The sequence below is a fragment of the Kitasatospora sp. NPDC048540 genome (genome assembly GCF_040651175.1).
In the GTDB taxonomy this organism is placed as follows: domain Bacteria; phylum Actinomycetota; class Actinomycetes; order Streptomycetales; family Streptomycetaceae; genus Kitasatospora.
Genome location: NZ_JBEZIR010000045.1, coordinates 1 through 55,694, shown reverse-complemented (window position 1 = coordinate 55,694; position 55,694 = coordinate 1). Strand labels below are relative to the sequence as shown.

The window sequence follows — 55,694 nt, the reverse complement described above, 5'->3', positions numbered from 1 at the left end:
ACGCGGTCCAGCAAACGAATCACTTCTCCCAGATTCGGCCCCTGCGCAGGGCAGGGTGGTGGCGGGCTCCGTCGCCCGCTGCCCCCGAATCTACCCGCGAGCAAGGACACCGCCTGACCGTCTACCCGGCACGGCGGGGCGCCACGCACGCCGAATCGGCGATTGACGTGAACGTTCGGTGCCGCCCGGCGGACATCCGCGCGGCCTACGGCACCCGCTCGGGTACGGCCGCCCGGGTCAGTCCTCGTCCTCGTCGTCGCCGCTGGTCAGGACGGGTGAGCCGTGGTGCGACCAGAGCCGCCAGCCGTCGGCCGTGCGGCGGAACAGGTTGGTCGAGACGACCTTCCCGCCGACCAGCGGGCCGAGCTCGCCCTCCTCCTCCGCCTCGCCGCCGGAGAGGATGTTCTCGGTGCAGGTGACCAGCGCCACGTCGCCCTGCACCTCCACCTCGACGTCGGTCAGGAAGAACTGGATGTACTCGGTGTTCATCATGATCAACATGTACGAACGGGTGACCTGCGCCCGCCCGCGCAGCACCGGCCAGCCGGGGTGCACGCAGACCACGCCGGTCTTGTCGTCCGCGTCGGACGGGCCCAGCCAGATCGACTCGACGGCCTCCAGGTCGCCGGTCTCCAGCGCCTCGTAGAGGGCCCGGTTGGCGGCCAGGACCGCCTCGCGGTCCGACTCCGGAGCCGCGGCCGGGTTGCTGCTCCGGTCGTTGCCGCTCGCCGCTTCTGCCACGCCTTACCCCCTCTGTGCGGCCCGTTCCCAGGCCGCGACCACTCGTACGGCGTCGGCCGTGCCGGCGACGTCGTGCACCCGGACGGCCCAGGCGCCGGCCCGGGCGGAGAGCACCGACACGGCCGCCGTGGCGTCGTCGCGCTGCCGGGCCGGGCGAGGCTCCCCGGTTTCCGGGTTGGCGAGCAGCGTACCCAGGAAGCGCTTGCGGGATGCGGCGACGAGGACGGGGCGGCCGAGCGCGGTCAGCGCGTCGAGCCGGCCGAGCAGCGCCCAGTTGTGCTCGCTGGTCTTGGCGAAGCCGAGGCCGGGGTCGAGGATCAGCTGCTCCTCCTTGACCCCCGCGGCCAGCAGCGCCGCCATCCGGGCGGCCAGCTCCGCGGTGACGTCGGCGACCACGTCGCCGTAGACGGCCAGGCCGTCCATGTCCGCCGACTGGCCGCGCCAGTGCATCACCACGAACGGCGCGCCGGTGGCGGCCACCACCTCGGCCATCGCCGGGTCGGCGAGGGCGCCGGAGACGTCGTTGACCAGGCGGGCGCCGGCGGCGACGGCCTGCTCGGCGACGCGGGCCCGCATGGTGTCGATGGAGACCGTCACCCCGGCGGCGGCCAGCTCCCGGACCACCGGGATCACCCGGCGCAGCTCCTCCTCCTCGGTGACCCGCTGCGCGCCCGGGCGGGTCGACTCGCCGCCGACGTCCACCAGGTCCGCCCCACGGGCCGTCAGCGCCAGGCCGTGGGCGACCGCGGCGGCCGGGTCGAGCCACAGGCCGCCGTCGGAGAAGGAGTCGGGGGTGACGTTGACGACGCCCATGACGGCGCAGCGTCCGAGTGCGGGGAGACCGGGGAGAGGGTTGTTCATGTGGTCATTATCGAGCGGCGGGTGGGGGGAGGAGCGAAGACGGACGACGGATGACAGATTCTGAAATCTGTCATCCGTCGTCCGTCATGCAGTTCCCGTCAGGCCGCCTCGGTCACCGCACCGACCGTCGCCGTCTCCGGCATCAGCCCCTGCCGCTGCCGCTTGCGCCCGAACCGCGGCATCCCCAGCGTGATGAAGGCCTCAGCCTGCATCGCCGCGAAGCCGATCCGCGGCAGGTCCCGGGTCTGCGGGTAGACCAGGAACCGCGGCTCCCACTCCGGCTGGAACTTGGCGTTGAACTTGTACAGCGACTCGATCTGGAACCAGCGCGAGAGGAACACCAGCAGCCCGCGCCAGGCGCGCAGCACCGGCCCCGCGCCGATCCGCTCGCCGCGGGCCAGCGCCGAGCGGAACATCGCGAAGTTCAGCGACACCCGCCGCACCCCGAGCGCCGGCACCTCCTGCAGCGCCGCCACGATCAGCAGCTCGTTCAGGCCCGGATCGGCCTCCCGGTCACGCCGCATCAGCTCCAGCGAGATCCCGTCCGGCCCCCACGGCACGAAGTGCAGCACCGCCTTGAGGTCGTCGCCCGGCGCGGCCGCCGCGGCCGCGCCGGAGGCGGCACCCGTACCGGCGTCGCCCTCGGCGGACTCCGGCGCCTTGTGCGCGGTGACCACCACGCAGTCGTCGTCCCCGATGTCGCCGAAGCGTCCGAGCGCCATCGAGAACCCGCGCTCGGTGTCGGTACCGCGCCAGCGCGCCGCCGCGTCCGCGATCTGCCGCTTCTCCGCCTGGGTCAGGTCGCCGACCCGGCGCACCTTGCAGGAGTAGCCGTTGCGCTCGATCCGCTTGACCATCTGCCGCACGTTGCGCATCGCGCGCCCGGACAGCGAGAAGGCCGAGGTGTCGACGATCGCCTCGTCGCCGAGCTCCAGCGCGTCCAGCCCCGCCTCGCGGGTCCAGACCTCGCCGCCGACCTCGCTGCACCCCATCACGGCCGGCACCCAGGCGTGCTCGCGCGCCTCGGCCATGAAGACCTTGATCGCACCGGGCCAGGCCTCCACGTCACCCACCGGGTCCCCGGAGGCCAGCATCACACCGGACACCACCCGGTAGGAGATCGCCGCCTTGCCGGAGGGCGAGAACAGCACGCTCTTGTCCCGGCGCAGCGCGAAGTACCCGAGCGAGTCCCGCTGCCCGTGCCGGGCCAGCAGCTCCCGGACCCGGACCTCGTCCTCGGGGGTCAGCTCGGGCTCGGGCTTCTCCGGCCGCAGTGCCAGGTACCCGGTGGTGAAGGCGGTCAGCAGCCCGAGGGCGCCGAGCGAGTACGCGACCAGGTCACCGATCCGGTCACTGCCGTACCGGATCGGGCCGTCGAAGCCGAACAGCCCGTAGAGCGTCTCCTGGAAGCGCTCGACCAGGCTCGGGTCGCCGAGCTCGGACTTCGGGTGGACCGAGACGATCAGCAGGCCGAGGCCGATGCTGACCATCCCCATCACGACCAGGTTGGCCACCGCCCGCCAGCGGGTGCGCGGGTCGGCCTTCGCGTAGAACTCCCTGCGGTGCACGAGCACCACGGCGAACAGCACCAGTGCGACCACGCACGGCCCGGGCTGGTGCCAGCGCAGCGCCTGCAGCGCGGCGCCGAGCGGCAGCAGGACGCAGACCGCCCGCCAGGCCCGGCGCTTGCGACGGCGCAGGGCGTGCGCCAGCAGCACCAGCAGGATGCCGATCATCAGGGTGCCGACCGCGGCCAGCGTGGTGGTCGTCCCGGGCAGCTGCCCGGCGAAGGTGTGCACCTTGGTGTGGCGCAGCTTGGGGAAGACCGCGCTGCAGATGTCCAGCAGCCCGATCAGCAGGCAGGCGTAGCCGATCGCGCCCGGCAGCCAGGCACGCGGGACGGAGGCGGCTTGGGTACGGAGCGTCTGCAGACCCCGGCGGCGGGGCTGCTCGGACGACGGCTCAACGGACACGGGAACGCTCATGGAAGCTCAGCCTAGAGGCTGTCCGGGACTGTCCTGTCACTCCGGAGGAGGAACTGTGATGGACCTTCATGGCTATTCCTTGGTCTGGCAAACCGCACGTCAAGAAAGCCCCAACGGCCGGTACGGACCGGCCCGGGACGCGGGGCTCCCCGGCCGTCGGAGCCTGGGGACGGGTGATGCCTGGTCCGCTCCGGACCGGCGGGACGGCCGGTCCGGGACGCACTTCGGCAGCGCGAAAAACAGGAGACAGGTGCCACCGGCGATGGCACCGGCATGGGTCCAGCATGGCCGCACCGGCACCGAAAGACCCCCGCCGACGCGTTTCCACACGGTGGACGACGCATTCTAGGGGTTCGGTTGCGCCCGTTCGCAGGCGGCGACCCCCCGACCCGCCACCGGCCCGCCACCGGCGCCCCACCGGCGCCCCACCGGCCCCGCCGGCACCGGTCGGCCTACACCTGACGCTCGGTCAGACCAGCCCCGCTGGCCGCACCCCACAGCCCGGCGCACGATGAACCCTGGCCCGACAACTTCCCCAGGGAGGGCGACCCCGGATGAAACTGACCAGCACCGCGCTGGTGTACTCGCTGAGCGTACTGGCCGTCGTCGGCCTGGTCGCCACACTCTGGCTGTGGCCCCGGCTGGCCGGACAGCGCCCGCTGCCGGTGCTCGGCCGGCTCGGTCTGCTGACCGTGGTTCAGGTCTCGGTGCTGGCCGTGCTCGCGCTCTCGGTGAACAACTCCTTCGGCTTCTACACCTCCTGGGACGACCTGCTGCGCCCCGGCGGCGCCCCGCTCGCGCTGGCCGGGTCCTCGTCCCCCCGCGGCGCCCCGCCCGACCCCGCGAAGCTGGTCGAGCCGACCACCGAGGGCGGCATGGAGACCGTGAAGGACCTGCTCCCGCCGGGCGCCCCGGAGGAGGTGGGCAAGGTGGAGTCGGTCCGGGTGAACGGCCCCGAGTCCGGCCTCTCGGACCAGGTGTTCGTCTACCTGCCGCCGGAGTACTTCTCCCCGCAGTACGCCAAGGTGCGCTTCCCGGCCGTGCTGGCGATCGGCGGCTTCCCGGGCACGTCCCTGCACCTGCTCGACAGCCTGCAGCTGCCGCAGGCCGAGTCCGCGCTGCACAAGGCGGGACGGACCCTGCCCGCCGTCATCGTGATGGCCCGGCCGACCGTCGCGCCGCCCCGCAACACCGAGTGCGTGGACGTCGTCGGCGGCCCGAAGACCGAGACCTGGTTCGCCAAGGACCTGCCGACCGCGATCCGCTCCGCCTACCGGGTCGGCCACTCGGAGGACACCTGGGGGGCGCTCGGGTACTCCACCGGCGGCAGCTGCGCGCTGCGCCTGGCGATGCGGCACCCCGAGTACTTCTCCGCGGCGGCGGCCCTGCACGCGGACTACGAGGTGCCCAACGACAGCTTCACCGGCGGGGACCTCTTCCACGGGGACACCGCGCTGGCCAACCAGTCGGACCTCACCTGGCGGCTGCAGAACCTGCCGGCCCCGCGGACCTCGCTGCTGGTGGTCAGCACCAGGACCGAGGAGAACTACAAGGCGACCGAGGACTTCCTCGCGGTGGCCAAGCAAGTGGCCGACGCCCATCCGGAGTTCAAGGTCGAGTCGAACTTCCTGGACGACGGCGGCCACAACTTCGACGCCTGGAAGCGCGAGCTGCCGGCCGCCCTGGAGTGGATGAGCGACCGGCTGAGCACCTTCGAGTGGATCAGCGAGCGCGACGGCGCCCAGTAGCGAATGCCTTCCCCCACCACCCCGGCAGTGGCCGGCCCGCTCCGGCGGCCGGCCACTGCCGTCGTGTGCGGGCCGGCACCGCAGGGGTCCCGCCGGGAACCGGTCCGGCCGGGTCAGCGGCCGATGATCAGGCTCATCGCCTCGGCACGGGTGGCCGGGTCACGCAGCTGGCCGCGGACCGCGGAGGTGGTGGTGGTCGCGCCGGGCTTGCGGATGCCGCGCATCGACATGCACATGTGCTCGCACTCGATCACCACGATGGCGCCGCGCGGCTCCAGGATCCGCATCAGCGAGTCGGCGATCTGGCTGGTGAGCCGCTCCTGCACCTGGGGGCGGCGGGCGAACACGTCGACCAGCCGGGCCAGCTTGGACAGCCCGGTGATCTTGCCGGTGACGGCGGGGATGTACCCGACGTGGGCGACGCCGCGGAACGGCACCAGGTGGTGCTCGCAGGTGGAGAACACCTCGATGTCCTTGACCAGCACCAGCTCGTCGTGGCCGAGGTCGAAGGTGGTGGTCAGCACGTCCTCCGGGCGCTGCCGCAGCCCCGCGAATATCTCCTGGTAGGCCCGGGCCACCCGGGCCGGGGTCTCCAGCAGGCCCTCGCGGTCCGGGTCCTCGCCGACCGCGATCAGCAGTTCGCGGACCGCGTTCTCGGCACGCTTCTGGTCGAAGGGCCCCACGACGGCTTCGCCCTCAAGGGTCACCGGGTCGATCATTCGTGCCTCGCTTGGCAGACGGAGTGGACGGGAACGGTCCCGGCGGAGGCGGTCCGACGCGGGTGGTCGGGCCGGGGCCCGCCGGGCCCGGTACCGGCCCGACATCGGGCCGAGCAGCACGGATGCCGCGCCTCCAGGGTACAAACCCCGGTGACGCGGCATCCATTCCGTACGGTCGGCCCGCGGTGGCGGGCCGGACGGCTCAGCTCTCGGCCGGGCCGTCGGGCAGCTTGTGCACGTCCACCGACGGGGAGTCGACGGCCGGCACGGCGATGCCGTTGCTGAGCGCCAGCTCCTTCGGCGACTGCACCGGCGGGCGGGTGGAGGGGGTACGACGGGAGGAGCCCGTCCAGGCCGGACGGTGCGGACGCTTGATCACGTGGGTGAAGACCTCCGCGATCTGCTCCTTGTTCAGCGTCTCCTTCTCCAGCAGCTCCAGGACGAGGTTGTCGAGCACGTCGCGGTTCTCGACCAGGATCTCCCAGGCCTCGTTGTGCGCGGTCTCGATCAGCTTCTTGACCTCCTCGTCCACCAGCCCGGCGACCTCTTCCGAGTAGTCGCGCTGGTGACCCATCTCACGGCCGAGGAAGGGCTCCGACTCGCTGGAACCGAACTTGATCGCACCCAGGCGCTCGCTCATGCCGTACTGGGTGACCATGGCCCGCGCGGTGGCGGTGGCCTTCTCGATGTCGTTCGAGGCGCCGGTGGTCGGGTCGTGGAAGACCAGCTCCTCCGCCGCCCGGCCGCCCAGCATGTAGGCCAGCTGGTCGAGCATCTCGTTGCGGGTGGTGGAGTACTTGTCCTCGTCCGGCAGCACCATGGTGTAGCCGAGCGCCCGGCCCCGGGACAGGATGGTGATCTTGTGGACCGGGTCGGAGTAGTTGCACGCCGCCGCCACCAGGGCGTGGCCGCCCTCGTGGTACGCCGTGATCTTCTTCTCCTTGTCGGACATGATCCGGCTGCGCTTCTGCGGGCCGGCCACCACGCGGTCGATGGCCTCGTCCAGGATGAAGTTGTCGATCAGCTTCTTGTCCGAGCGGGCGGTCAGCAGGGCCGCCTCGTTCAGTACGTTCGACAGATCGGCGCCGGTGAAGCCGGGGGTGCGCTTGGCGACGGCCGAGAGGTCGACGTCGGGCGCGATCGGCTTGCCCTTCTGGTGCACCTTGAGGATGTCCAGCCGGCCCTGCAGGTCGGGCCGGTCGACCGCGATCTGCCGGTCGAAGCGGCCCGGGCGCAGCAGCGCCGGGTCGAGGATGTCCGGGCGGTTGGTGGCGGCGATCAGGATGACGCCGCCCTTGACGTCGAAGCCGTCCATCTCGACCAGCAGCTGGTTGAGGGTCTGCTCGCGCTCGTCGTGGCCGCCGCCGAGGCCCGCACCGCGGTGCCGGCCGACGGCGTCGATCTCGTCGACGAAGATGATCGCCGGCGCGTTCGCCTTGGCCTGCTCGAACAGGTCGCGGACCCGGGAGGCACCGACACCGACGAACATCTCGACGAAGTCGGAGCCGGAGATCGAGTAGAACGGGACGCCCGCCTCGCCGGCCACGGCGCGTGCCAGCAGGGTCTTGCCGGTGCCGGGCGGGCCGTAGAGCAGCACACCCTTGGGGATCTTGGCACCGACGGCCTGGAACTTCGACGGCTCCTGCAGGAACTCCTTGATCTCCTGGAGCTCCTCCACCGCCTCGTCCGCGCCGGCCACGTCCGAGAACGTGGTCTTCGGGGTGTCCTTGGTGAGCAGCTTGGCCTTGGACTTGCCGAACTGCATGACCCGGGAGCCGCCGCCCTGCATCTGGTTCATCAGGAACAGGAAGACCAGGACGATGATGACGATCGGCAGCATCGACAGCAGCAGACTCATGAAGGTCGACTGCTTCTCGGGGCTGATGGTGTAGTTGTCGGGCAGCTGGCCGGACTTGAACTGGTCCTGCAGCGTGGACGACACGTTCGTGGCCTGCGTGTCGGACACGTAGGAGGCCTGGAACTTGGTGCCCGAGGGCTGCTTGCCGGAACTGTTGGCCGGGAGCTTCTGCCCGTCCTTGAGCTGGATCTTGATCAGGTTCGAGTCACCAGTGGTGATCTCCGCCGACTTCACCTGGTCGCCGTTGATGGCGGCAATCACCTGGCCGGTGTCCACCGTCTTGTAGCCGCCCGAGTCGGAGACGACCTGCATCAGCACAACGACGGCGAGAGCGGCCAGCACGATCCACATGATCGGCGCACGGAAGTATCGCTTGACGTCCATCCATGCGGGGCGTTGCCGCCCCGTCCCTCCTGCCACTCAACGGCGCTGCGCGGCCGAGGGGCCGCGGGCGCATACCGGGTATGTGCTCATGAGAAGAGCGGTTTATTGGACCGTACCGCAGTCCCACTCGCCTGCGGCGAGAGCACGACGACACGACGTATTTTCCTACCCCGGCTCAACGGGTGGGAACGGTGCACCGTTCCCACCCGTAGCCCGAACGGTTCAGCGGGTCGTTCAGCCGCCGTAGACGTGCGGCGCCAGCGTCCCGATGAAGGGCAGGTTGCGCAGCTTCTCCGCGTAGTCCAGGCCGTAGCCGACCACGAACTCGTTCGGGATGTCGAAGCCGACGTACTTGACGTCGATGGTGACCTTCGCCGCATCCGGCTTGCGCAGCAGGGTGCAGACCTCCAGCGAGGCCGGGCCGCGCGAGCCCAGGTTGCCCAGCAGCCAGGACAGGGTCAGGCCGGAGTCGATGATGTCCTCGACGATCAGCACGTCCCGGCCGGCGATGTCGGTGTCCAGGTCCTTGAGGATCCGCACCACGCCCGAGGACTTGGTCCCCATCCCGTACGAGGAGACGGCCATCCAGTCCATGGTCACCTGCGAGTGCAGGGCCCGGGCCAGGTCGGCCATCACCATCACGGCGCCCTTCAGCACGCCGACGATCAGCAGGTCCTTGCCGGCGTAGTCGCGGTCGATCCGCTCGGCCAGCTCGGCCAGCTTGGCGTCGATCTCGTCCTTGCTGATGAGCACCTTCGCCAGGTCGGCGCCCATGTCGTTCTGATCCACCGGGGATACGTCCTCAAACGTTCGGGGTCTGGGTTCGGCGGCGGCCCTGGGACCAGCGGACGGGCTCACGCCCGCTGGTCGCCCTGTCGCCGAAAGACCAGCGTGCCACACCGGCGGACGGCTTCCACTCCCCCGGGTAGGTGCAGCGGGCCCTGACCGCGCCAGCCGGTGACCAGCAGGTCCACCGCTTCGAGGTGACGGGCGAACAGGTCCCCGGCCGGGCAGCCCGCGCGCAGGGCCGCCCGGCGCAGCACCCGGCGGCGCACCGCGGGGGGCAGCGCGGTGAGTTTGCCGACGTCCAGGGCGCCCTCGGCGGTCCGCAGGTCCGGCTCGGCGAGGGCGGCCCACTGGTCGAGGGCGTCGGCGTCGTCGCGGAACAGGCGGGCGGTCCGGGCCAGCGCCTCGACCACGCCGCCGCCCAGGTGCTTCTCCAGCACCGGCAGGACCTCGTGGCGGACCCGGGACCGGGTGTAGGCGGGGTCGGTGTTGTGCGGGTCGTCCCAGACCGGGATCGCCTGGGCGGCGCAGGCCTGCCGGGTGGCGGCGCGGTCCAGTTCCAGCAGCGGGCGGCGGTAGCGGCCCTTGTGGGCCGGCATCCCGGCCAGCGAGCGGGCGCCGGAGCCTCGGGCCAGCCCCAGCAGGACCGTCTCGGCCTGGTCGTCGCGGGTGTGGCCGAGCAGCACGGCGAGCGCCCCGAGCCGGTCGGCGGCCTCGTCGAGGGCGGCGTAGCGGGCGTCACGGGCGGCGTTCTCCGGGCCGCCGTCCCGGCCGACCCGGACGGTGACCGCCTCGACCGGCTCCAGCCCGAGTTCGCCGAGCCGCTCGGCCACCTGCCCGGCGCGCTCGGCCGACCCCGCCTGCAGGCCGTGGTCGACGGTGACGGCGCCGACCCGCAGGCCGAGCTTGGGCGCCTCGAAGGCGGTGGCGGTGGCCAGCGCCATCGAGTCGGCGCCGCCGCTGACCGCGACCAGCACCAGCGGGGAGCCCGGCGCGGCGGGCGTGCGGGGCAGGCCGGAGGGGTGGCGGCGGGCGTTGCCGATCAGGGTGGTGGCGCCGGCCAGCGCGGCCTCGGGCGCGGCGGCCGGCCGCAGCCGGGGGGCGCGGGGCGGCGAGCCGGGCACGACGCCGGCCTCGGCGGCAAGCTCGGCGAGGGTACGGCGGACGGCGAGGCGTATCGCCGCGACAGCAGGATGTGGGCCCACGGGGATGCACTCCTTGGCGGAGGGGGGAACGGGCAGGCCGGAGGCAGCGCCGCCGGGTACGGGGAGACCCGGTCAGCTCTCTGTCACCATGCGCTCACAGATGGTCGCAGAATCCGGTCACCGGCTACGCCACCCGCGCCACCGGTACGACCACCGTCCCACGTACGGGTGAATGGAAAAACGTTCATTCGGACTCCGTCTGTACGGCTGAGCCACCCTGGCGGGCGTCCGGAGCCACCCGTTCGGCGGGCCCGGTGCGGCGCAGCGGCCGACCGGGCGGGGGCCGGGATGCCGGATGCCGGATGCCGGATGCCGGGGGCCGGGGGCCGGGCTCAGCCGACCACCCGGGCCACCCAGGCCGCCGGGTCGTGGATCTCATCCTTGGTCGGGAGGGTGTTCGGCGAGGTCCAGACCCGGTTGAAGCCGTCCATCCCGGCCCGGTCCACCACGCCGCGGACGAACACCGCGCCGTCCTGGTACTGGCGCAGCTTGGCGTCCATCCCGAGCAGCCGGCGCAGCACCAGGTCGAGCCGCCCGGCGCCGCGGTCCCGGCGCTGCTGGAACTTCTCCCGGATCTCGGCCACCGACGGCACCACGGCCGGGCCGACCCCGTCCATCACCACATCGGCGTGGCCCTCCAGCAGCGACATCACCGCGGTGAGCCGGGAGAGGATCTCGCGCTGTGCGGGGGACTGGACGGCCTCCAGCAGGGTGCCGGGCCCGGAGCCGTCACCACGGCCTCCGAGGCCCGGTACGGCACCGCCGAACGCCTCCCTGGCCCGCTCCAGCAGCGCGCCCGGGTCGACGTCGGCCTGTGCCAGGAAGGCCTGCACCTCGGACTGGATGTGGTCGCGCAGCCAGGGCACCGCGGTGAACTGGGTGCGGTGGGTCTCCTCGTGCAGGCAGACCCAGAGCCGGAAGTCGTGCGGGTCGACGTCCAGCTCGCGCTCGACGTGCACGATGTTCGGCGCGACCAGCAGCAGCCGCCCGGGCCCCGGCAGGTCCGGCCCACGGCGCGGCTTGTCGAACAGGCCGGCCGGGCTGTCCGGCGGCGCCGGCAGCTCGGCCGGGGCGAAGGTCTCGTACTGGCCGAGCACCTTGGTGGACAGGAACGCCAGCACCGCGCCGACCTCGACGCCGGTGGCCTTCTCCCCCAGCGAGCCGATCACCGCGGTGCCGGCGCCGTCGCCCCGGCGGGCCTGCAGCTTGTCCACCAGCGGCTGGACGATGGTGCGGAAGCCCGCCACGTTGGCCCGCACCCAGCCCGGCCGGTCGACCACCAGCACGGGGGTGGCCGGGGCGTCCGCCAGCACGCTGGAGTTCATCCGGGTGAACGCCCGGACGTGCTCCTCGGCCTCCAGCGCATGCCGGCGCAGCTCGGCGACGACGGTCCTGGCCTCCTCGCGGGAGACCGCCGGGCCCGGACGGACCAGCCGGGTCGCCGTCGCGACCGCGAGATCCCAGTCGACCATGTCTGCCCTGCCGCTCGCGCTCGTCATGCCCTCACGGTACGTGCTGTGGCGCGCCCCGGGGAGGGAGCGGGCACCGGGACACCCCAGGGCCGGTCCCGCGACCTCCCCGCGGGCGCGGGCGGCGGAGCGGAGCGGGGACGGGGCGTCAGTGGCAGCCGCACCCGGCGAGCTTGGCGACGATCCGGTCGACGGCGGCCCGGGCCTGGTCCGCCCCGGCCGGCGTCCTGGTCATCATCGCGAACACCAGGACCCGCCCGTCGGCGTCCACCACGGTGCCGGCCAGCGTGTTGACGAAGTCCAGGGTGCCGGTCTTGGCCCGGACGATGCCGGACGCCTCGGCCGCGCCCGACCTGGGCCCGAACCGGCTGAGCAGGGTGCCGGTGAAGCCCGCGATCGGCAGGCCGGTGAGGACCGGGCGCAGCTCCGGGTGGTCGGGGGCGGCGGCCAGCGAGAGCAGCTTGACCAGGGTGGCCGGCGGGATCAGGTTGGCCTTGCTCAGCCCGCTGCCGTCGTTGAGCTGGAGGCCGGCGGTGGACACCCCGAGCTTGGCCAGCGCCTGGGTGACGGCCCCGGCGGCGCCGGGGAAGCTGGCGGGCTGCTGGGCGGCGATGGCGACCTGCCGGGCCACGCCCTCGGCGATGGTGTTGTCGGAGTGGGTGAGCAGCCGTTCGATCAGCCGGGCCAGGGTGGGCGAGGCGACGTCGCCGAGCGGCTTGGCGTCGGCGGCCGCGGTGGCCTGGGCGGGGCGGCCCTGGACCGTGATGCCCTGTGCCTTGAGCTGGGCCACGAAGGCGTCCGCCGCCTGGGCGGCCGGGTCGGTGACCCGGGCGGGCGCCTCGGACAGCGACCTCGGCTCGACCTTTCCCTCGTCCACCATCAGCGGGCTGACCGGCGCGACGTTGTAGTCGTCGTTCTCCATGTGCCGGAGCTGGCCGGTGTAGAGCGAGGTGTCGTAGCCGAGCTTCACCGAGGTGACGCCGGCCGCCTTCAGCGCGGCGGCGGTCTGCGCGGCCAGGTCGGTCAGCGAGGCGGGGGCGTTGTCCGGGTCGACCGGCAGGCCGCCGATCTGCACCTGGTCCGCGGGGAGCGCGGTGAGGGTCGGGTCGCCGCCGCCGACCAGGGTGATCTCGTCCGGCTTGGCGCCGGTGACCACCCGGGTGTGGATCCGGTGGTCCGCCGGGAGCAGCGACAGCGCCGCGACCGAGGTGGCGAGCTTGGTCGTGGAGGCGGGGGTGGCCGGGGTGTTCTCGCCGGAGCCGTACAGGAACGTGCCGGTGGCGGCGTCGCTGATGGCGAAGTTCAGGGTGCCGAGCGACTTGTCCTGCAGCAGCGGCGCGAGGGCCTGCTGCAGGCCCTGGGTGGTGGGCAGGGTGTCGGCGGAGTCGGCCACCGGGGCCAGCACGGCGCTGCCCGGCGGCGCCTCGGCCGACGGCTTGGCGCTGGCGGCGGCCGCCGGGGGCGACGGTGCGGCGAGCGCCCGCTGCGTGCCCGCCGTCAGGCCCGAGGTGGCGAGCGCCGCCCCCAGCACACCCGCGACGGCCGCCCTGCGCCCTCGCCCCACCCCAGCACCAGCGTTCACCGACAGGCCCCTTTCCTGAGCACACCTTGACGTAGGAGACACTTGGATTCTGTCAGTACCTACCTTGGAGGAACCGTTGGAGTTCGACGTCCTGATCGAGATCCCGAAGGGCTCGCGGAACAAGTACGAGGTCGATCATGAGACCGGCCGCCTCCGCCTGGACCGCATGCTCTTCACCTCGACCCGCTACCCGGCCGACTACGGCTACGTCGAGGGCACCCTGGGCGAGGACGGCGACCCGCTGGACGCGCTGGTCATCCTGGACGAGCCGACCTTCCCCGGCTGCCTGATCAAGTGCCGCGCCATCGGCATGTTCCACATGACCGACGAGGCCGGCGGCGACGACAAGCTGCTCTGCGTCCCGGCGACGGACCCGCGCTGGGAGCACCTGCGCGACATCCACCACGTGTCGGAGTTCGACCGCCTGGAGATCCAGCACTTCTTCGAGGTCTACAAGGACCTGGAGCCCGGCAAGTCGGTCGAGGGTGCCAACTGGGTCGGCCGCGTCGAGGCCGAGGCCGAGATCGTCGCCTCGGTCCAGCGGCTGAAGGACCAGGGCGGTCACTGAACCGCCGTCCCCTCGGCCCGCCGAGGTGGCCCGGAAGGCCGGGGTGAGCTGCGCGCTCGCCCCGGCCTTCCGCGTTGTCCGGCGCCTTCCGCGCTGTCCGGCACCTTCCCGGCGTTTACCGACAGGGTGTCGGCAAGATGTTGACTTAGGTAACCCTAACCAGAACAATCGGGGGGACAGTCGACCCGGATCCCGGAGGCCACCGCATGTCCAGCTCCGAGCAGCCCGTCCCGTTCTCCACCGTGCTGCGCACCGCGAGCAGCGAGGAGCACGCGGCCGCCGAGACCTCGTCGTTCATGGCCCATCTGCTGGGCGGCCGGCTCGGCGTCGAGGCGTACGCCGAGCTGTCGGGCCAGCTCTGGTTCGTCTACCGGGCGCTGGAGGGCCGGGCCGCCGCGCTCGCCGGGGACCCGGTGGCCGGGCCGCTGATCGACCCGGCGCTGATGCGCACGGCCGCGCTGGAGCGCGACCTGGCCCACCTGCTCGGCCCCGGCTGGCGGGCCGGTCTCACCCCGCTGCCCGCCACCGCCGCGTACGCGGCCCGGCTGGAGGAGCTCGCCGAACAGTGGCCGGGCGGCTACCTCGCCCACCACTACACCCGCTACCTGGGCGACCTGTCGGGCGGTCAGATCATCCGCGGTGCCGCCGAGCGGACCTGGGGCTTCGAGCGCAGGGGCGCCGGGGTGGAGTTCTACGTCTTCGCCGAGGTCGCCAACCCGGCCGCGTACAAGCGGGAGTACCGGGAGAAGCTGGACGCGGCGGGCCTCGCGATGGACGAGGTCGAGCGCCGCCGGGTGGTGGAGGAGTGCAAGCGGGCGTTCACCCTGAACGGCGTGCTCTTCGCCGACCTGGGCTCCCGGTACCCGCTGAGCGCCTGACGGCCCGCCGCAGCGGCCGATCCCCCGGCGGGGCGCCTGCCGGGGGATCGGCCGCTGCGGCGTCGGGTCGACCGGCCGGGCCGGCCGGTGGCAGGTCAGCCGGCGTCGGCTCGGCCGGCGTCGCCGGTGCGGCGGCGGCGCAGCAGGACGGTGGTGCCACCGCCGAGCAGCAGCAGCCCGGTCGCGGTCGCCACCAGCGGGACGACAAGGTGCTCGGCATCCTGCCGTTCGCCGTGGTGGGCCTCGCCGTCGCGCCCCCGTACGCCCGCTCCCTGGACCTGCTGGCGCTCGGCGACAAGCCCGCCCGCCACCTCGGGGTGGACGTGGAACGGATGCGGCTCACCCTGATCACCGTGGTCGCGCTGCTCACCGCGGCGGCCGTCTCGGTCAGCGGGGTGATCGGCTTCGTCGGCCTGATCGTGCCGCACCTGCTGCGGATGGCCGCCGGTCCCGGCCACCGCTTCCTGCTGCCCGCGAGCATCCTCGGCGGTGCGCTGGTCCTGGTGGCGGGCGACCTCGCCGCCCGCACCCTCGCCCGACCCGCCGAGCTCCCGCTCGGGGCGCTGACCGCGCTGATCGGCAGCCCGTTCTTCTTCTGGCTGCTGCGCCGCACCAGGAGCCGCCAGGGAGGGTGGGCATGAGGGGCCCGGGCCTGCGGAGAGGACGGACGCCGCGGGTTCCCGGACGGCCGGCCCCGGGGACCGAGGTGCTGCGCGCGACCGGCCTGCGGCTCGCGCTCGGCGACCGGGAGCTGCTGGCCGGGGTGGACCTGACGGTCCGGGCGGGCGAGGTGCTGGCGCTGCTCGGGCCGAACGGCGCCGGCAAGTCCACCCTGCTCGCGGTGGTGGCCGGCGACCTCGCGCCGACCGGCGGCGAGCTACTGCTGGGCGGCCGTCCGCTGGCCGGCCTCACCGTCGCCGAACTGGCCCTGCACCGGGCCCTGCTGCCGCAGTCGGCCGAGCTGTCGTTCCCGTTCCCGGCCGGCGAGGTGGTCCGGATGGGCCGCGCGCCCTGGGCCGCGACCCCGGCCGCGGCCCAGGACGAGGAGGTGGTGGCCGAGGTGCTGGCGCTGACCGGGACCGCCTGCTTCGCCGAGCGCCCGTTCACGGCCCTGTCCGGCGGCGAGCGGGCCCGGGTGGCGCTGGCCCGGGTGCTCGCCCAGCGGGCCGCGCTGCTGCTGCTGGACGAGCCGACCGCCGCCCTCGACCTGCGCCACCAGGAGCTGGTGCTGCGCCTCGCCCGGCAGCGGGCCGCGGCCGGGGACGCGGTGGTGGTGGTGCTGCACGACCTGTCGCTGGCCGCGGCCTACGCCGACCGGGTGATGCTCCTGTCGGCCGGCCGGGCGGTGGCCGACGGCCCGGTGCGCGAGGTGCTGACCGGGCCGCTGCTGAGCGAGGTGTACGGCCACCCGGTGGAGGTGCTGGCGCACCCGCGCACCGGGGCGCCACTGGTGCTGCCGGACCGCGAGCGGGCCGACCGGCAGCAGGCCGCCCGGGAGCGGGCCGACCGGGAGCGGGCCGGGCGCTGAGCCGCCCCGCTCAGCCCTCGCCGTCGAGCCGGAACCCGACCTTCAGCCCGACCTGGTAGTGCTCGATCCGGCCGTCCGCGATGTGCCCGCGCACTTGGACCACCTCGAACCAGTCCAGGTTGCGCAGCGTCTGCGACGCCCGGTCGATCGCGTTCCTGATCGCCTGGTCGACGCCCTCGCCCGAGGAGCCGACAATCTCGGTGACGCGGTAGATGTGGTCCGACATGGCACTCTCCTGAGCTGTCCGGTACGGCGCGGTTGACGGCCCCCCGGTCCACCGTGCCGCACCGGCCCGGGCGGCGCGCGCCAAAGCCGCCCGCCCGGGCGTCGGCCCCCGCGCGGGCGTCAGAAGGCCGCGCGGACCTCGCCGACCACCTGGCCGCCGCCGTGCAGCGGCTGGGCTCCGATCCGGGTCAGCACCTCGTGCTCGATGCCGAGCCGGCGCAGCGCGGCGGCCAGCACCGGGCCGCGGGCCCGCTCCCCGCCGTCCTCGATCTTGAAGGCGAGCGCCCGGCCGTCCGCCAGCGCGACCGCCTGGACGGCCTCGGCGCCCATCTTGGACAGCGTCCCGGGGATGGCCCGCATCAGCCAGGTGTCGGCGCGGCGGGTCCCGGCCACGTACTGGGGGTGGGCCCGCATCGCGTCGGCGACCCGGCGGCCGGGGGTGCCGGGCGCGGCCAGCAGCAGCGAGCGGTAGCCGCGGGCCAGACCGGTCAGCGAGACGGCGTGCAGCGGGGCGCCGCAGCCGTCGGTGCCGACGTGGGCGGGCTGCTCGCCGGTGGCCTCGGTGAGTGCCTGGAGGGCTAGCAGCTGGACCGGGTGGCCGGGGTCGAGGTAGCTCGCGGTGTCCCAGCCGTTGGCGGCGCAGGCGGCCAGCCAGCCGGCGTGCTTGCCGGAGCAGTCCATCAGGATCGGGCTGCGCGAGCCGCCTCGGCGCAGCAGTTCCTCGGCCTCGGTCTCGTCCAGCGGGAGGTCGGCCGGGGTGCGCAGGTCGGCCTCGGTCAGGCCGGCGCCGGCGAGTATTCGCCGTACCGCGTCGAGGTGGAACGTTTCCGCGGAGTGGCTGGAGGCGGCGAGCGCCAGTAGTTCGCCCTCGATCGCGAGCCCGGCCCGCAGGGTGGCCACCGCCTGGAACGGCTTGGCGGTCGAGCGGGGGAAGACCGGCGCGTCCGGGGTGCCGAGGGAGTACTCGACCGAGCCGTCGGCGGCCAGGACGACCAGCGAACCTCGGTGGCGGCCCTCGGTGAAGCCGGAGCGGACGACCTCGGCGAGAGCGGGCAGGGCGGCGGACTGCGGCATGGGGTTGACTCCAGTTCCAGGGGCACAGGGTGAGGGTGGCCCGGCCGCCGACCCGCTCCCCGGCCCCCGTCGGGCGGCCTCACCCCCCGGTGAGCAGGTCGTCGACCCGTGCTTCCCCCTCACGGTACCTGCGGGTGATCTCGGCGCTGCAGTCGTCCGCCGTCCGCTGCAGCGCCAGGCGGCGGCCGGAGACCCCGCGCTCGTACTCGGCCAGCCGCTCGACGGCCACCAGCAGGTCGCCGGTGGGGTGCGCGGCGAGGTCGGCGAGCTGGACGTCGCCCATCAGCTCGTCCGCCTCGGTGGCGACCTGCTCGCCGCGCGGGGGGCCGAGGGTGAGGTGCCGGGCCGGGCGGCGGACGGAGGAGGGCGCGTCGGCCAGGATGGCCGGCAGCCGGTCCAGCAGCGGGCCGGCGTCGAAGGCGACCATCGCGGCGTCGTCGAGCGGGACCTGCCGGCGGTTCAGCTCGGCCCGCAGGATGTCCATCCGGCCGTGCAGCAGCCGGCGCAGGTACGAGAGTCCGGCCTCCTGCTCCTGGGCGTCGCGCCGCAGGGTGCGCAGCTCGTCCAGCCCCAGCTCCCCCAGGCTCACCGGGCCGAGCCCGTCCGCCTGCTCCTGGGCCGTACCGCTCGCGTCCATCATCCAACCACCTGCCGTGATCCGATCCCGCCCTGACTCCGGTACGGGGGCCGTACTGGAGCACGTCCGGCCGGCCCCGGGGGTTCCCCGGGTACGCCGCTTCCACCCGCCCGGGCGACACCGGCCCGGCGGACGGTGCACGAACCGCTCACGGCACCGGCGGGCCGGTGCACCGCGCGGCGCCGTCCGACAGCGTGCCACCCTGGGCCGGGCATGTGCACGCCTGAGCACCCGAACGGCCCCGTGGCGAACGGGGGTGGCTGATACGACCGGAGCAATCCGCAGGCAGGCCCGCGCCGTATGGGGCGCACAGCGCGCCATCCCGGCGCGCACCGAAGTTCCGCGCGCCTGGGGCAGAATGGCGGGCATGCGAGCAGTGGTACAGCGGGTGGCCGAGGCCGCCGTGACGGTGGACGGCGAACCGGTCGGCGCGATCGAAGGGCCCGGGCTGTGCGTCCTGGTCGGGGTGACCCACCAGGACACCCCGGCCCAGGCGGCCCAACTGGCCCGCAAGCTCTGGTCGCTGCGGCTGTTCGGCGGCGAGGACGGCGTCGAGCGGTCCTGCTCCGACTTCGGCGGACCGCTGCTGGTGATCAGTCAGTTCACGCTGTACGGCGACGCCCGCAAGGGGCGCCGCCCCACCTGGAACGCGGCCGCGCCCGGCCCCCTCGCCAAACCGCTGGTCGACGCCGTGGTGGCCGAACTGCGGGCGCTCGGCGCCGAGGTGGCGACCGGCCGGTTCGGCGCGGACATGAAGGTCTCGCTGGTCAACGACGGCCCGTTCACCGTGCTGCTGGAGGTCTGAGCCGCCGGAGGTCCGAGCCGCCGGAGGTCCGAACCCGCCCCCGCGCGGTCAGGCGGGGACGATCACGTCCTGGGTGGCCGGCACGGTACCGGCCAGCAGCACGGCGTCCACCGGGACGTTGCGCTTCACCAGGGCGAGCGCGATCGGCCCGAGCTCGTGGTGGCGGACCGCCGTGGTGACGAAGCCGAGCGGGCGGCCCTCGCCGCCGTCCGCGGCCAGCCGTACCTCGGTGCCGTGCGCGGGCAGCTTCTCCTCGGTGCCGTCCAGGTGCAGGAAGACCAGGCGGCGCGGCGGGCGCCCGAGGTTGTGCACCCGGGCGACCGTCTCCTGGCCGCGGTAGCAGCCCTTCTGCAGGTGCACCGCGCTGCCCAGCCAGTCCACCTCGTGCGGGATGGTGCGGTGGTCGGTCTCGAAGCCGAGCCGGGGCCGGTGCCCCTCGACCCGCAGCGCCTCGTACGCCCAGACCCCGGCCGCCGGGCCGTAGCCCGCGGTGAGCCGGGCCAGCTCGGCGCGCGGCAGGAAGAGGTCCCGCCCGTACGGGAGCTCACGCACCGCGGCGGCGCCCTCGGCGGAGGCCGTGGAGCCGGCCGGCAGGTGCACCAGCGCGTAGTCGGCGCTCGCGTCGGCGATCTCCACCCGGTAGAAGAACTTCATGCTCTCCAGGTAGCCGATCAGGGCCGGCGCGGTACCCGGCTCCACGTGCACCCAGGTGGTCGTCCCGTCGTCCACCAGGTACAGCGCGTGCTCGACGTGGCCGTTGGGCGAGAGCACCAGCGCCTCGGTGGCCAGCTGCGGCGGCAGGTCGCTGACGTGCTGGGTGAGCAGCAGGTGCAGCCAGGCCAGCCGGTCGGCACCGGTCACCGTGATCACGCCGCGGTGCGAGAGGTCGACGAAACCGCGGCCCTCGGCGAGCGCGCGCTGCTCGCGGAAGATGTCGCCGTAGTGGGCCGCGACGCCCTCGTCGGCCCCCTCGGCGGGGACGGCACCGGGCAGGGCAAGCAGCGGGCTCTTCATACCCGCCAGCTTACGTCCGCCGGTCGGCCGGGCGGTGCCGGGGCGCCCGCCGCGGCCGGCTCAACCCGCCTGCTGCTGCTCCCGCTTCGCGGTGCAGTCGGCGCAGCGGCCGAAGATGGCGAAGTGCTTGAGGTCGGTGTCGAAGCCGTGCTCGGCGCGCAGGCTCTCGATCAGCGGCGCGGCGATCGCGGTGTCGGTCTCGGTGATCCTGTCGCAGTCCCGGCAGACCAGGTGCAGGTGGGTGTGGCGGCCGGCCAGGTGGTACGTCGGGGCGCCGTGGCCGAGGTGCGCGTGCGAGACCAGGCCGAGCTCCTCCAGCAGCTCCAGGGTCCGGTACACGGTGGAGATGTTGACGCCGCTGGCGGTCTTGCGGACCTGGGAGAGGATCTCGTCCGGGGTCGCGTGGTCGAGGGCGTCCACCGCCTCCAGCACCAGTTGGCGCTGCGGCGTCAGGCGGTACCCGCGCTCGCGCAGGTCGGCCTTCCAGTCGGTGGGGGTGTCGGTGTTGGCCACGGTGTCGTCCTGCCGGTCGAGGTCGTGAGACAAGTGTAGGGACCGACCACGTGGTCGGTCCCTCATCTTGCGGCCCCGCGTCCCGGGCCCGGCGGAACTCAGCGGAAGAAGGCGATGCCGTCGTCCGGAAGGTCCGCGATGTCCTGGATCAGCTTGGCCGGGTTGAGCACCTTCTTCAGCTGCGCCGACATGTAGGGCCGCAGCGGCACCTCGGGGGCGGCCTTCTCGCCGACCCAGAGCAGTTCCTCGCCGACCAGGCCGAACAGGCGCTTGCCACCGCTGTACGGCGCCGAGCCCTCGATCCGGGCGACCGCGTCGGTGGCCAGGTCGATCTGGGGCTTGCCGTCGTGCAGCTTGCCGTACCAGATCTCCACGGTGCCGTCGTCGCGGACCGAGGAGACCTCGATCTCGCGCTCGCCGCTGCTGCCGTGCTGGTTGGTGGTGACCCGCCAGAAGGCGTGCTCGTTCTCCAGCGGGCTGACCTTCTCACCTTCGTCGTTCAGCACCCAGGTGCGGGAGCGGAACTCCAGGAAGGCGCGGCCGTCGTGCCGGAAGACGACCTCCTGGCCGAAGTTGCACTTCTCGCTGCCGGGGAAGTCGAAGACGCCCGCGCCCTCCCAGGTACCCAGGAGGAAGGCCAGCGGGACGACGTCCTTGTGGAGGTCGGAAGGGATCTCGATCATGGTCCTGGACTCTGTCGTCGGGATGGGTTCGCCATCAACCGTACGGCAGTCGGGGTCAGCGCTGGCCCTGGTAGAGCTTCATCACGGAGAAGATCGCGAACCAGGTGATCAGCACTGCCATCAGAGCCAGCAGGCAGTCGAAGAAGATTTCGAGACCGGACACGGGGTGCTCCCATTGACGGCGTTGGCATACAGGGCGGACGCGGCCGAGTCTATCCGGCGGTGATCCCGCGCTCACGGTGAGCCCCACCACGTCCGGCTAGGGTGTCGCCATGTCGAAGAAGCTGGTCATCAAGGTCACCGCCGGGGCCGACGCGCCGGAGCGCTGCTCGCAGGCGTTCACGGTGGCCGCGGTCGCGGTCGCCAGCGGGGTCGAGGTCTCGCTCTGGCTCACCGGGGAGTCCTCCTGGTTCGCCCTGCCGGGCCGGGCCGCGGAGTTCGAGCTGCCGCACGCGGCGCCGCTGCCCGACCTGCTGGAGTCGGTGCTGGCGGCCGGCACCGTGACGCTGTGCACCCAGTGCGCGGCGCGCCGCGGGATCGAGGAGAAGGACACCGTCGAGGGGGTCAGGGTCGCGGGCGCGCAGGTCTTCCTGAGCGAGATCATGGCCGACGGGGTGCAGGCGCTGGTCTACTGACCCGGCTCCCGGTTCAGGGCCGCCGCTCGTGGTCGGGGTGGTCCCGGTCGTGGCCGGGGTCGTCCCACTTCGGGTCGTCCCAGCGCGGGTCGTTCCACCAGTCGTCCTCCGGGTCGCGCCGGTTGGCGAGGATCGCCGCGAGCGGCGGGATCACCATCGCCACCACGCACATCCCGATCGCGGCCGGCACCGACCAGAACCGCACCGCGCCCCAGGCCAGCACGAACAGGGCGAGGCAGACCCCCATCATCACGAAGTAGCGCACGTGGCGCCGGTGTGCCCGCACCCTTCCAGGGTATGACCGAGGACCCCCGCCGGGGCAGGGGTCCTCGGGCCGTTCGGCAGTCGTCTCAGACCGCGATCACGATCTCGGTGGGCTCGCCCTGGGAGGCGACCACCACCCGGTCGACGGTCGCGCCGGGGACCAGGGCGCGCAGCGTCCAGGTGCCGGGGCGGGCGAAGAACCGGAACTGTCCGGACGCCGAGGTCGGCACCTCCGCCGTGAAATCGCCGTTCTGGTCGAGCAGGCGCACGTAACCGTGCACCGGCTCCTCGTCGCGGGTCACCGAACCCTGGATGATCGTCTCGCTGGCCACGTCAACTCCTGCCAGGTCGGGGCCGCCGGCCTTCGCACCGCACATGTCTGTCTTCCCTCTCTTACCGGTCGAGCCGGGGCTCAGTTGTCGCCGAGCGCGATCGGCACGCCGACCAGGCTTCCGTACTCGGTCCAGGAGCCGTCGTAGTTCTTGACGTTCTCCTGGCCCAGCAGCTCGTGCAGCACGAACCAGGTGAGCGCGGAGCGCTCGCCGATCCGGCAGTACGCGATGGTGTCCTTGGCCAGGTCGACGCCCTCGGCGGTGTAGAGCGCCTTGAGCTCCTCGTCCGACTTGAAGGTGCCGTCGTCGTTGGCGTTCTTCGCCCACGGGATGTTGCGCGCGGTCGGCACGTGGCCGGGGCGCTGCGACTGCTCCTGCGGCAGGTGGGCCGGGGCGAGCAGACGGCCGGAGAACTCGTCGGGCGAACGGACGTCGACCAGGTTCAGGCTGCCGATCGCGTTCACGACGTCGTCGCGGAAGGCGCGGATCGAGGAGTCCACCGGCTGGGCCGTGTACTGGGTGGCGGCCCGCTCGGGCTGCTCGACGACCAGCTCGCGGGAGTCCAGCTCCCACTTCTTGCGGCCGCCGTCCAGCAGGCGGACGTCGCCGTGACCGTAGAGCTTGAAGTACCAGTAGGCGTACGAGGCGAACCAGTTGTTGTTGCCGCCGTAGAGCACCACGGTGTCGTCGTTGGCGATGCCCTTGGCGCTGAGCAGCGCCTCGAAGCCCGCCTGGTCGATGAAGTCGCGGCGGACCGGGTCCTGGAGGTCCTTCTTCCAGTCGATCCGGACGGCGTTGCGGATGTGGTTCTTGTCGTACGCCGAGGTGTCCTCGTCGACCTCGACGACGACGACCTTCGGGTCGTCCAGGCGGGCCTGGACCCAGTCGGCGTCTACCAGGACGTCGCTGCGGCTCATGGTGGTTTCTCCATCCGGGGGCGGTTGGCGGAAGAGGCTGTTCAGGGGGTGCCCGGCCGATCCCGTCCGGACATCTGTCCGAATGCTGGGACAGGGCGGAGTGCGGGAGGCCTGGGCCGGTGGTGCGGGAACGAGGTGCGCGAACGCCGCCCACTATCGCGGGTCGGGTCGTCGCAGCGGTTCGGGCGAGCCGGAGATACCGGTCAGAACTGCCCGGTCAGCGCATTCGACACAGGCAGGTGGACACGCGGCACAGGTCTACCGCCCGCCGCTTCGTGAGATCCGCCTGTCGCTTCATGTCGACGATGCTAGGGACCTCCCGGGCCTGCTGTCATCAGTGTGTCGAATGCTGAGATCAGAATGACCGCATCATGGGATTAGACCCCGCACCGCCGACACGCGGCCCGGCCGGGCCGCCCTCCCGGCCCTCCGGACGCCCGCACGGCACCGCCCGGCAGGCCGGCGCTGGACAGCGCGTCTCGCGGAGCGGGACGGCGGGCAGCCGCCGGGAGGCCGGGACGGGACGCGACGCGCGGTGGGCCGGTCAGCCGATCAGGCGGACGTCGGTGCCGCGGAAGTCCAGCAGCAGACCGTCCGGCTCCGGGGTCACCCCGGCCAGGCCCAACCCGGCCGGCAGCCGGCTCAGGGTGAAGCTGCGCGGGGCCAGCAGGTCCTTCACCCGGCCGTTCAACGCCGCGGCCACGCCGGTCAGTTGGAAACCGTCGGCGATCACCGTGTTGCCCTCGCTGTGCACCTTGCCCTCGCCGATCGAGAAGCCCGCCACCGAGGCCTTCACCTTGCCCGGCCCGCCGTACGACAGATCGAGGCGGTCCGCCCCCTGCACCAGCTTGGCCGCGTCCGGGTACGAGATCAGTCCGCTGCCGGTCGCGCTGCGCACCGTGGCGCTGTGGTACGAGTCGCCGACCGAGACGCCGGAGAGCGAGGCCCGGAACGAGCGCACCGCCACCTGCTGGCGGCCGTCGCTGACCTGTACGTCGTCGGCGGCGAGCTTGACGCCGTCGAACTCCCCGGACACCGCCTGGGTGAGGAAGGGGAACCCCTCGATCGTCACCTCGGGCCGGCTGCTCAGCCGGCCGCTGCTCACCAGCTGGTCGGCGGCCTCGTCCTCGGCCACCCCGACCGCCGTCCGGTCCGCCCCGACCAGCAGGCCGGCCAGCACACCGAGTCCGATCGTCAGCTTCAGCCAGCCCCGCATCTCACTCCCCCGTGGGTCGTTGGCGCCGTCCGGCGCGGTACCGCATCCTCGCAGCCGTCCACCCGTCCGTCCGCAGATACGACGATCACCCCGGGTGCGGTGGTTCCTGGAGAAGGTGCGGGCCGGCGGACCGGCCGCCGGCGCGGGCCGCTCAGCCGCCCGCGAAGGGCGGCAGCACCTCGACCGAGCCGCCGTCCCGCAGCCGCACCTCGGCGTGGTCCCGGGTGCCCACCGGGTCCCCGTCCACCAGGTACGAGCAGACGCCGAGCAGGCGCAGCAGCCCCGGCCGGTCCGCGTGCCGGGCACGGGCCTGGTCCAGCGCCTCGGCGAGGGTTGCGGCCAGGTAGGGCTCCTCGGCGGCCCCGGCCTCGGCCTTGGCCGCGGCCCAGTAGCGGAGGGTGCCGCTCACCCGTACGGGTGAGTCGGGCGCGGTGTGTCCGGTGCCCTGCGCAGCGGTCCGGGCCTCGGTGGTCGCGGTCATGGCAACCCCTTCCAGTGGTCCTCGCCCGGTGCGGCGGCCGGCTCCTGTGCCGGGCCACCCACGCCAAAGGTGTACACGTACCGTGCGGCCGGTGCGGCTCCCATGATGACCCCACCCCCCGCCCCGGCGGCAACACCCCAGGTCGACACCGGTCGCCGCGGGGCGGCGCGGAGCCCGTCCGGCACCGGCGCCTGGTGGCGCAGCTCACGCCCACGGGCCCCCGGAACCGGGCGCCGCGGCGCGTTTCGGCCTCCCGCGCCGGGGTGTGGTCGGCTATTCTCGTGGCGTGAGGGATCCGGGCAGAGTCGCCCCCGGGTCCTTTTGTGCTTTCAGGACGCCAGTACGGACGTCCTTGCGAACGGCGCCCCACCCGCGCCGGTACGCGAGGACCGCCCCGCGGGGCGGCACAACGGAGTGCCGCCGGCCTGCCGGGGTGTCGCAATCGGCGCCGGGCCCCCGCCCGGCGCGGGCACAGACCGGAAGGTTCGCGGATGGGCAGGGCAACTGCGGGGCACCAGGGGTTGCGGGACCCCCGGCACACGTCCCGCACCGCCGTGCGCGCCGACGAATCCGCCGGATCTCGCCCTGCCGACGTTCCCCCACCCCGCTCAGCAGCTGCGCCGGACCGCCACGGCACCCGCCGCACTGCGACCGCGACGACCCGGAAAGGGGACTACCGGGTATGAGTTCTCTCCTCCTGCTCACCAACGCCCTCCAGCCGTCCGCCGAGGTACTCCCGGCCCTGGGCCTGCTGCTGCACAACGTCCGGGTGGCACCGGCCGAGGGCTCCGCCCTGGTCGACACCCCCAGCGCCGACGTCATCCTGGTCGACGGCCGGCGCGACCTGCCGCAGATCCGCAGCCTGTGCCAGCTGCTGCGCTCGACCGGCATCGGCTGCCCGCTCATCCTGGTGGTCACCGAGGGCGGCCTGGCCGCCGTCACCGCCGAGTGGGGCATCGACGACGTGCTGCTGGACACCGCCGGCCCGGCCGAGGTCGAGGCGCGGCTGCGGCTCGCCACCGGCCGCCTCCAGGTGGTCTCCGACGACAGCCCGATGGAGATCCGCAACGGCGACCTGTCGGTCGACGAGGCCACCTACTCGGCGAAGCTCAAGGGCCGGGTGCTGGACCTCACCTTCAAGGAGTTCGAGCTGCTGAAGTACCTCGCCCAGCACCCCGGCCGGGTCTTCACCCGGGCGCAGCTGCTGCAGGAGGTCTGGGGCTACGACTACTTCGGCGGCACCCGCACGGTGGACGTCCACGTCCGGCGGCTGCGGGCCAAGCTCGGGGTCGAGCACGAGCAGTTGATCGGCACCGTGCGCAACGTCGGCTACCGCTTCGTGGTGCCGGACAAGGCGGACAAGGGCGAGCGCCCCGGGAGCGAGCTCCCGCACGCCCCCGCCGCCCAGCAGGCCTGAGCGGGCGGCCGACGGGGACGGGCCCCGTCGGCCGCCCGGGATGTCCGGATCTGTAACGATCGCGGCCGACCGGCCACGGAGCGCCGTGACGCAACTCATGGCGCCGCCGCGCGACCCGCGTAGACTCCCTGCGTGGCCAAGGTGACGCGCGACGATGTAGCCCGACTGGCTGGGACCTCGACCGCGGTCGTCAGCTACGTGATCAACAACGGTCCGCGCCCGGTCGCGCCCGCGACCCGGGAGAAGGTGCTGGCTGCCATCGAGCAGCTCGGGTACCGGCCCAACAGCGTGGCCCAGGCGATGGCCTCCCGGCGGACCAACCTGATCGGCATGGTGGTGCCGGACGCCCGGCAGCCCTTCTTCGCCGAGATGGCGCACGCCGTGGAACGGGCCGCCTCCGAGCGCGGCAAGCTGGTCCTGATCGGCAACTCCGACTACGTGGACGACCGCGAGGTCCACTACGTCCGCGCCTTCCTCGGGATGCGGGTGTCGGGCCTGATCCTGGTCAGCCAGGGCCCCTCGCAGCGGGCCGCGGAGGAGTTCGCCGCGATGGAGGGGGCGAAGGTGGTGCTGCTGCACCGCCGGCCGGAGGCGATCGACGACGTCGCGGTGGTCACCGACGACGTGGGCGGCGCCGAGGCGGCCGTCCGCCACCTGCTGGAGGACCACGGGCACCCGTACGTGGTCTGCTTCGGCGGACCGGTGGAGTCCCCCGCCCCCGGCGACCCCGTGATCGACCACGTCGAGGGCTGGCAGCGCGCCATGGAGGCGCACGAGCTCGAGGTCGAGCCGAACCTGGTCGACGCGCCGTTCCACCGCTACGGCGCGTACGAGGTCGCGGTGAAGCTGCTGCGCTCCCCCGGCCGTCCGACGGCGATCTTCTGCTCCACCGACGACCAGGCGATCGGCGTCCTGCGGGCGGCCCGCGAGGTCGGCCTGCGGGTGCCCGAGGACCTCGCCGTGGCCGGCTTCGACGACATCCCGGAAGCGGCGCTCGCCGACCCGCCGCTGACCACCGTGGCCTCGGACCGGGACGCCATGGCACGGGCCGCCGTGGACCTCGTGCTGGACGACTCGCTGATGGTCCCGGGCTCCGGCACCGAGCGGGTCCGCAAGTTCCAGTCCCGGCTGGTGATCCGCCGTTCCTGCGGCTGCGGGGCCCCCGACCAGCGGTGATGCCCGAAGCCGGGCCGGCGCGCCGAAAGCGCCGCTGACCTGGCTTTATGAGAACCGAACAGGCTTCTCGGAAGCCTCTGACCGCACTCTCACCGGATTCTCATGCTCCGGGCGGACGTTGTGTCCATGAACGAGCAGCAGCGCAGCAACCCCGAGCAGCACCACGACGGCCCGTCCGCCCCCCGGACCGGCCACCCCGGGTACGGCCAGGACCCGTACCGCCAGGACCCGTACCGCCACGACGTGCCCGGGCACGACGCGTACGAGGGCCAGGGCTGGGCCCCGCCGCAGCCGGCCGAGCCCCCCACTGCGCACGTGCTGGAGGGCACCGTGCTGCGGGACGACGGACCCGGCGGGCACGACGGGCACGGCGGGCAACAGCCCTGGGGCGGCCCGGCGCAGCCGCTGCCCGCGGGGGCCGAGGCCGGGGCCGGCGGGACGGGCGGCACCACGGGTGGCGCCCACCGGGGCGGCCGGGCCCGGCGCGGCATGCTGAAGAGCCGGCTGGCGCTCGTGGCCGCCGTCGCCACCGTCGCCGCCCTGATCGGCGGAGTGACCGGCGGAGTGCTCGCCGAGGCCCACGGGGACGGTGCGAGCGCCGCCTCCACCCTGGTCAGCCCGGTCTCGGCGAAGTCCGACGGCACCGCGAACGTCGCCGCCGTCGCCGCCGCCGTCTCGCCGAGCGTCGTCCAGATCACCGTGAACACCACCTCCGGCACCGCGACCGGCACCGGCGTCGTGCTCACCGCCGGCGGCCAGATCCTCACCAACTACCACGTGATCTCCGGTGCGGTCGACGAGAACGGCCGGATCACCGTCACGTTCAAGGACGGGAGGACCGCCACCGCCACGGTCACCGGAACCGACAAGTCACTGGACGTCGCGGTGATCGACGCCGCCGGCGTGAGCGGCCTGACCCCCGCCGCGCTCGGCGACTCCACCGACGTCCAGGTCGGCGACTCGGTGGTCGCCATCGGCAACCCCGAGGGCCTGACCGGCACCGTCACCTCCGGCATCATCAGCGCCAAGGACCGCAAGGTCTCCGTCCAGGTCGACGAGGGCTCCACCCGGGGCAACGGCGGCTTCGGCTTCCCCAACCTGCCCGGAATGACCGGCAGCCGGTCCGGCTCCACCGGCGACACCGCCACCTACCAGGCCCTGCAGACCGACGCCGCGCTCAACCCCGGCAACTCCGGCGGCCCGCTGCTCAACGCCAACGGCCAGGTCATCGGCCTCAATTCGGCGATGTACTCGTCCGCCGGCGCCGGCTCCACCGCCGACTCCTCGAGCGCGGGCAGCGTCGGCCTCGGCTTCGCCATCCCGATCAACGACATCAAGCAGGTCCTCCCGCAGCTGCAGGCCGGCCAGAACCTGTAGCCACCGGTAGCCCCGGCTCCACCGCAGGACAGCCTCCACCGCAGGACAATGGCCACACCGTACGGACTCAGAAAGGGCCCGAGCCGATGAATCCCCCCGCCGACGACCGCACCCCTGCCGAGGCCACGGGCCCCACCGCCCGCGTCCTGGTGGTCGACGACGAGCCCGCCCTGCGGGACGCCCTGGAGAGCAGCCTCGCCTTCGAGGGCTACGAGGTGGCCACCGCCACCGACGGCTTCGAGGCCCTGGAGGCGGTCGAGCGCCAGCGGCCCGACCTGGTCCTGCTGGACATCATGATGCCGAGGATGGACGGACTGACCACCGTCCGCCGGATGCGCTCGCGCGGCGACGCCGTCCCCGTACTGATGCTCACCGCCCGCGACGCCGTCGGCGACCGGGTCACCGGCCTCGACGTCGGCGCCGACGACTACCTGGCCAAGCCGTTCGAACTGGACGAGCTGCTCGCCCGGGTCCGGGCCCTGCTCCGGCGCTCCGCGCTGGCCAGCGAGGCCGCGGCCCGGGCCTCGGTGGAGACCGACGCCAGCGAGGTGCTCGCCTTCGCCGACCTGCGGATGAACCTGGCCACCCGGGAGGTCACCCGGGAGGGCCGCCCGATCGAGCTGACCCGCACCGAGTTCATGCTGCTGGAGATGTTCCTGTCGCACCCGCGCCAGGTGCTGACCCGCGAACAGATCCTCAAGGCGGTCTGGGGCTTCGACTTCGAGCCGTCCTCCAACTCGCTCGACGTGTACGTGATGTACCTGCGCCGCAAGACCGAGCAGGGCGGCATGCCCCGGGTCATCCAGACCGTGCGCGGGGTCGGCTACGCCCTGCGCAGCGCCACCGGCGCGGCGGCGTGAGCGACGCCGTCCCGCCGAAGCCCGCACACCCGCCGAAGCGACCCGGGCGGGGGCTGCACCCCGTCCGGTGGTACCGCAGCCGCTCGCTGCGCAGCCGGCTGTCCATGCTGACCGCCGCCGCGGTGGCGATCGCGATCGCGCTCTCCGCCCTGGCCTGCTGGTTCCTGGTCAGGGACCGGCTGTACGAACAGGTCCACAGCAACCTGACGGAGGCGGACTCGCTGTTCTCCGGGCCGGCCCGGCGGGAGAACTCCTTCACGTGTGACTCCACACCGGCCGGGGCCCTGGCGGCCGCACGGCACTCCCCGGACGGCGTCCCGCTGCGACCACTGAAGTGGGACGTCGAGCTGATCTCCACCGACGGCTCCACCTGCTTCCAGCAGGGCGACGCGCACGCCATCCGCGCGGATCCTGGTGACCTCTCGGCACTCGGCGGTCACACCGCCAGCTTCCGGGACGGCGAGTACGCCGACGGGACGCCCGCGATGGTGCGGGTCGTCCCGGTCGATGTGCTCTTGCCCAACCAGACCATCAAGCAGTACGTCGCGCTGGTCGCCCAGCCGATCGAGACCGTGCAGGACTCGCTGAACAACCTCGCTCTGATCCTGATCGGCGTGGTCGGCGTCGGCACGGTCGGCGCCGGGTTCATCGGCCGCCTGGTCGCCCGGTCCGCGCTGCGGCCGGTGGACCAACTCACCGACGTGGTCGAGCACATCGCCCGTACCGAGGAGGTCGGCACCACCATCCCGGTGCACGGCAGCGACGAGATCGCCCGGCTGGCCACCTCGTTCAACTCCATGTCCACCGCGCTCGCCAACTCCCGCGACCGCCAGACCCGCCTGATCGCCGACGCGGGCCACGAACTGCGCACCCCCCTCACCTCCCTGCGCACCAACGTCGACCTGCTGATCCGCAGCGACGACACCGGCCGGGCGCTGCCGCCCGCCACCCGGGCCAAGATGCTGGGCAACATGAAGGCGCAGATGCAGGAGCTGACGCTGCTGATCGGCGACCTGCTCCAGCTCTCCCGCCCGGACACCCCCAAGCCCGGGCAGAACGTGACCGTGCTCGCCCTGCACGAGATCGCTGAACGGGCCGTGGAGCGGGCCCGGCTGCGCGGCCCGGGCCTGGCCTTCGAGCTGGCCATCGAGCCCTGGTACGTGCGCGGCGACGGGCCGGCGCTGGAGCGGGCGGTGATCAACCTGCTGGACAACGCCGTGAAGTACAGCCCGCCCGGCGGCTCCGTCGACGTGGTGCTGCGGGCCGGGAAGCTGACGGTCCGCGACCACGGGCCGGGGATCGAGCCGGAGGAACTCCCGTACGTCTTCGACCGCTTCTGGCGCTCGCCGTCCTCCCGGCAGCTGCCGGGTTCGGGGCTCGGGCTGTCGATCGTGGCGCAGGCGGTCCGGGACAGCGGCGGCGAGGTCTCGCTCGGCCCGGCCGCGGACGGCGGCCCGGGCGCGCAGGCCACCATCCGCCTGCCGGGTCAGCCGGAGCCGCCGCAGTAGCCCGGACACGGCGAGGGCGGGACACCCGGGGGTGTCCCGCCCTGCGTCCGTGCACAACCGTCAGTCGTTGTCCGTGCCGGTGCCGATGATCTTGATCCGGTCCTGCGCCGGGACCTTCAGCGGGGCGTCGGCCTTGCTGTTGGCGCCCAGGTAGGCGGCGAACAGGTCGAGGTCCGAGACGCCGACCAGCTTGTCGGTTCCGGCCGCGAAGGCCGGGAAGCCGTCGCCGCCGCCGGCCAGGAACTCGTTGGCCGCGACGCGGTACGAGGCGGCCGGGTCGATCGCGGTGCCGTTCAGCTTGACCGTGTCGACCAGGACGCGGGCGGCGCCGGTCTTGGTCATGTCCAGCGTGTAGGTGAAGCCCGCCGAGTTCTGCAGGATCTTCGGCGCGGCCTCGTTGACGCCGCTGACCTGCTGCTGGAGCAGCTGGACGAGCTGGGCCCCGGTCAGCGTCTTGACCTGCATCATGTTGGTGAACGGCTGGACGGTGAACGCCTCGCCGTAGGTCACCACGCCGTCGCCCTCGCTGCCCGAGGCCTTGTAGACCAGGTCGGAGCGGATACCGCCGGGGTTCATGAAGGCGATCTGAGCACCGCCCTTGTCCTTGGGGGCGAGCCCGGCGAGCTGGGCGTCGGCGATCACGTCACCGAGCGGCTTCTCCAGGTCGGCGGAGCCGCGGCCGTTGATGTCCGCGCCGATCCAGCCGAGCGGGCGGTTGGCGATCGGGGCGGCCAGCTTGTTGTAGTAGTCGATCAGCTTGGTCATGTCCGCGGCCTTGGGCACGTCGCGGCGGACGATGTGGTTGGCGGCGGTGACCGACGGGCGCACGATCGCGCCGGAGCGCTTGTCGAGCTTGAGGTCGATCTCGGTGTAGAGCCGGCCGAAGGAGGCGGCGCTGGTCACCGAGCGCGGCACGCCGTTGGGGTCCGGGATGCTGCACGCGTACGCGTTGTGGGTGTGGCCGGTGACGATGGCGCCGACGGCCGGGTCGATCTTCTTGGCGATGTCCACGATCGGGCCGGAGACACCGGCGCCGCCCGCGCCGCAGTCGAAGTCGTAGACCGGGCTGGCCGGGTAGCCGCCCTCGTGGATCAGCGCCACGATCGAGTCGACGCCCCGGCGCTTGAGCTCGGCGGCGTACTTGTTGATCGTGGTGACCTCGTTGGCGAACTTCAGGCCCTTGACGCCCTCGGCGGTCACGATGTTGGGCGTGCCCTCGAGCGTCACCCCGATGAAGCCGACCTTGACGCCGTTCACGTTGGTCACCCAGTACGGGTCCAGGATCGGCTTGCCGGTCTTCTCGTTGGTGACGTTGGCGGCCAGGTACTCGAAGTCGGCGCCCTTGAACTTGCGGCCCTTGACGTAGCAGCCGTCGGTCGGGTGGCAGCCGCCGTTCTGGAGGCGCAGCAGCTCCTTGGAGCCCTCGTCGAACTCGTGGTTGCCCACGCTGGTGACGTCGAGGCCGAGCTTGTTCATCGCCTCGATGGTCGGCTCGTCGTGGAACAGGCCCGACATCAGCGGGCTGGCGCCGACGATGTCACCGGCCGCCACGGTCAGCGAGTTCGGGTGGCCCTTGCGGGCCTCGCGCAGCGCCGTCGCCAGGTACTCGATGCCGCCGGCGGGGGTGGAGACGATCTGCTTGGTGACCGGGTCGATCTCCTTGACGGTGCCGGAGGACCCCGCCGGGGGCTCCAGGTTGCCGTGGAAGTCGTTGATGGCCAGCAGCTGGAGGTCGACGACCTTCGGCTGGTGGTGACCGTGGCCGTAGCCGTGCGCCTCGGCCACGCCGGGCACGAGGACGGAGCCGAAGAGGCCGGCGGCTGCGGCGGCGGCGTAGGCCGCCTTGCGGTATCGACCGGTGAGACCGGTGCTGGGCATGAGGGATCCCCTGGACCGTCGGGGCCCCGGTGTGGGCCGGGGCCGGGCTGGCAGGTGCCGATTGACCAGTGAAGCCTAGGGTCAACGCGCGTAGCTGTCAGGACCCTGCAAGTAACAAGAGGGTTTCCTGCGAACGGCACGAAGACGAGCAACCGGCACCCTCCCGGCGGCGCCTGACCCCCCGTCCGGCGCCTGACACCCCGTCCGACGCCTGGGACCCGTCCGCCCCGGACGCCCGGCGCCCGGGCTCGGCCCGGGTCAGCGCCGGGGCTCGGCCGCCAGGTGCTGCTCGGCGCGCTCGCGCTCGGCGACCGCGTCCTCGGTCATCGCCCGGTCGGTGTACACCAGCGGGCGCTCGGCCTCGGTGATGATGTGCTTGACCACCTGGACGTTGCCGTTGACGTCCCACACCGCGATGCCCGGCGACAGGGTCGGAATGATCTCCACCGCCCAGCGCGGCAGACCCAGCACCCGGCCGGTGGCCCTGGCCTCCTCGGCCTTCTGCATGTAGATGGTCCGCGTCGAGGCCATCTTCAGGATCGCCGAGGCCTCCTTGGCCGCCGCCCCGTCCACCACGTCCGACAGGTGGTGCACCACCGCGACGAAGGACAGGCCGAGCCGGCGCCCGAACTTCAGCAGGCGCTGGAACAGCTGCGCCACGAACGGGCTGTTGATGATGTGCCAGGCCTCCTCCACCAGGAAGATCCGCTTCACCCGGTCCGGCCGCAGCCAGGTGTGCTCCAGCCAGACCCCGACGATCGCCATCAGGATCGGCATCGCGATCGAGTTGCGGTCGATGTGCGAGAGGTCGAAGACGATCAGCGGCGCGTCCAGGTCGATGCCGTCCGTGGTCGGCCCGTCGAACATGCCGCGCAGGTCACCGTCGACCAGCCGGTCCAGCACCAGCGCCACGTCCAGCCCCCAGGACTGCACGTCGTCGACCGCGACCCCGAGCGACTCCACCGAGGACAGCTCGGGGCTGCGCAGGGTGTCGATGATGTCGGTCAGCACCGGCTGGCGCTGCGTCACCGAGGCGATCACGTGCGCGTGCGCGGCCTTCAGCGCGAAGCCCGCCCGCTCGTCCAGCCCGTGCCCCATCGCCACCTCGATGATGGTGCGCAGCAGCGAGAGCTGGCCGGTGGTGGTGATCGACGGGTCCAGCGGGTTGAGCCGCACCCCGCCGTCCCGGGCCGACATCGGGTCGAGCCGGATGGACTTTATGCCCAGCGCGTTGGCGATCAGGTTCCACTCGCCGACCCCGTCCTCGCCCTGCGCGTCCAGCACCACCACCTGCCGGTCCCGGAACCGCAGCTGGCGCAGCACGTACGTCTTCTCCAGCGCGGACTTGCCGTTGCCGGACTCGCCGAGCACCAGCCAGTGCGGCGCGGGCAGCTGCTGGCCGTACAGCTGGAACGGGTCGTAGACGTACCCCTTGCCGCTGTACACCTCGCGGCCGATGATCACGCCGGAGTCGCCCAGCCCCGGCGCGGCGGTCGGCAGGTACACCGCCTGGGCCTGGCCGGTCGAGGTGCGGACGGGCAGCCGGGTGGTCTCCACCTTGCCGAACATCAGGCTGGTGAAGGCCTCGGTGAGGTTGCCGATCGCCATGACGGTGCCTCCTGCGGGGTCAGCGGCGGATGCCGGTGGCGAACGGGAGGGTGTTGACGAAGGCCCGGTGGTGCTCCCGGTCGCACCACTCCAGCTTCAGGTAGCTCTTGCCCGCCGAGGCCCGGATGGTCCGCTTGTCGCGGGCCAGCGCCTCGGGGCTGCGGGCCGACACCGTCAGGTACCCGACCAGGTTGACGCCGGCCGCGCCGGAGGCGAGGTCGTCACCGCGCTGGTCGACCCGGCCGGTGTGGGCCAGGTCGCGCGGGTCGACGGTGCGGTTCATCTTGGCGGCGCGGTTGGCCTCGGCCTCGTCGTTGGTCTTCTCGGTCAGCATCCGCTCGATCGCCACATCGGTCGGCTCCAGGTCCATGGTGACCGCCACGGTGCGGATCACGTCCGGGGTGTGCACCAGCAGCGGCGCGAGGAAGTTGACGCCGACCGGGGTCAGCGGCCACTCCTTGATCCAGGCGGTGGCGTGGCACCACGGCTCCCGGGTCACCGACTCCCGGGTCTTGGCCTGCAGCAGTTGCGGGTGGGTCGCGTCCAGCTCGGCCGGCCAGGCGTTGCGCCGGCTCATCGCCTGCAGGTGGTCGATCGGGTGGTCCGGGTCGTACATGGAGTGCACCAGCGAGGCCAGCCGGGCCTGGCCGAGCGGCTGCCGGACCCGGATGTCCGCCTCCGCCAGCCGGGCGCAGATGTCGGTCAGCTCACGGGCCATCACGGCGGCGAGCCCGTCGTCGTCCTTGGTCCGCCGGCCGGTCGCGTCCCGGCCCATCGCGTGCGCCTCCGCGGCCAGGTCCCGGGTGTAGTGCATGCAGGCCACCAGGTACGCCCGGTGCTGCTCCGAGGAGGTCGACACCATCGACTGCAGCTGGTCGTACGACTCCTTCAGCCAGCGCGGGGCCTCCTGCGCGCCGCGCCGCTCCACGTCCTTGGCGTGCGCGTCCGGGTCGGCGGGCAGCGTCCGGGCCAGGATCTGCAGCCGGGTGACGAAGCCGTCCCCGTTGGCCACGTGCTTGAGCAGCGTGCCGAACCGGTCGACCAGCGCCTCCTGGTCCTCCGAGTCGCGCAGGCCGACGCCCGGCCCCTCGATCTCGATCGCCGCGGTCACCGTCCGGCGCTCCAGATGCATCAGCACCGCGACCTCGTCCGGCCCGAACGGCGCGCTCAGCCAGCGCAGCCGGCCCACCCCGGGCGGCGGCCCGACCTCGATCTCCCGGCCGTCCAGCCGGGTCCCCGCGTCGATCACGTCCGACTTCCACACCGCCCGGCCGCTGCGCAGGGTCCGCCGGTAGCTGCGGTTGATCTCCGCCCACTTGTAGAAGGTGCGGCGCCGGTACGGCACGTAGACCGCCATGATGGCGAGCAGCGGGAAGCCCACCAGGCCCGCGATCCGCAGCGGCAGGACCGGCATCAGCAGGCCCCACATCATGCCGATGAAGGCCCCGAAGATCACCAGCACGATCTCGCCGGTCTCCCGGTTGCGCCCGATCGGCGCGTTGGGCCGGGACTTGCCGATCAGATACGTGCGGCGCTGGTGGACGTACGGCTGGGCGTACTGGGCTCCGTACTGGCCGAGCGGTTCGCTGCTCACCGACCCGTCACCCTCCCTTCGCTGCGTTGCTGTCACGGTTCATGGGCGGGGACTGCGGCGGGGGCGCGGCGGCTGCCGGGGTGCGGCCGGCGTGCGCGGCGATGCCGGGGGCGACCGAGCCGCCGCCGGCGCCGGAGGAGGCGTTCGCGGTCTGCGGGCCGCCCCGGGAGCCGTGCGTGGAGATGCCCTGCTTCACCAGGTTGGCCGGGCCGCTGATCATCGCCGAGCCGGCCGAGACGGCGCCGGCCCGGGCGTTGCGCAGCTGGAGCATCTCGTCGCCGAGGCCCGGGACGAAACGGTAGACGGCGGCGCTGGCGAAGATCGACAGGAACAGGATGGCCAGCCCGGACAGCACCCGGGCGAAGTCGTCGTCCGCCCCGGCGCCGGTGGCGACCGCGCCGGCCAGCCCCAGGATGATCACGATGATCGGCTTCGCCAGGTCGACCGCCAGCATCAGCCCGGCCCAGCGGCGGACGTGCTTCCACAGTTGCTTGTCGACCAGCCCGGCGTACACCGCGGTGCCCAGCAGCGCGCCGACGTACAGCATCGCGGCGCGGATCAGCAGCTCGATCCAGAGCACCGCGGCGGCCAGCACGGCCACCAGCGAGACGATGATCAGGATGAGCGGGCCGCCGCCCATCGTGCCCTTCTCCAGGGTGTCGGCGAAGCCGCCCAGATAGGTCCCGGTGTCCGACTTGGTGCCGGCCGCGATCGCGGCGGTCAGCCCGTCGGTCACGCTGACCAGGGTGAACAGAATCAGCGGGGTGAAGGCGGAGGCCACCACCGTCAGCCACAGGAAGCCGATCGCCTCGGCGAAGGCCTGGCCGAGCGGCGCGCCGCGGACCGCCCGCTTGGTGACGGCCAGCAGCCACAGCACCAGCGTGATGATGGTCGAGCCGGCGAAGACCACGGCGTACTGCTGCAGGAAGGCGGCGTTGGTGAAGTCGACCTGGGTGGTGCCGTCGATCGCGCCGGACAGCTTGCGGACCACCCAGGCGGCGGCCTGGGCGCAGCCCTTGGCGAGCGACCCGAGCGGGTCGGTCGCACCGGCGACCGCGCCGGTCCCGGGTACCGTCACCGCGCCCGCCGGCGCGCAGAGCTGGTCCGCGCCGGCCACCGGCAGGTCGACCGAACAGGAACGGCTGGGCGAGGGCGTCGGGCTCGGGGTGGGGTCGGCGAACGCCCGCTGCGCGGCCACCAGGGCCGCCAGCTGGAGCATCGCCATCGCACCGCCGAGCGCGCCGGCGCGCCGGACGAAGGGGGCGGGCGGACCGTCAGCGGGCATAGCGGAAGCCTCCGAACTGCTGGACGGCATTGGTGATGTCCTCGGCGGTGGCCGCCTGCTGATCCCCCGGGACGGGAGCCGGTCCGGCGGCGCGGGAGAAGTCGGTGAGCTTCCAGTCGCTGCCGCTCCAGCGCATGGTGACGGTCAGGGTGTACCAGTTCTCCGTCACCGGCTTGATCGAGTTGGCCCCCGCGAGGCCGACCAGCCCCGTGCACCAGACCTCGACCTTGGTCGCGGTGTCCGCGGAGTTGGTGGTCCTGGTGCCGACCGGGACGCTGCGGCTGACGAAGGTCAGGCCCTTGGGGGCCTTGCCCTGGGCGTCCAGGCCGAAGCCGGCCACGGTCTCCGGGCCGAAGGCCTTGTCGAGCCGCTCCTGGAGCTGCGGGGTGACGCTGGGGTCGGTGACGGTGGCGACCAGCGCATGCCGGCTGTCGGCCCGGAACATCTCCGCGCCGCCCAGCGCGACCGCGTAGTTGGCGGCGGCCGACTGCGCGCCCTGGTCGGTGTGCGGGAAGCCGCTGGCGACCCCGCCCGAGGTGGTGGTGACCGGCTCCCGGCCGCTGGCCGCGGTGTTGGCGGGGGCGGGCCCGCCCTTGCCGTCGGAGTCCGCGCCGGCCCCGTCGGCCGAGGTCTGGGAGCGGCCCGTCCCGGGGTCGGGCTTGCCGCGGTTGGCGACCGAGATCGCGAGAACCAGGAGGGTGACCACCACCAGGACGGCCAGCAGGGTCCGCAGCGGGCGCGGCTGACGGCCGCTCATCTGGTGGGAGGACTGTTCGGCGACCGGTAGCCGCGTGCGGGTGTGCGGCTGGTCGTCGGACAACGGCACGGCGGCCCTCCTGGTGCGGGGAGCCCGGGTGGGGCTCCGGTGGTGAAATACGACAGCCCCAGCAGACGCAGCAGGGCCGCTCCGCCGGGACGACTATCTGACCGTCAGATGGCCATGCCGTAGACAATGGTGAACAGGGTGCCGAGGGATCCGATGATGAACACGCCGGTCAGCCCGGCGATGATCAGCCCCTTGCCCTGTTCGGCGCTGAAGGTGTCCCTCATGGCGGTGGCGCCGATCCGCTGCTTGGCCGCACCCCAGACCGCCAGGCCCAGGCAGGCCAGGATGGCCACGGCCATGATGACCTCCACCATCACCCGGGCCTCCGAGCCCAGGCTGGAGAACGGCCCCCAGTCCGGCGCGATCCCGCCGATGATGGTGTCGATATTGGCTTTCTTCGGCGGATCCTCCGCCAGGTACCCGATCACCTTGCTGTCCACGCTGCTCAGGTTCATTTCCATCTCACCGCCCGATCAGGCAAATTCAAGGCCCCGAACCAGGGTCGAGCGAAGGGGCCGGTCCTATTCTTGGCCAGATCTGATGTCGACTTGGCTACTTCTCGCGGATTGGTCGTGCGGGATGGGACACGTACGACAGGATGTCCACCGTACGAAGGATACGGCTCACTGTGAGTGTTCGCGATGATTGCGCTGAGCAACGCCTTCCTGGACACTGCTGACTGACGCTTCGTCGGGATGGTGCTGATGGTACTCCGCAAGGCACGCGCCGCCGCTGCCGCTGCGGCAGTTGTGACGGTCGGATTCGTCGGTCTGGTCACCGTGGGCACGTTCGCCGCGAGCGGCACGCCCCAGCAGGGCGGGAACAACCTCGCGCTCTCCAGCGGCACGGTGCCCGCGGCCTACCAGCCGCTGATCCAGAAATGGGGCACCCTCTGCCCCGAGATCTCCCCCCCGATGCTGGCCGCCCAGCTCTACCAGGAGAGCGGTTTCGACCCGGGCGCCCGCAGTCCCGCCAAGGCCTACGGGATGGCCCAGTTCCTGGAAGGCACCTGGGCGACCTACGGGACGGACGGGAACGGCGACGGCAGGCGGGACATCTGGGACGCCTCCGACGCCATCGCCTCCGCCGCCACTTACGACTGCGCCCTCGCCAAGGACGTCTCCAAGGTCCCCGGCGACCGCCAGGCCAATATGCTCGCCGCCTACAACGCGGGCCCGTACGCGGTGATAAACGCCGGCGGCATCCCCGCGTACAAGGAGACCCAGGGCTACGTCCGCAGCATCCAGGCGCTGGCCCGCAGCTTCACCGCGCCCACCACCGGGAGCGCGGTCGGCCTCTCCCGGCAAGCGGCCGGCGCGATCTACTTCGCCCAGACCAAACTCGGCACCCCGTACCTGTGGGGCGGCGAGGGACTGCCCTCGCAGAACGGCCGGTTCGACTGCTCCGGCCTCACCCAGTCCGCGTTCGAGAGCGTGGGCATCAAGCTGCCGCGGGTGGCCAACGACCAGTGGTACGCCGGCGAGCACCCCTCCCGGGACCAACTCCGGCCGGGCGACCTGGTCTTCTTCGCCAACGACCTGACCGACCCGCGCTCCATCCACCACGTCGGCATCTACGTCGGCGGCGGCTACATGATCGACGCACCGCACACCGGCGCGCTGGTCCGCTACGACACCATCGACCAGCGGGACTACATCGGCGCGACCCGGGTCACGCCGGACGGCGCGGAGGCGCTCCCGGTCCGCGGCGCCGACGGCAGCATCACCGGCGGCGGCGGCCCGAGCGGCGGCAACCAGTCCACCGGCGGCACCGGCCCGGCCGCCGCGGCCGCCCCGGCCGCCTCCGCCCCTCCCGCCGCAAGGGCGACCCCCACCGCACCCGCCACACCCGTCACCGGTCAACCACCGGCAAAGGTCTGACCCGCCGAATCCTCTTCGTGTGCGCGTCAAGTGGACGGTGAGTCAAGTTTCCATAACAGGGCCGGTGCCCGGAAACCTGGACACCGCCTCCGGCGTTCTTGCACGGTGGGCCGGACGTGGCCCACCGTGACGAGGGAGGGAGGTGTGGCGTGTCGACGCTGCTCGCCGACACGGTCGATCCCGATCTCGACCTGCTGCGCGTGGTCAACGGCCTGGCGGTCGCCTCGCCGGACTGGCTGACCGGACTGGTCTCCTGGGTCGGCGAGTACGGCATCCTGCTCGGCCTCGCGGCCGTCCTGCTGACCGCCTGGCTGCAGGCCCGCCGGTCGCCGGGCGCCCCGGTCGCCGTGGCCGGACTGCTCTGGGCGCCGCTCTCGGTCGCCCTGGCCGAGCTGGCCAACCTCCCCATCTCGGCGATCGTCGACCGGCCGCGCCCGTTCGTCGACCACCCCGAACTGGACGTTCTGGTCGAGGGCAAGGAGGGCACGCTGTCCTTCGTCAGCGACCACTCGGCGATGTCCATGGGCATCGCGGTGGCACTGATGCTGGTCAACCGCCGGCTCGGGCTGGTGGCGGGGGTGCTGGCCCTGCTGCAGGGCTTCTGCCGGATGTACATGGGCGTCCACTACCCGACCGATGTGATCGGCGGCTACGCGCTGGCCACCGCCGTGGTGCTGCTGCTGGCGCCGATCGCGATGGCCGTGCTGGTCCCGCTCTGCCATGCGGTGGCCCGGACGGCGGCCGCGCCGCTGATAGTCGCCGGTCCCCGCCCCGAGCGTCCCTCGCGGGGCCGCTCCGCCCGCGGCCGCCGCCGGTCGGCGTCCCGTCGGTCCCGGCCCGCCGCCGCCCGGGAGAGCACGGCGGACCACACCCCCGAACGCGACCTGGCGGCCTGAGGCCCCGGAGGCACGAGGCCTGCCACGGCGTCAGCTCCGCTGCCCGGCCGGATGATCGCCGGGGTGATCCCCCGGGTGGTCCCCCAGGTACTCGCTCAGGTGCTCGCTCAGGTGCTCGGCGGCGTCGCGTCTGGCCCGGTCCCGGGAGCGCCGGGCGGGGGCGAACCAGCCGCAGCTGCAGCTCGCGAAGGCGAAGGACCCGCGCTCGTCGACCGAGACCCGGTGCTCGGCGGCCGGTACCGGCCCGGACGGGTCGAGCACCGGCCCGGACGGATCGGGTGGCGCGCCGGACGGGGCCGGCAGCTCGCTGTACACGTGCCTCACGGTAACCCGATCCGCACCCGGCGCGCGACGACTTCCGCGCGCCCCCTTTGGCGTAACCCCTGAGCCGTCGGCTCGTTTCCCGGTGAAGCGCTCCGCCCACCCGGGGTGGTGGCTTGCCGGGCACCGTGCCCGAGGGGGTTGTGTCGAGAGTGAAGAAGCCGATCAAGAGCCGCCGGTCCGTGCCGCCCGTCCGGGCCGCCGCCGCGGTCGCGGTGCTGGCGGCCGCGCTGGCCGCCTGCGGTGGTGCCACGCACCCGCAGGGCAGCTCAGCGGACCAGCTGTCCGCCGATCCGCTGACCGCCGTCCGCAGCGCCGCCGACATCACCGGCCGCACCGGCTCCGTCCACCTGACCACCGAGCTGGTCACCGAGTCCGCGGACAAGAAGGCCGTCTTCACCGGCGTCGGCGGGTACGACTACGTGAAGCGGATCGGCCGGATGGAGATCACCGTCCCGCCCGGGGCCGCGACCACCGGCACGATCGTCGAGGTGGTCCTGCCCGGCACGGTCTACCTGCAGAACAGCGGCGCCAAGATCCCGGCCGGCAAGTTCGTCAAGCTGGACGTCCGCCAGCTGCCCGACGGGAACCTGGTCAGCAGCGGCGCCACCGATCCCGCCGTGGCCGCCGGCGCGCTGCGCGGTGTCCAGCGGGCCGACCTGGTGGGCACCGAGACGGTCGGCGGCGTGGAGCTGCAGCACTACAAGGGCACCCTCGACCTCGCCAAGGCCGCGGACGCGACCGGCGGGCGGGGTGCCGACTCGCTGCGGATGGGCGCCCAGACCTTCACCGTCAAGGAGGTCCCGTACGAGGCCTGGCTGGACGCGCAGGGCCGGCTGCACAAGGTGGTCGAGACCTTCGACTTCACCGGGGTCGCCGGGTCGAAGGCGGCGAAGGACCAGGTCAAGGTGGTCTCGACGGTCTCGCTCGGGGACTTCGGCAAGCCCGTCGAGGCGGCCGAGCCCGCCGCGGGCGACATCTACGCGATGCAGGGATCCGAGTCGCCGTCCGCGAAGTAGTCCGCGGTGCCGCACCCGCCCCGGCGGCGTCCCACCCGTTTCGGCGGCAGAGATGACCCGTCCGTGCCATGTGGGCGGGCGCCGAGCTGCCTACGCTGGACAGCCGGGGCTGCCATGGGGACCGGCAGGCGGCGCTGAAGGGGTGGTGGTGCAGGTGGCGTCCGCGGACGGCCGGGCAGGCGGCCACGACGAGACCGCGCTCGACGAGATCGAGTTGGCCGGGGAGCTGATGATCGCCGCGTCCACCAGTGCGGAGGACCGGCTGGCCACCGAGCAGATCGACGAGGTGCTGCTCGACCGCGCCCCCGAGCCGCGCCCGGGCGGACCGGGCGGCTGACCCCGGCCGGCCCGCGGCCGGGCGGCCGGGAGCACGCGGCCGCTCAGGACCGCAGCAGCCGGGCGACGGCCGCGGTGGCCTCCGCCACCTTGGCGTCCAGCTCCGCCCCGCCCTCCTCGGCCGCGGCGGCGACGCAGTGCCGCAGGTGCTCCTCCAGCAGCGACAGCGCGAAGGACTGCAGCGCCTTGGTGCCGGCCGAGACCTGGGTCAGGATGTCGATGCAGTAGACGTCCTCGTCGACCATCCGCTGCAGGCCCCGGATCTGCCCCTCGATCCGGCGCAGCCGCTTGAGGTGTTCGCTCTTCTGGGAGCTGTAGCCGTGCGGGCCGTGCCCACCGGACGCGGTTGCCGGGTGTCCGCCGACGCCCGCCCCACCGTCCTCGTGGTCGTGGTCCGCCGGGCCGGGGACACCGTCGCCGTGCGCCGGTCCGTCCTCGGTGCGCGTCGGGATCGTGGTCATCCGGCTCGCCTTCCGTCCTCGCTGCTCGGCCGTGCGGCTGCCCGCCCCGTGCCTGAGCTCCCAGTGTCCAACACCACGGGCCTGGACGGTGTTCCGCCGTCCGGGCGGGCGGTTCCCGGACCGGTGCTGCAGGGCAGGGGCAAACCGGCCGAGTTTGAGCCACACTGAGGCGTCACGTCAACCCCCGTTTGCACAGTTCTGACACCTTGCGCCTAGCATCGTTCAGTCCCGCCCCCGCACATCGGAGATTTCCGTGCGTTTTAGCCTGACCCCGAAGGAGACGAGCTTCTACGACATGTTCGCCGCGGCCGCGGAGAACCTGGTCGTGGGATCGAAGCTCCTGCTGGAACTGTTGGGAGCCGACGTGTCGGCCCGCGCGGACATCGTCGAGCGCATGCGCGCCGCCGAGCACGCGGGCGACGACACCACCCATGCCGTGTTCCACCAGCTGAACTCCTCGTTCATCACGCCCTTCGACCGCGAGGACATCTACAGCCTCGCCTCCTCGCTGGACGACATCATGGACTTCATGGAGGAGGCCGTCGACCTGGTCGTCCTCTACGACATCGAGACCCTGCCCAAGGGTGTCGAGCAGCAGATCGAGGTGCTGGCCCGGGCGGCCGAGCTGACCGCCGGCGCGATGCCGCACCTGCGGTCGATGGAGAACCTCACCGAGTACTGGATCGAGGTCAACCGGCTGGAGAACCAGGCGGACCAGATCCACCGCAAGCTGCTCGCCCACCTGTTCAGCGGCCAGTACGACGCGATCGAGGTGCTCAAGCTGAAGCAGGTCGTCGACGTCCTGGAGGAGGCGGCCGACGCGTTCGAGCACGTGGCCAACACGGTGGAGACCATCGCGGTCAAGGAGTCCTGACCGGCGTGGACACCGCAGCACTCATCGCCGTCCTCGGCGTTGCCTTCTTCTTCACGTACACCAACGGCTTCCACGACTCCGCGAACGCCATCGCGACCTCGGTCTCCACCCGGGCGCTGACCCCCAAGGTCGCGCTGGCGATGGCGGCCGTGATGAACCTGGCCGGTGCCTTCCTCGGCAGCGGCGTGGCACACACCGTCTCCAGCGGCATCATCGAGACGCCGACCGGCCGGCAGGGGATGGGCATCCTGTTCGCCGCCCTGGTCGGCGCCATCGCCTGGAACCTCACCACCTGGTACTTCGGCCTGCCCTCCTCGTCCTCGCACGCGCTGTTCGGCGGCATGGTCGGCGCGGCGCTGGCCGGCGGCACCGAGGTGATCTGGTCCGGCGTGCTGGGCAAGATCGTCATTCCGATGTTCGTCTCGCCGGTGGTCGGCCTGATCTGCGGCTACCTGGTGATGCTGGCGATCCTGTGGATCTTCCGCAGGGCCAACCCGCACCGGGCCAAGCGCAACTTCCGGGTCGCCCAGACCGCCTCGGCCGCCGCCATGGCCCTGGCGCACGGCCTCCAGGACGCCCAGAAGACCATGGGCATCGTGGTGATGGCGCTGACCATCTCGGGCCACCAGTCGACCGGTGACATCCCGATCTGGGTCAAGGTCTCCTGTGCCACCGCCCTGTCGCTGGGCACCTACGCGGGTGGCTGGCGGATCATGCGGACCCTCGGCCGGAAGATCATCGAGCTGGACCCGCCGCAGGGTTTCGCGGCCGAGGCCACCGCGTCCACGATCATGTACGTCACCTCGTTCGTCTACAAGGCGCCGATCTCCACCACCCATGTGATCACCTCCGCGATCATGGGTGTGGGCGCCACCAAGCGGCTGCGCGCGGTCCGCTGGGGGGTCGCCAAGAACATCGTGCTCGGCTGGTTCATCACCATGCCGGCCGCCGCGCTGGTGGCCGCGCTGATCTACGCGGTCGTGCACGGGGTCTTCGCCTGACCCCACCACCGGCAGGAAACAGGAAAGCGGAAGGGCCCGCCCCCACGTCTCGGGGGCGGGCCCTTCTCAGTGCTCCGCGGCGGCACCGCCATGCAGCGCCGCGGAGCAGTCACTCGCCGCCGGTCCCGGGCGCCGGGTGGCGCCAGGTTCCGGGACGGGGGCTCGCGGCCGGTCCGATCAGCCGAAGCGGCCCGAGATGTAGTCCTCGGTGGCCTGGACCGACGGGTTGGAGAAGATCCGCTGGGTGTCGTCCAGCTCGATCAGCTTGCCCGGCTGGCCGACACCGGCCAGGTTGAAGAAGGCGGTGCGGTCACTGACGCGGGCCGCCTGCTGCATGTTGTGGGTCACGATGACGATCGTGTACTGGGTCTTCAGCTCGCCGATCAGGTCCTCGATGGCGAGGGTGGAGATCGGGTCGAGGGCCGAGCAGGGCTCGTCCATCAGCAGGACCTGCGGCTCGACCGCGATGGCGCGGGCGATGCACAGCCGCTGCTGCTGGCCGCCGGAGAGGCCGGCGCCCGGCTTGTTGAGGCGGTCCTTGACCTCGTTCCAGAGGTTGGCGCCCTTGAGCGACTTCTCGACCACGCCGTCCAGCACGGACTTCTTCTTGACGCCCGCCAGCTTGAGACCGGCCACCACGTTGTCGTAGATGGACATGGTCGGGAACGGGTTCGGCCGCTGGAACACCATGCCGACCGAGCGCCGCACGGCGACCGGGTCGACGTTGGAGCCGTACAGGTTCTCGTCGTCGAGCATCACCTTGCCCTCGACCCGGGCACCGGGGATGACCTCGTGCATCCGGTTCAGGGTCCGCAGGAAGGTCGACTTGCCGCAGCCGGAGGGGCCGATGAAGGCCGTCACCGAGCGGGGCTCGACGGTCATCGAGATGTCCTCGATGGCCTTGGTGGTGCCGTAGAACGCGGACAGTCCGCTGACGTCGATGCGCTTTGCCATGATCTTTCGTCTTCTCTCGTCGTCTCGTACGTCAGTCGGTGTCAGTGCCCGGCCTTGGGCGAACGCCAGCGGGCGATGCCGCGCGCGACGAGGTTGAGCCCCATCACGAAGGCGATCAGCACCAGCGCGGCACCCCAGGCGCGGTCGTAGCCGTACTCGTTGTTGACCACGGTGTACTGCTGCCAGATGTACAGCGGCAGGGACTGCTGCGGGTCACTGAACGGGTTGTTGTTGATGACGTCACTGCCGAACACCAGCATCAGGACCGGCGCCGTCTCGCCCGTGATGCGGGCGACGGCCAGCATCACGCCGGTGGTGATGCCACCGATCGCGGTCGGGATGACGATCCGGACGATGGTCTTCCACTTCGGCACACCGAGTGCGTACGAGGCTTCGCGCAGCTCGTTCGGGACGAGCTTGAGCATCTCCTCGGCGGAGCGGACGACGACCGGGATCATCAGGATCGCCAGCGCCAGGCTGCCGGAGAAGCCCGAGTAGCCCTGCTTGAACATGGTCCAGATCGAGAAGATGAACAGACCGGCGACGATCGACGGGACACCCGTCATGACGTCGACGAAGAAGGTGACCGCCTTGGCCAGCCGGCCCCGGCCGTACTCGACCAGGTAGACGGCGGTCAGCAGGCCGATCGGGGCGGCGATCAGGGTCGCCAGGAGCACCTGCTCCAGGGTGCCGATGATGGCGTGGTAGATACCGCCGTCGGCCGTGGTGGAGGCCACCACGCCCTTCATCGAGTGGGTCAGGAAGTCGCCGTTGATGGCGCCGATGCCCTGCTGGACGGTGTAGAAGGTCAGCGCGCCGAGCGGCACGACCGCCAGGATGAAGGCCACCCACACCACCGAGGTGGCGAAGCGGTCCTTGGCCTGCCGACGGCCCTCGACCTTGGCCGCGAGGCCGTAGCTGATGGCCAGGAAGAGCAGGGCGGCGATCAGGCCCCACTGGATGTGGCTGGCCAGACCGGCGCCCGCGCCGATGGCGCAGCCGAGGGCGATGGCGAGCACGGCCACCCCGGCGGGCGCCCAACGGGGCAGCCGGGCGGTGGTCAGGTCGCGGCGCAGCAGCGGAGCCGGCGCGGTAGTCGTTGCGGCGCTCATGCGTTGGCCCCCGAGTACTCCTTGCGGCGGGCGATGATCATGCGGGCCGCACCGTTCACCAGCAGGGTGATCACGAACAGGACGAGGCCGGAGGCCATCAGGGCGTCACGCCCGAACGGCTGGGACTCGTTGAACTTCAGGGCGATGTTCTGGGCGAAGGTGCCGCCGCCCGGGTCGAGCAGGTGCAGCGACAGCTGGCTGTTGCTGGAGAGCACGATGGCGACCGCGATGGTCTCGCCGAGCGCGCGGCCGAGGCCGAGCATCGAGGCGGAGATGATGCCGGGGCGGCCGAAGGGCAGCACCGCGGTGCGGATCATCTCCCAGCGGGTGGCACCGAGGGCGAGGGCCGCCTCCTCGTGCATCCGCGGGACCTGCCGGAAGACCTCGCGGGTGACCGCGGTGATGATCGGCAGGACCATGATCGCCAGCAGGATGCCGACCGTGAACAGGTTGCGCGCCGGGGCGCCGTTCTTGGTCTGGTCGAAGATGTACGTCCAGCCGAGGTACTCGTTCAGCCAGCTGGTCAGACCGTCCATGTGCGGCACCAGGAAGAGCACGCCCCACAGGCCGTAGACGATGCTGGGGACGGCCGCGAGCAGGTCCACCAGGTAGGCGAACGGCTGCGCGATCCGGCGCGGCGCGTAGTGCGAGATGAACAGCGCGATGCCGACCGCCACCGGAACCGCGATCAGCATCGCGATCAGTGCGCTGACCAGCGTGCCGAAGGCCAGGACCGCGATGCCGAAGACCGGCTTCACGCCGTCCGGGGTCCACTCGAAGGTGGTGAGGAAGTTGCCCTCGTTCTTGCCCAGGGCGAGCGCGGAGCGGTAGGCCAGGAAGCCCGCGATGGCGGCCATGATGACCAGCAGCAGGATGCCTGCACCACGGGAGAAGTTGAAGAAAACCTTGTCGCCGAAGCGGCTGTCGCGCCTGCTCCGGCCGGCCCTGCCCTGGGACGTGGCAGGGGGTGATGAAGTCATGGTCGTTTTACTCCGGTCTGGCGGCGCTGCCCCGGCGAGGGGCGGCACCAATGGCGGCGGTGCCCCGGACGTGTGTGGCGGTGGATCGGAACCCGGATACCCGGCGGGGCGGCCCCGCCCCCTCCTGCGGGGGCCGCCCTGCCGGTGTCACCCGAGGGGTCAGGCCAGGGTCGGGATGACGGCCTGGACCTTGGTGGACAGCTCCTTCGGCAGCGGCACGTAACCGGCCTGGCCGATGGCCTGCTGGCCGGTGTCGCTGATGGTGTAGGTCAGGAAGGACTTCAGCAGGTCGAGGCTGTCGGCCTTGTTGCCCTTGTCGCAGGCGATCTCGTAGGTGACCAGGACGATCGGGTAGGCACCCTCGTCCTTGGTCGCGTAGTCGAGGGTCAGCGCCAGGTCGCTGCCGGTGCCCGCGATCTTCGCCTTGGCGAAGGTGGTGGCGCCGTTGGCGGCGGTGGCCTCGACCGGCTTGCTGGCGCCGGTGCTGATGGCGGCGCTGTTCAGCTTGTTGGTCTGGGCGAAGGAGAGCTCGACGTAGCTGATCGAGTTCTTGACCTGCTTGACCTGCGCGGAGACACCGGCGCTGCCGTTGGCGGACTGGCCGCCCTTGCCGGCCCAGGTCTTCGCGGCCGGGTAGGCCCACGCGCCGCCGCCGGCCTTGGCCAGGTACTTGGTCAGGTTCTCGGTGGTGCCCGAGTCGTCCGAGCGGTGGATCGCCTGGATCTCGGCGTCCGGCAGCTTCGCACCCGGGTTCAGGGCGGCGATGGCCGGGTCGTTCCACTTGGTGATCTGCGAGTCGAAGATCTTCGCGATGGTCGGGCCGTCGAGGACGAGCTTGTCGACACCGTCGACGTTGAAGACGACCGAGATCAGACCGCCGACCATCGGCAGGTTGACGCCCTGGCCTCCGGTGCAGACCGCCTTCGAGGCGTCGACCTCGGCCGGCTTGAGCGCCGAGTCGGAGCCGGCGAAGGCCACCTTGCCCTGGTTGAACTGCTGGATGCCGGCGCCCGAGCCGACCGCACCGTAGGTGATCGTGGTGCCGGAGCAGGCGCTGCCGTAGGCGGCCTTCCAGACATCGACGGCGTTGCCCTGCGCGGTGGAGCCGGCGCCGAGCAGCTGGCCGCCCTTGGCACAGGCGATCGCGGCGGCGGGGGCGGCCGAACCGGAGGAGGAGCCGCCGGCGGCGGTCTTGGTGTTGTCGTCGGTACCGCACGCGGCGAGCGACAGCGAGCTGACGAGCGCCACGGCACCGATGGCGAGGGCCTTGGAGCGGCCGTTCCGCTGGAGCTTCACAGGGTGTCCCTTTCTGAGGCATCGCCCGCGTCAGAACCGACCCCGTCGGGGCAGGCAGCGCGGGTTTTGCTGTGGTCCGGGGCCTGTTCGGCCCTCCGGTAGTCCCGAAGTTAAGCCGGGCAGGTGACGCATCAGGCGGTCGCAAATGAACGGGGAGTGAACCTCGGACGGATGGCAGGAAACTGCGGCCGGTAGTAACGGTTGCGTCACGAGCAGGGCGCAGCGAGATCACCCGGACAGCGCAAGATCAACGCCGCCGCCACCGGGCGTGACCGGAGCCTCGCGCTCAGAGCCTGCGGACGTCCTCGCCGAGCGCCTCCAGCAGCGCGTCCACCAGCACCCGGTCCCGGACGTGCGTCAGCCGCTCCCTCGCCTTGCGCGGCGACAGCCACTCCAACCGGTCCACCTCACGGTTGGGGGCGAAGGCCCCCGCGGTCGCCACCGCCGCCCAGTACCGCACCTCCTTGGGCCGCCCGCCGACCCGGTAGTGCTGGGCGGGCAGCTCGGTGCCGAGCCGGCACTCGAAACCGGTCTCCTCGCGCACCTCGCGCAGCACCGCCGCCCGCCAGCCCTCACCCGGCTCCAGCTTGCCCTTCGGCAGGCTCCAGTCGTCGTACTTGGGCCGGTGCACCAGCGCCAGGCGCGGCTTCTTGCGCCGCCGCCCGTTCTTGGCCACCGGCCCCGGCACCCAAAGCACCGCCCCGGCCGCCAGGATCGTCGACCTCTCCGGCCCCACCCGTCGCGGCACCGGCCGGGCACCCCCGCTCCGGGGTCCGGCGTACTGGTCGCGGGCCGCGCCGTGCGCGGCGTTCAGGCGGTTGCCCATTCATGCCATCCGTGGTGCCGGGAGGCCCTCTCCACCGCCGAGGCCGGCCGACAGGCCCGGCCACCGGCGGCCGAAGGCGTACCTGGCCGCCTCCACCTCCAGTCGTTGATCAGCATGCACCACCCCGAGCACGTAGGCCGTCGCCGGGGTGATCCTCGGCGTACGCGCCGCGGTCGAGGCCGTCACCGCCGCGTCCGCGGCCTCCCGGTGCCGGTCCAGCACCCCGTTCAGCTCGTCCAGCTCGGGCAGCGCGCTGCCGCACACCTCCAACGCGTACCTGGCCCGCTTCACCAGGATCCGCACCCGGTGCCACGGCGCGTCGTCGGCCGCCAGCGCGGCGTCCGCGTCCAGCACCGGCCCCCGGGCCTCGGGCACGGTGGCCAGCCGGTGCAGCCCGTCCCCGCCGTACGGGGTCGCCGCCCGGCTCAGCGGCAGCCGCTCCACACCCGCCAGCAGCGCCGACAGCGCCCCCGCCGCCTGCCCGGGCAGCTCGGTGGCGGGCCGGCCCGCCACCGCACCCGCCAGCGGCACGTCACCGGCCAGCAGGGTCATCCGGTCCGCCAGCGCGTGCAGCCGCGCGGAGCGCAGCTCCTGCAGCAGCGCGGTGTGCGCCCTGGTCCTCGCCAGCGTCAGCTGCCGCTCCAGCAGCGCCCTCGCCTTGGGCGCGCCCGCGTGCCCGGCCAGCATCCCCGGCGCCTGGGCGTCGGTGTCCCCCAGCGAGTCCACGGCCGCCAGCAGCCGGGCCGCCCGGCGCTGGTGCGCCGGCTCCTGCCCCAGCAGGTCGAGCAGCCAGCGCAGCTCCGCCCTGGTGTCCTGCGCCCACTGCGGCTCGAAGGCGTCGCCGAAGGTGTGCAGCGCTCCGCCGACCCGCCGGACCGCCCCCAGCAGGTCGCCCGCGGCCGCCGCCGACGCCGGAAGCGCGCCGGGTCTCGACGCGGCCTCGCCGACCGTCTGCGGCAGAGCACGCAGGAACACCCCCGCCTGGGCGGTGAGGTAGCCGGCAAGAACCTCCCCGACGGTCGCCGCGGAGTTCACGGCTGCCGTGGTCGGCGCTTCGGTCATGGCACTGCTCTCCCCGATGTGGTCCCGGGCCCACGCCGTGGCGATGGACCCGGGGCTGGTGTCCGGTGCTCCCACGCTGCCCCGGCCGAAGCCGTCAGCGCGTCCCCGACGAACTGCGGTTGCGGCGGCGCGAGTCGATCAACAGGTCCTGGACGTGCCGCAGCGGCCGCCCGTCCGCGTCCAGCGCGCGCCGGGTCCAGCTGCCGTCCGCGCCCAGGTGCCAGGACTGCGTCTCGTCCGACATCCCGAGGTCCAGCAGGCCGGACAGCTCCGCCCGGTGCGCCTGGTCGGCCACCCGCACCAGGGCCTCGATCCGGCGGTCCAGGTTGCGGTGCATCATGTCGGCGCTGCCGAACCACACCTCCGGATCGCCCCCGTTGCCGAACACGAAGACCCGCGAGTGCTCCAGGAACCGGCCCAGGATGCTGCGGACCCGGATGTTCTCGCTCAGCCCGGCCACGCCCGGCCGGATCGCGCAGATGCCGCGCACCCACACGTCCACCGGCACCCCGGCCTGCGAGGCCCGGTAGAGCGCGTCGATCAGCTGCTCGTCGACGATCGAGTTGACCTTGAGCTTCACGTACGCCGGGCGCCCGGCCCGGTGGTGCGCGATCTCCGCGTTGATCCGCGAGACCAGCCCGTCCCGCAGCCCGCGCGGCGCGGTCAGCAGACGGCGGTAGGACTCGCGGCGCGAGTAGCCGGACAGCCGGTTGAACAGGTCCGACAGGTCCGCCCCGACCTGCTGGTCGGCGGTCAGCAGCCCCAGGTCCTCGTACAGCCGGGCGGTCTTGGGGTGGTAGTTGCCGGTGCCGACGTGCGAGTACCGGCGGAGCGTGTCGCCCTCCTGCCGGACCACCAGGGACAGCTTGCAGTGCGTCTTCAGGCCGATCAGCCCGTAGACCACGTGGCAGCCGGCCTCCTCCAGCTTGCGGGCCCACTTGATGTTGGCCTGCTCGTCGAACCGCGCCTTGATCTCGACCAGCACCAGCACCTGCTTGCCGGACTCCGCGGCGTCGGTCAGCGCGTCGACGATCGGCGAGTCACCGGAGGTCCGGTACAGCGTCTGCTTGATCGCCAGGACGTGCGGGTCCGCCGCGGCCTGCTCCAGGAAGGCCTGAACCGAGGTGGAGAAGCTGTCGTACGGGTGGTGCAGCAGCACGTCCCGCTCGCGCATCGCGGCGAAGATGTCCGGCTGCGAGGCGGACTCCACGTCGGTCAGCCCGCGCGCCGTGCCCGCCACGAACTTCGGGTACTTCAGCTCCGGCCGCTCCAGGTCCGCGAAGCCGAACAGCCCGGTCAGGTCGAGCGGGCCGGGCAACGGGAAGACCTCCGCCTCGGTGATGTTCAGCTCCCGGATCAGCAGGTCCAGGATGTACGGGTCGATCGACTCCTCGACCTCCAGGCGCACCGGCGGGCCGAAGCGGCGCCGCATCAGCTCCTTCTCCAGCGCCTTGAGGATGTTCTCGGTGTCGTCCTCCTCCACCTCCAAGTCCTCGTTGCGAGTGACCCGGAAGGCGTGGTGCGCCAGCACCTCCATCCCCGGGAAGAGCTCCTCCAGGTGCGCGCCCATCACGTCCTCGAGCGGCACGTACCGCTGCGGGGACGCCTCCAGGAAGCGCGGCAGCGACTGCGGCACCTTCACCCGGGCGAAGTGCTTGTGCCCGGAGACCGGGTTGCGCACCACCACCGCGAGGTTCAGGCTCAGCCCCGATATGTACGGGAACGGGTGGGCCGGGTCCACCGCCAGCGGGGTGAGCACGGGGAAGATCTGCTGCCGGAACAGGGCGTGCAGCCGGGACTGGTCCTTGTCCGCCAGCTCCGGCCAGCGGACCAACTCGATGCCCTCGGCGGCCAGGTCCGGCAGCACCTCCTGCTGGAAGGTGGCCGCGTGACGGGCCATCAGCTCCCGGGAGCGGCGCCAGATCAGGTCGAGCACCTCGCGCGGCTGCAGCCCGGACGCGGACTTCTGCGCGACCCCGGTGGCGATCCGGCGCTTCAGCCCGGCCACCCGGACCATGAAGAACTCGTCCAGGTTGGACGCGAAGATCGCCAGGAACTTGGCCCGCTCCAGCAGCGGGATGTTCGGGTCCTCCGCGAGTTCGAGCACCCGCTCGTTGAACGCCAGCCAGCTGCGCTCGCGGTCCAGGAAGCGGCCCTCAGGCAGCTCCTCGACCCCGGACTCGGCCGACGGGCCCGCGGACGCACCGGCGGCGCCGGCGACGGGCTGCTGCCCGTCCTCGGCCGCCAGGCCCAGCGCGAGGCCTGCGGGAAGGGCCGCGGCGGGCGTCGGCGGCGCGGCGGGCGTCCGGCCGGGCGCGGCCGACGTCCCGGTCACGGCGCGCTTGGCCGGCGTGGCCGTGCGCTTGGCCGCGCCGCGCTTGGCGGGGGAGGCCTTCTTCGCCGCGGCCGGCGTGGCCCGCTTCGCCGTCCGGGGCCGGGCCGGGGCCTTCGCCTCGTCCTGGCCGGTGGCCGTCACGCCCGCGCCGCCGCTGTCGCCGGCCGGCGGGGCAGCCGGATCCGCGCCCGCGCCCGGGCCGGCGCCCTGGGCGCTGGGCGACGACGACAGCGGGGCGGAGACAGGCCGAGGGATGCTCATCGTGTTCAGCTCCTCCTGCAGGGCGAAGTCCTGGCCGTACGGCACACCGACGGTGCGCTCACTGCCCTCGTCCCGCGGCACCGGCGCCCACCCGCCGGAGCCGGCCGGAGAGACGGCCGGTCGGTGGGCGGTACGTGGACGAGGCACTTCGGGCTTCATCCTGTGATCTTCGCGGTGTCAATTGAATCCACGGTAAACACCGCATGGCCGGGAGGAAAGCTGAGTCGGTCACCCCTGGGGGTGGATCCGGACCTGCTGTCCGGCACCGGCGGCCGCGGACTGAACGCGGTACATCAGGTCCACTTCGTGGATGGTGAACCCCAACCTCTCGTATACCCGCAACGCGGCCGGATTGTCGGCGTCCACGTACAGCAGCACCGCCGGCACCTTCCGCTCCAGCAGCAGGTGGCGCAGGCCCGCCGCGGTCAGCACCCGCCCGAGACCACTGCCCTGCTCGCCCGGGGCCACCCCGACGACGTACACCTCGCCTAGGCCGTCCGGGTGCACCTTGGTCCAGTGGAAGCCCACGGGCTCCCCGTCCCGGACCGCCAGGAAGAAGCCGTCCGCGTCGAACCAGGGCTCGGCCAGCCGGTCGGCCAGGTCCGCGCCGGTCCAGCTGCCCTGCTCGGGGTGGTGGGCGAAGGCCAGCGCGTTCAGCCGCAGCCAGGCCTCGTCGTCCTCACCGGGACGGAAGGTACGGAGCTCGATCCCGGCCGGCAGCGGCACCTGCGCCGGAACCTCACCGGTCCGCCGCAGCTGCCGCAGCTCGCGCACCAGCTCGGCGCCGTACACCTCCGCCAGGCGGGCCGCGGCCGGGTGGCCCCCGTGTGCCCAGAAGTCGACCCAGGTCCCCGGCCCGGCGACCGCCAGCACCTGGTCGACCAGCCGGTGACCCAGCCCCCGGCCGCGCAGCTGCGGCACCACCGCGAGCTCGGCCGAGGCCGCGGCCTGCCCGGAGCCCTCCAGCTGGGCATACCCGGCGGGGGCGTCCGCGTACGTCTGGACGAGATGGCGGACACCCGGGCGCGGGCTGTCCGCCTTGATCCGCAGCCGGCCCGCCTCCGACACGGCGTCCCGTCCGTCGGCCTCGGCGACCGAGGTCAGTACGGTCCTGGCCACATCGAGCTGTTCCGGAGTGAGTGAGTCCGTCGCCAGGATCCGGCCCTGGTCGTCGGCGCGCGAAGTGTGCTCAGCGGTCTCCATATCAGCGACCTTACGCCGCATCAGCTCCGGCCCACCGGGCACCCGGCCCGGAGCCCGGGCGGTGAAAATGATCGAGCCGGAAATGACCGGGCCCGGAAATGCGAGAAGCCCCTCCGGGGAACCCGGAGGGGCTTCTACTGAAGAATTGTTCGGCGGCGTCCTACTCTCCCACAGGGTCCCCCCTGCAGTACCATCGGCGCTATGAGGCTTAGCTTCCGGGTTCGGAATGTAACCGGGCGT

Annotated in this window: 55 protein-coding genes, 1 rRNA gene and 1 pseudogene (1 of these 57 running past the window's edge); 18 read left to right on the top strand and 39 right to left on the bottom strand. The window is 72.5% G+C overall.

What is annotated here, in order from left to right; translation table 11 throughout:
* The 4 genes from folB to AB0D08_RS19460 form a co-directional block, all read right to left on the bottom strand.
* Positions 1-11 carry the beginning of a dihydroneopterin aldolase gene (folB, locus tag AB0D08_RS19475; protein ID WP_033821793.1) on the bottom strand. 349 nt of this gene lie to the left of the window's left edge, so only the first 11 of its 360 coding nucleotides appear in the window; the start codon lies at positions 9-11; its stop codon lies beyond the left edge, outside the window.
* Positions 12-237: 226 nt separating this feature from the next.
* Complete coding sequence (locus AB0D08_RS19470; protein ID WP_051812962.1) at positions 238-741, bottom strand: nuclear transport factor 2 family protein; 504 nt, start codon at positions 739-741, stop codon at positions 238-240.
* 3 nt (positions 742-744) lie between these two features.
* A complete protein-coding gene (folP, locus tag AB0D08_RS19465) occupies positions 745-1,602 on the bottom strand; it encodes a dihydropteroate synthase (protein WP_082526704.1) in 858 nt (285 codons plus the stop codon).
* A 98-nt stretch (positions 1,603-1,700) separates the two neighbouring features.
* Positions 1,701-3,587, bottom strand: a complete 1,887-nt coding sequence (locus AB0D08_RS19460) for a phosphatidylglycerol lysyltransferase domain-containing protein (RefSeq protein ID WP_082526705.1) — start codon at positions 3,585-3,587, stop codon at positions 1,701-1,703.
* A 554-nt stretch (positions 3,588-4,141) separates the two neighbouring features.
* On the opposite strand from AB0D08_RS19460, the gene AB0D08_RS19455 reads away from it, so the two are divergent.
* Positions 4,142-5,335 (top strand): alpha/beta hydrolase-fold protein, encoded by a 1,194-nt coding sequence (locus AB0D08_RS19455; RefSeq protein WP_033821759.1) that lies wholly within the window; start codon positions 4,142-4,144, stop codon positions 5,333-5,335.
* Between the two features lie 113 nt (positions 5,336-5,448).
* Here AB0D08_RS19455 and folE read toward each other — a convergent pair whose 3' ends face one another.
* From folE to dacB, 6 genes are all read right to left on the bottom strand, one after another.
* Entirely contained in the window at positions 5,449-6,054 is a 606-nt protein-coding gene (gene folE, locus AB0D08_RS19450; RefSeq protein ID WP_033821760.1) for a GTP cyclohydrolase I FolE, read from the bottom strand.
* Between the two features lie 202 nt (positions 6,055-6,256).
* Entirely contained in the window at positions 6,257-8,296 is a 2,040-nt protein-coding gene (ftsH, locus tag AB0D08_RS19445; protein WP_033821761.1) for an ATP-dependent zinc metalloprotease FtsH, read from the bottom strand.
* 234 nt (positions 8,297-8,530) lie between these two features.
* Positions 8,531-9,085: a hypoxanthine phosphoribosyltransferase gene (gene hpt, locus AB0D08_RS19440; RefSeq protein WP_199520378.1), complete on the bottom strand. Its 555-nt coding sequence runs from the start codon at positions 9,083-9,085 to the stop codon at positions 8,531-8,533.
* 65 nt (positions 9,086-9,150) lie between these two features.
* Positions 9,151-10,287 (bottom strand): tRNA lysidine(34) synthetase TilS, encoded by a 1,137-nt coding sequence (gene tilS, locus AB0D08_RS19435; protein ID WP_033821762.1) that lies wholly within the window; start codon positions 10,285-10,287, stop codon positions 9,151-9,153.
* Positions 10,288-10,619: 332 nt separating this feature from the next.
* Positions 10,620-11,786, bottom strand: coding sequence for a zinc-dependent metalloprotease (locus AB0D08_RS19430; protein ID WP_082526706.1), 1,167 nt, complete (start codon positions 11,784-11,786; stop codon positions 10,620-10,622).
* A gap of 118 nt (positions 11,787-11,904) precedes the next feature.
* Positions 11,905-13,338, bottom strand: coding sequence for a D-alanyl-D-alanine carboxypeptidase/D-alanyl-D-alanine-endopeptidase (gene dacB, locus AB0D08_RS19425; protein WP_359890142.1), 1,434 nt, complete (start codon positions 13,336-13,338; stop codon positions 11,905-11,907).
* Positions 13,339-13,414: 76 nt separating this feature from the next.
* Here dacB and AB0D08_RS19420 point away from each other — a divergent pair, with 76 nt between their 5' ends.
* The 4 genes and pseudogenes from AB0D08_RS19420 to AB0D08_RS19405 all read left to right on the top strand — a co-directional run bounded on the left by AB0D08_RS19420 (position 13,415) and on the right by AB0D08_RS19405 (position 16,312).
* Positions 13,415-13,906 (top strand): inorganic diphosphatase, encoded by a 492-nt coding sequence (locus tag AB0D08_RS19420; RefSeq protein ID WP_033821764.1) that lies wholly within the window; start codon positions 13,415-13,417, stop codon positions 13,904-13,906.
* A 206-nt stretch (positions 13,907-14,112) separates the two neighbouring features.
* On the top strand, positions 14,113-14,784 hold the full coding sequence (locus tag AB0D08_RS19415) for a biliverdin-producing heme oxygenase (RefSeq protein ID WP_359890138.1): 672 nt from the start codon (positions 14,113-14,115) through the stop codon (positions 14,782-14,784).
* Between the two features lie 206 nt (positions 14,785-14,990).
* Positions 14,991-15,425: pseudogene (locus tag AB0D08_RS19410) on the top strand (iron ABC transporter permease); the annotation flags it as partial.
* Positions 15,422-16,312, top strand: coding sequence for a heme ABC transporter ATP-binding protein (locus AB0D08_RS19405; RefSeq protein ID WP_051812968.1), 891 nt, complete (start codon positions 15,422-15,424; stop codon positions 16,310-16,312). The pseudogene AB0D08_RS19410 and the gene AB0D08_RS19405, both read left to right, overlap by 4 nt.
* 10 nt (positions 16,313-16,322) lie before the next feature.
* On the opposite strand, the gene AB0D08_RS19400 is transcribed toward AB0D08_RS19405, so the two are convergent.
* The 3 genes from AB0D08_RS19400 to AB0D08_RS19390 form a co-directional block, all read right to left on the bottom strand.
* Complete coding sequence (locus AB0D08_RS19400) at positions 16,323-16,538, bottom strand: dodecin (protein ID WP_033821766.1); 216 nt, start codon at positions 16,536-16,538, stop codon at positions 16,323-16,325.
* A gap of 119 nt (positions 16,539-16,657) precedes the next feature.
* A complete protein-coding gene (locus tag AB0D08_RS19395; protein WP_033821767.1) occupies positions 16,658-17,611 on the bottom strand; it encodes an asparaginase in 954 nt (317 codons plus the stop codon).
* A 79-nt stretch (positions 17,612-17,690) separates the two neighbouring features.
* On the bottom strand, positions 17,691-18,251 hold the full coding sequence (locus AB0D08_RS19390) for an ABC transporter substrate-binding protein (protein WP_233289125.1): 561 nt from the start codon (positions 18,249-18,251) through the stop codon (positions 17,691-17,693).
* Positions 18,252-18,615: 364 nt separating this feature from the next.
* Here AB0D08_RS19390 and dtd point away from each other — a divergent pair, with 364 nt between their 5' ends.
* Positions 18,616-19,053, top strand: a complete 438-nt coding sequence (gene dtd / locus AB0D08_RS19385) for a D-aminoacyl-tRNA deacylase (protein ID WP_359890134.1) — start codon at positions 18,616-18,618, stop codon at positions 19,051-19,053.
* A 48-nt stretch (positions 19,054-19,101) separates the two neighbouring features.
* Here the strand turns inward: dtd and AB0D08_RS19380 are convergent, their stop codons facing one another.
* The 3 genes from AB0D08_RS19380 to AB0D08_RS19370 form a co-directional block, all read right to left on the bottom strand.
* Positions 19,102-20,067, bottom strand: coding sequence for a folate-binding protein YgfZ (locus AB0D08_RS19380; RefSeq protein ID WP_033821769.1), 966 nt, complete (start codon positions 20,065-20,067; stop codon positions 19,102-19,104).
* 60 nt (positions 20,068-20,127) lie between these two features.
* On the bottom strand, positions 20,128-20,580 hold the full coding sequence (locus AB0D08_RS19375; RefSeq protein WP_033821801.1) for a Fur family transcriptional regulator: 453 nt from the start codon (positions 20,578-20,580) through the stop codon (positions 20,128-20,130).
* Between the two features lie 98 nt (positions 20,581-20,678).
* A complete protein-coding gene (locus tag AB0D08_RS19370) occupies positions 20,679-21,263 on the bottom strand; it encodes an FABP family protein (RefSeq protein ID WP_033821770.1) in 585 nt (194 codons plus the stop codon).
* A 272-nt stretch (positions 21,264-21,535) separates the two neighbouring features.
* On the opposite strand from AB0D08_RS19370, the gene AB0D08_RS19365 reads away from it, so the two are divergent.
* Positions 21,536-21,898, top strand: coding sequence for a DsrE family protein (locus AB0D08_RS19365; RefSeq protein WP_359890129.1), 363 nt, complete (start codon positions 21,536-21,538; stop codon positions 21,896-21,898).
* Between the two features lie 13 nt (positions 21,899-21,911).
* On the opposite strand, the gene AB0D08_RS19360 is transcribed toward AB0D08_RS19365, so the two are convergent.
* The 6 genes from AB0D08_RS19360 to AB0D08_RS19335 form a co-directional block, all read right to left on the bottom strand.
* Positions 21,912-22,184 carry a DUF3099 domain-containing protein gene (locus AB0D08_RS19360; RefSeq protein ID WP_033821772.1) on the bottom strand — a complete coding sequence of 91 codons (273 nt, stop codon included), beginning with the start codon at positions 22,182-22,184 and terminating at the stop codon, positions 21,912-21,914.
* A gap of 64 nt (positions 22,185-22,248) precedes the next feature.
* Positions 22,249-22,539 carry a DUF1416 domain-containing protein gene (locus tag AB0D08_RS19355; protein ID WP_033821773.1) on the bottom strand — a complete coding sequence of 97 codons (291 nt, stop codon included), beginning with the start codon at positions 22,537-22,539 and terminating at the stop codon, positions 22,249-22,251.
* Positions 22,540-22,574: 35 nt separating this feature from the next.
* Positions 22,575-23,411: a sulfurtransferase gene (locus AB0D08_RS19350; protein ID WP_033821774.1), complete on the bottom strand. Its 837-nt coding sequence runs from the start codon at positions 23,409-23,411 to the stop codon at positions 22,575-22,577.
* A 217-nt stretch (positions 23,412-23,628) separates the two neighbouring features.
* Positions 23,629-23,709, bottom strand: a complete 81-nt coding sequence (locus tag AB0D08_RS19345; protein WP_350637490.1) for a putative leader peptide — start codon at positions 23,707-23,709, stop codon at positions 23,629-23,631.
* 246 nt (positions 23,710-23,955) lie between these two features.
* Complete coding sequence (locus AB0D08_RS19340) at positions 23,956-24,627, bottom strand: DUF2993 domain-containing protein (RefSeq protein WP_033821775.1); 672 nt, start codon at positions 24,625-24,627, stop codon at positions 23,956-23,958.
* A 151-nt stretch (positions 24,628-24,778) separates the two neighbouring features.
* On the bottom strand, positions 24,779-25,108 hold the full coding sequence (locus tag AB0D08_RS19335; protein ID WP_359890125.1) for a MoaD/ThiS family protein: 330 nt from the start codon (positions 25,106-25,108) through the stop codon (positions 24,779-24,781).
* 682 nt (positions 25,109-25,790) lie between these two features.
* Between AB0D08_RS19335 and AB0D08_RS19330 the strand changes: the two genes are divergently transcribed.
* The 5 genes from AB0D08_RS19330 (at position 25,791) to AB0D08_RS19310 (ending at position 31,446) form a co-directional block, all read left to right on the top strand.
* Positions 25,791-26,525, top strand: coding sequence for a response regulator transcription factor (locus tag AB0D08_RS19330; protein ID WP_033821776.1), 735 nt, complete (start codon positions 25,791-25,793; stop codon positions 26,523-26,525).
* Positions 26,526-26,657: 132 nt separating this feature from the next.
* The gene (locus AB0D08_RS19325; protein WP_033821777.1) at positions 26,658-27,701 is read left to right on the top strand and encodes a LacI family DNA-binding transcriptional regulator; all 1,044 of its coding nucleotides are present in this window, start codon (positions 26,658-26,660) and stop codon (positions 27,699-27,701) included.
* Positions 27,702-27,827: 126 nt separating this feature from the next.
* Positions 27,828-29,078 carry a trypsin-like peptidase domain-containing protein gene (locus AB0D08_RS19320; protein WP_359890122.1) on the top strand — a complete coding sequence of 417 codons (1,251 nt, stop codon included), beginning with the start codon at positions 27,828-27,830 and terminating at the stop codon, positions 29,076-29,078.
* A gap of 86 nt (positions 29,079-29,164) precedes the next feature.
* Positions 29,165-29,938, top strand: a complete 774-nt coding sequence (locus tag AB0D08_RS19315; RefSeq protein ID WP_359890120.1) for a response regulator transcription factor — start codon at positions 29,165-29,167, stop codon at positions 29,936-29,938.
* Complete coding sequence (locus AB0D08_RS19310; protein WP_359890118.1) at positions 29,935-31,446, top strand: HAMP domain-containing sensor histidine kinase; 1,512 nt, start codon at positions 29,935-29,937, stop codon at positions 31,444-31,446. The genes AB0D08_RS19315 and AB0D08_RS19310 overlap by 4 nt, the downstream gene beginning before the upstream one ends.
* 60 nt (positions 31,447-31,506) lie before the next feature.
* On the opposite strand, the gene AB0D08_RS19305 is transcribed toward AB0D08_RS19310, so the two are convergent.
* The 6 genes from AB0D08_RS19305 to AB0D08_RS19280 form a co-directional block, all read right to left on the bottom strand.
* Positions 31,507-33,324: a bifunctional metallophosphatase/5'-nucleotidase gene (locus tag AB0D08_RS19305; RefSeq protein WP_033821779.1), complete on the bottom strand. Its 1,818-nt coding sequence runs from the start codon at positions 33,322-33,324 to the stop codon at positions 31,507-31,509.
* 258 nt (positions 33,325-33,582) lie between these two features.
* Positions 33,583-34,932, bottom strand: coding sequence for an ATP-binding protein (locus AB0D08_RS19300; RefSeq protein ID WP_033821780.1), 1,350 nt, complete (start codon positions 34,930-34,932; stop codon positions 33,583-33,585).
* A gap of 19 nt (positions 34,933-34,951) precedes the next feature.
* A complete protein-coding gene (locus AB0D08_RS19295) occupies positions 34,952-36,526 on the bottom strand; it encodes an SCO6880 family protein (protein ID WP_033821781.1) in 1,575 nt (524 codons plus the stop codon).
* 7 nt (positions 36,527-36,533) lie between these two features.
* On the bottom strand, positions 36,534-37,811 hold the full coding sequence (locus AB0D08_RS19290) for a hypothetical protein (protein ID WP_033821782.1): 1,278 nt from the start codon (positions 37,809-37,811) through the stop codon (positions 36,534-36,536).
* The gene (locus tag AB0D08_RS19285; protein WP_359890114.1) at positions 37,801-38,637 is read right to left on the bottom strand and encodes a hypothetical protein; all 837 of its coding nucleotides are present in this window, start codon (positions 38,635-38,637) and stop codon (positions 37,801-37,803) included. The genes AB0D08_RS19290 and AB0D08_RS19285 overlap by 11 nt, the downstream gene beginning before the upstream one ends.
* A 104-nt stretch (positions 38,638-38,741) precedes the next feature.
* Positions 38,742-39,092 carry a hypothetical protein gene (locus tag AB0D08_RS19280; RefSeq protein ID WP_051812970.1) on the bottom strand — a complete coding sequence of 117 codons (351 nt, stop codon included), beginning with the start codon at positions 39,090-39,092 and terminating at the stop codon, positions 38,742-38,744.
* 249 nt (positions 39,093-39,341) lie between these two features.
* On the opposite strand from AB0D08_RS19280, the gene AB0D08_RS19275 reads away from it, so the two are divergent.
* Both AB0D08_RS19275 and AB0D08_RS19270 read left to right on the top strand, forming a co-directional pair.
* Complete coding sequence (locus AB0D08_RS19275; RefSeq protein WP_082526715.1) at positions 39,342-40,517, top strand: bifunctional lytic transglycosylase/C40 family peptidase; 1,176 nt, start codon at positions 39,342-39,344, stop codon at positions 40,515-40,517.
* 149 nt (positions 40,518-40,666) lie between these two features.
* On the top strand, positions 40,667-41,413 hold the full coding sequence (locus tag AB0D08_RS19270) for a phosphatase PAP2 family protein (protein WP_033821784.1): 747 nt from the start codon (positions 40,667-40,669) through the stop codon (positions 41,411-41,413).
* Between the two features lie 30 nt (positions 41,414-41,443).
* On the opposite strand, the gene AB0D08_RS19265 is transcribed toward AB0D08_RS19270, so the two are convergent.
* Entirely contained in the window at positions 41,444-41,674 is a 231-nt protein-coding gene (locus AB0D08_RS19265) for a hypothetical protein (protein ID WP_359890152.1), read from the bottom strand.
* Positions 41,675-41,886: 212 nt separating this feature from the next.
* Between AB0D08_RS19265 and AB0D08_RS19260 the strand changes: the two genes are divergently transcribed.
* Positions 41,887-42,753: a hypothetical protein gene (locus AB0D08_RS19260; protein WP_051812972.1), complete on the top strand. Its 867-nt coding sequence runs from the start codon at positions 41,887-41,889 to the stop codon at positions 42,751-42,753.
* A gap of 148 nt (positions 42,754-42,901) precedes the next feature.
* Positions 42,902-43,090 carry a hypothetical protein gene (locus AB0D08_RS19255; RefSeq protein WP_082526716.1) on the top strand — a complete coding sequence of 63 codons (189 nt, stop codon included), beginning with the start codon at positions 42,902-42,904 and terminating at the stop codon, positions 43,088-43,090.
* Positions 43,091-43,133: 43 nt separating this feature from the next.
* Here the strand turns inward: AB0D08_RS19255 and AB0D08_RS19250 are convergent, their stop codons facing one another.
* Complete coding sequence (locus AB0D08_RS19250; RefSeq protein WP_082526710.1) at positions 43,134-43,550, bottom strand: metal-sensitive transcriptional regulator; 417 nt, start codon at positions 43,548-43,550, stop codon at positions 43,134-43,136.
* A gap of 253 nt (positions 43,551-43,803) precedes the next feature.
* Between AB0D08_RS19250 and AB0D08_RS19245 the strand changes: the two genes are divergently transcribed.
* Positions 43,804-44,424 carry a DUF47 family protein gene (locus tag AB0D08_RS19245; protein WP_033821786.1) on the top strand — a complete coding sequence of 207 codons (621 nt, stop codon included), beginning with the start codon at positions 43,804-43,806 and terminating at the stop codon, positions 44,422-44,424.
* 5 nt (positions 44,425-44,429) lie between these two features.
* Positions 44,430-45,425 carry an inorganic phosphate transporter gene (locus tag AB0D08_RS19240; RefSeq protein WP_359890109.1) on the top strand — a complete coding sequence of 332 codons (996 nt, stop codon included), beginning with the start codon at positions 44,430-44,432 and terminating at the stop codon, positions 45,423-45,425.
* A 177-nt stretch (positions 45,426-45,602) separates the two neighbouring features.
* Here the strand turns inward: AB0D08_RS19240 and pstB are convergent, their stop codons facing one another.
* From pstB to rrf, 9 genes are all read right to left on the bottom strand, one after another.
* The gene (gene pstB / locus AB0D08_RS19235) at positions 45,603-46,379 is read right to left on the bottom strand and encodes a phosphate ABC transporter ATP-binding protein PstB (RefSeq protein ID WP_033821788.1); all 777 of its coding nucleotides are present in this window, start codon (positions 46,377-46,379) and stop codon (positions 45,603-45,605) included.
* Between the two features lie 41 nt (positions 46,380-46,420).
* Entirely contained in the window at positions 46,421-47,491 is a 1,071-nt protein-coding gene (gene pstA, locus AB0D08_RS19230; RefSeq protein WP_359890106.1) for a phosphate ABC transporter permease PstA, read from the bottom strand.
* Positions 47,488-48,471, bottom strand: coding sequence for a phosphate ABC transporter permease subunit PstC (pstC, locus tag AB0D08_RS19225; protein WP_033821790.1), 984 nt, complete (start codon positions 48,469-48,471; stop codon positions 47,488-47,490). The genes pstA and pstC overlap by 4 nt, the downstream gene beginning before the upstream one ends.
* A 159-nt stretch (positions 48,472-48,630) precedes the next feature.
* On the bottom strand, positions 48,631-49,767 hold the full coding sequence (gene pstS, locus AB0D08_RS19220; protein WP_033821791.1) for a phosphate ABC transporter substrate-binding protein PstS: 1,137 nt from the start codon (positions 49,765-49,767) through the stop codon (positions 48,631-48,633).
* A gap of 286 nt (positions 49,768-50,053) precedes the next feature.
* A complete protein-coding gene (locus AB0D08_RS19215; RefSeq protein ID WP_082526711.1) occupies positions 50,054-50,593 on the bottom strand; it encodes an NUDIX hydrolase in 540 nt (179 codons plus the stop codon).
* Positions 50,594-51,655 carry a CHAD domain-containing protein gene (locus AB0D08_RS19210; protein ID WP_051812975.1) on the bottom strand — a complete coding sequence of 354 codons (1,062 nt, stop codon included), beginning with the start codon at positions 51,653-51,655 and terminating at the stop codon, positions 50,594-50,596.
* 94 nt (positions 51,656-51,749) lie between these two features.
* Positions 51,750-54,332 carry an RNA degradosome polyphosphate kinase gene (locus AB0D08_RS19205; protein WP_359890101.1) on the bottom strand — a complete coding sequence of 861 codons (2,583 nt, stop codon included), beginning with the start codon at positions 54,330-54,332 and terminating at the stop codon, positions 51,750-51,752.
* A 147-nt stretch (positions 54,333-54,479) separates the two neighbouring features.
* On the bottom strand, positions 54,480-55,454 hold the full coding sequence (gene mshD / locus AB0D08_RS19200; RefSeq protein WP_033824199.1) for a mycothiol synthase: 975 nt from the start codon (positions 55,452-55,454) through the stop codon (positions 54,480-54,482).
* 147 nt (positions 55,455-55,601) lie between these two features.
* A 5S ribosomal RNA gene (rrf, locus tag AB0D08_RS19195) occupies positions 55,602-55,694 on the bottom strand; the annotation flags it as partial.

Coding starts and splice junctions, on each gene's coding strand:
- folP (WP_082526704.1), bottom strand. CDS start 1,602: ATGAACAACCCTCTCCCCGGTCTCCCCGCACTCGGACGCTGCGCCGTC.
- AB0D08_RS19460 (WP_082526705.1), bottom strand. CDS start 3,587: ATGAGCGTTCCCGTGTCCGTTGAGCCGTCGTCCGAGCAGCCCCGCCGC.
- AB0D08_RS19455 (WP_033821759.1), top strand. CDS start 4,142: ATGAAACTGACCAGCACCGCGCTGGTGTACTCGCTGAGCGTACTGGCC.
- folE (WP_033821760.1), bottom strand. CDS start 6,054: ATGATCGACCCGGTGACCCTTGAGGGCGAAGCCGTCGTGGGGCCCTTC.
- ftsH (WP_033821761.1), bottom strand. CDS start 8,296: ATGGACGTCAAGCGATACTTCCGTGCGCCGATCATGTGGATCGTGCTG.
- AB0D08_RS19430 (WP_082526706.1), bottom strand. CDS start 11,786: ATGACGAGCGCGAGCGGCAGGGCAGACATGGTCGACTGGGATCTCGCG.
- AB0D08_RS19415 (WP_359890138.1), top strand. CDS start 14,113: ATGTCCAGCTCCGAGCAGCCCGTCCCGTTCTCCACCGTGCTGCGCACC.
- AB0D08_RS19405 (WP_051812968.1), top strand. CDS start 15,422: ATGAGGGGCCCGGGCCTGCGGAGAGGACGGACGCCGCGGGTTCCCGGA.
- AB0D08_RS19400 (WP_033821766.1), bottom strand. CDS start 16,538: ATGTCGGACCACATCTACCGCGTCACCGAGATTGTCGGCTCCTCGGGC.
- AB0D08_RS19395 (WP_033821767.1), bottom strand. CDS start 17,611: ATGCCGCAGTCCGCCGCCCTGCCCGCTCTCGCCGAGGTCGTCCGCTCC.
- AB0D08_RS19390 (WP_233289125.1), bottom strand. CDS start 18,251: ATGATGGACGCGAGCGGTACGGCCCAGGAGCAGGCGGACGGGCTCGGC.
- dtd (WP_359890134.1), top strand. CDS start 18,616: ATGCGAGCAGTGGTACAGCGGGTGGCCGAGGCCGCCGTGACGGTGGAC.
- AB0D08_RS19380 (WP_033821769.1), bottom strand. CDS start 20,067: ATGAAGAGCCCGCTGCTTGCCCTGCCCGGTGCCGTCCCCGCCGAGGGG.
- AB0D08_RS19370 (WP_033821770.1), bottom strand. CDS start 21,263: ATGATCGAGATCCCTTCCGACCTCCACAAGGACGTCGTCCCGCTGGCC.
- AB0D08_RS19365 (WP_359890129.1), top strand. CDS start 21,536: ATGTCGAAGAAGCTGGTCATCAAGGTCACCGCCGGGGCCGACGCGCCG.
- AB0D08_RS19355 (WP_033821773.1), bottom strand. CDS start 22,539: ATGTGCGGTGCGAAGGCCGGCGGCCCCGACCTGGCAGGAGTTGACGTG.
- AB0D08_RS19350 (WP_033821774.1), bottom strand. CDS start 23,411: ATGAGCCGCAGCGACGTCCTGGTAGACGCCGACTGGGTCCAGGCCCGC.
- AB0D08_RS19345 (WP_350637490.1), bottom strand. CDS start 23,709: ATGAAGCGACAGGCGGATCTCACGAAGCGGCGGGCGGTAGACCTGTGC.
- AB0D08_RS19340 (WP_033821775.1), bottom strand. CDS start 24,627: ATGCGGGGCTGGCTGAAGCTGACGATCGGACTCGGTGTGCTGGCCGGC.
- AB0D08_RS19335 (WP_359890125.1), bottom strand. CDS start 25,108: ATGACCGCGACCACCGAGGCCCGGACCGCTGCGCAGGGCACCGGACAC.
- AB0D08_RS19330 (WP_033821776.1), top strand. CDS start 25,791: ATGAGTTCTCTCCTCCTGCTCACCAACGCCCTCCAGCCGTCCGCCGAG.
- AB0D08_RS19320 (WP_359890122.1), top strand. CDS start 27,828: ATGAACGAGCAGCAGCGCAGCAACCCCGAGCAGCACCACGACGGCCCG.
- AB0D08_RS19315 (WP_359890120.1), top strand. CDS start 29,165: ATGAATCCCCCCGCCGACGACCGCACCCCTGCCGAGGCCACGGGCCCC.
- AB0D08_RS19305 (WP_033821779.1), bottom strand. CDS start 33,324: ATGCCCAGCACCGGTCTCACCGGTCGATACCGCAAGGCGGCCTACGCC.
- AB0D08_RS19300 (WP_033821780.1), bottom strand. CDS start 34,932: ATGGCGATCGGCAACCTCACCGAGGCCTTCACCAGCCTGATGTTCGGC.
- AB0D08_RS19290 (WP_033821782.1), bottom strand. CDS start 37,811: ATGCCCGCTGACGGTCCGCCCGCCCCCTTCGTCCGGCGCGCCGGCGCG.
- AB0D08_RS19280 (WP_051812970.1), bottom strand. CDS start 39,092: ATGAACCTGAGCAGCGTGGACAGCAAGGTGATCGGGTACCTGGCGGAG.
- AB0D08_RS19275 (WP_082526715.1), top strand. CDS start 39,342: ATGGTACTCCGCAAGGCACGCGCCGCCGCTGCCGCTGCGGCAGTTGTG.
- AB0D08_RS19250 (WP_082526710.1), bottom strand. CDS start 43,550: ATGACCACGATCCCGACGCGCACCGAGGACGGACCGGCGCACGGCGAC.
- pstB (WP_033821788.1), bottom strand. CDS start 46,379: ATGGCAAAGCGCATCGACGTCAGCGGACTGTCCGCGTTCTACGGCACC.
- pstA (WP_359890106.1), bottom strand. CDS start 47,491: ATGAGCGCCGCAACGACTACCGCGCCGGCTCCGCTGCTGCGCCGCGAC.
- pstC (WP_033821790.1), bottom strand. CDS start 48,471: ATGACTTCATCACCCCCTGCCACGTCCCAGGGCAGGGCCGGCCGGAGC.
- AB0D08_RS19215 (WP_082526711.1), bottom strand. CDS start 50,593: ATGGGCAACCGCCTGAACGCCGCGCACGGCGCGGCCCGCGACCAGTAC.
- AB0D08_RS19210 (WP_051812975.1), bottom strand. CDS start 51,655: ATGACCGAAGCGCCGACCACGGCAGCCGTGAACTCCGCGGCGACCGTC.
- mshD (WP_033824199.1), bottom strand. CDS start 55,454: ATGGAGACCGCTGAGCACACTTCGCGCGCCGACGACCAGGGCCGGATC.